The organism is Mycobacterium sp. NPDC003323 (assembly GCF_053589535.1).
In genome coordinates this window covers 1-56,969 of the sequence record NZ_JBSFSB010000016.1, presented here as the reverse complement: position 1 = coordinate 56,969, position 56,969 = coordinate 1, and the positions used below count along the sequence as shown (strand labels likewise).

Sequence of the window (56,969 nt, the reverse complement as noted above, 5' to 3'; positions counted from 1 at the left end):
GGGCGGCGTCTGTTCACTGCGGGTCTCGACGAGCGCAACTCCGTCGACCACCACCGAGGCAATCCCTGGAAGGTCGCCGAGGGCGAAGCATTCCAGGCCATCGCGGGCAGTGGATCCGGTGATCGGTCCCAGCACCACGAAATCGGCAGGCCGGCCGACGGCAAGGACACCGGTGTCGAGGCCGTGCGCGGCGGCGGTCTGGCCGGTGCCCGCGGCCACCGCGGTCGCCGGGTCCAGACCGCACACCGAGGACAGGAAGCAGAGGTTGCGCAGCATGCCGCGCGGGATGACCCCGGTGCCTCCGGGTGTGTCGGTACCCAGGGTCAGCCGGTCGATCTGATCGCGGGAGATGAGCTCGTCGACAACGAGTTTGGTGGCCCGGTAGTTCATCGAGCTGCACACCTCCACCTTGGCCTCCGGCAGTTCGTCGATGATCGCGACGATGTCGGCATCCGGCGCCGGGATGGGGCCGCCCGAGATGTGGCCGATGATGTCGGGCCGCACGGCCATCACCACATCGCGGCCGGCGACCCGACTGGAACCCGACCGCGACACACCACCCGAGTGCATCTTGACGGTCATGCCCCGCTCGTGAGCCCAGGTCATGTACTGCTGGGCCTCACCGTCGCCCAACCGATTCCAGTCGTAGAAGATGAACTTCAGCTGGTCGATACCCTCACGTTGGGCACGGTCGAAGTGTTCCTCGGTCATACCCGGGACCAACAGCACCGTGCCGGCGTTGACCTTGATCCCCGAGGGGCGCATCCGGCCCGTGGTGTGCTTGGACGTGATGGCGATGCTGAGCACCAGTTCCGGTGTCAACGCGGTGAAATCGAGTCCGGGAATGTGTAATTCGCCGGCCGACACCATCGATGTCGACCCGCCGTGCAGATAGTTGTGGAACCACCCCACGGCATTCTGCGCGGGCGTCCATTCCCCGAACGTCGGGTGGATGTGGCCGTCCACCAGGCCCGGTATCACGGTGAGCCCCCCGGCCGAGAGGATCCGATCGGGATTCGGGTGTTCGGTACCGATACCGGTGATGACGCCGTCCTCGACCACCAGACTGGTGTCGCGCAGCGGATCTTGAGTGCGGTCGCCCGATACGAGCAGGCCGATGTCTTTCACGACGAGCGTTGACATGTTTCCACTTTTCTATCGATTGGATCCAGTATACGATACAGCCGTTGCGTCGATCTTGCCGCCGAAACCTCAAGGAGGACGTCTCATGTCCGTCAGCTCGTGGGAATTGCGCGCCGAGTTCGCCCGCTCGCTGTCCCAGATGTACGGCACCGAGGTACCGGCCTACCGTGATCTCGTCGAGGTCGCCGCCGAGGTCAACCGCGACGTGCTGATCCGCGACGGCGCCGATGCCGAAACACTGGGCACGGCAAGCAGAGTGGCCGATGAGCGCCACGGCGCGATCCGGGTCGGCACGCGCACGGAGATGCGCCAGGTCGCCACGATCTTCGGCGGATTCGGCATGCACCCGGTCGGCTTCTACGATCTGCGAGAGGCGGCCTCCAGCGCCGTTCCGGTGGTATCCACCGCCTTCCGGCCGATCGATCCGGATGAGCTGGCACGCAACCCGTTCCGGGTCTTCACCTCGATGCTCGTGATCGACGACCGTCGCTTTTTCTCCCCCGAGATCACCGACCGACTCGCCGAATTCCTGGACAGCCGCGTCCTTTTCACCGATGAACTCGTCGCCCTGGGTGCACGGGCGCAGTCCGACGGCTGCCTGCCCCGCTCGGAAGCCGACCGCTTCATCGCACTGGCAACGGCGGCGTTCGAATTGTCCGACGAGCCGGTGCAGTGGTCGTGGTATCGGGAACTGGACGCCATCTCCTCGGTGGCTGCCGATATCGGCGGGGTCAGCAGCACCCACATCAACCATCTCACCCCACGGGTGCTCGACATCGACGAACTCTACCGCCGCATGGCGTCGCGCGGCATCACCATGATCGACGCGATCCAGGGACCGCCGCGCTGGAACGGCCCGGATGTCCTGCTGCGCCAGACCTCGTTCAAGGCGCTCGCCGAGCCCCGTCGTTTCCGCGACGACGACGGCACCGTGCGCACCGACGCACTGCGGGTCCGGTTCGGCGAGGTCGAGGCGCGCGGGGTCGCGCTGACGCCGGCCGGCCGCGACCTCTACGACACGATGGTCGCCGAGGTCGATACCCGTTGCGGCGCTCAGCCCGGCGCCGCCCGCCAGGACATCGCCGCAGACGTCTGGCGCGAGCATTTGCCCGCCTCCTATCGCGAACTCGCCCTGCAGGATTTGGCGTACTGCACGTTCATCGTCGCCCCAGAGTCCGAGCGCACCGGATCCGTCGAGCACGATCTGCGCAGCCTTGTCGAGGCAGGATGGCTGATACCGCAGCCGATCGTCTACGAGGACTTCCTGCCGCGCTCGGCCGCCGGCATCTTCCAGTCCAACCTTTCCTCGGAGGGTCGCAAGGACACCTCGGTCGCCGGCAGTGCACGCAGCATCGACTGGATGAGCGAGATCCTGGGTGTGACGGTCGCCGACCCCAACGACCTCTATGCCGCGCAACGGCAACGCTCGCTCGACGAGGCGTCCAGGCAGCTGGGATTCACCGTCATCGCGCCGGCCTGAGCAGCCGCCGACACCGCGGAATTCCGAACACCACCACGACCACGATGAGCGCACCGGCGATGTTCATTGCCAGCCTCACACCGCCCTCGTACCAGGGAAAGATCGCCGGGTACTCACTGGTGAGCAACAGCACCGGCGGACCGGTGACCGCCCACCAGGTGTAGTTGACCGGGCGAAGCGCCATCGCCAACCAGAACAGCACGACGACGATCGCGATGACGACCGGTGCCGCCGGCGTCGCGGCCAGGATGACCGCCGCCAGCACGGCACCGACGAGATTCCCTGATAACCGTTGCGCCAGCCGGATGCCGGTCGCGGCGGTGTCGGCCTGGATCGACAGCACCACACCGGTGATCAACCAGTGCGCGCCCACCACGTCCTCGGGTACCAGCGCGGCCGCCGCAGCGGCGACTGCCACCGCGGCACCCATGCCCGCGACATGCTCCCATGCCGGGCCGGGCCGGGACTTCGACGACGGCACCACATCGGCGCTCCGACGTAGCGCCGAGATCGCCAACGGCACCGCGGCGGCGACGCAGACGACCGCCGATCCACTCAGATACAGCACGGCGGGTGGATCGCCGGCGCGCTGCATGTGCATGGCCACCAGCACCACCGTCAGCGCGGCGGTCGGGCCGAGTCGCGGGATCACCGCCCCGAGCATCGCGGCGAGCACCGTGGCGACGCCCAGCAGCACCTCGTGCCCGTCGCAGGCGAGCACCGTCAGCGTGCCCAGACCGATGGCCACGGTTCGCACACCGATCACCCTGGCGGCCTCGTCGACGGAATCCGGAATCCCGGGCACCGCAGTGAGCACCACTCCCAGCGCGATCGCGGCGCCCGCCGCCGAGCGCCCGAGAGCATCGCATACGACGAAGACCGCGCCGAGCGCCACGGCCAGCGCCAGTGACATACCCCAGGCCGGGGACCCGGTCGCGCGGAACAGCTGACGAGCAGTGGGCACCGGGGCTACTCGTGCACCTCGGCGGCCTCCAGCACGGCGTCGACGATGCTCTGGTACCCGGTGCACCGACAGATGTTGCCCGACAGCGCTTCCCGGACACCGTCCTCGGTCAATGGCTTCTCCCGGTCGGTGTCGCGGAGCAGTTCGACGGCGGTGACCAGGAATCCCGGTGTGCAGAAACCGCATTGCAGACCGCGCTGCCTGGCGAAGCAGTCACGCAGTCGGGGTGCCTCCTCGAATTCGTCGAGTCCCTCCACCGTGGTGACGGTGTGCCCGTCGACCTGCACCGCCAGCGTCAGGCAGGCCCGGGCACTGCGCCCGTCGACGAACACCGAGCACGCGCCGCACACCCCGTGCTCACATCCCAGATGCGTTCCGGTCAACCCGATCTCGTCGCGCAGGAAGTCGGCCAGCATCATCCGTGCCGGCACGGTGCGTTCGAACACCCGGCCGTTGACGGTGACCGCGATCGCCACATTCGCCGAACCGTTCACTGCCACCGTCCTGTCGTTGTGTCGAAGTGCTCGGTCGCCCGGCGCGCCGCCGTGGCCATCGATTCGGTCAGGGCCTCCGCGCACAGATGCCGGGCGTAGGCCGCGTCGTCGGCCGAGGGTTGGGTGGCCGCCGCCCAGGTGGCGGCCACGTGTTCCCACAGCGCCGGACCCGGGTGCTCGCCCACCGCATCACCGCCGGTGAACAGCAACGGCCGGTCAGCGGCATTCAGCACCGCGGCCCTGATGTCGCCGATCCTGCCGTCACCACCGACGGTCATCACCACACCGGCCCCGGCAAGGCCGTAATCGCCGTGCTGGTGGGCGTATTCGACGAAGCCCCAGCCCTGATCGGGCCGGATCGCGGGTATCGAGATCCAGGTCAGCATCTCGTCGGGCTCCAGCGAGTTCGTGTAGAAGGACACGAACATGTCCTCCGCCGTGACCGTCCGGCGACCGCCCCGCAGTGATTCGACATGGCAACGGGCGCCCAGCACTACAGCGGCCAGCGGCATCTCCGCGGCGGGATCGGCGTGGGCGAGCGAGCCGCCGATCGTGCCACGGTTACGGATCCCGATGTGCCCGATGTAGCGCGCGGCGTCGGCGAGCAACGGTGCGCGGGCGGCGATCAGTGGGTCGGTCTCGACCGTGCGGTGCGTGACGAGCGCGCCGAGGACCAGATCATCGGTGTCATCGAAGATCCGGGTCAGTTCGACCAACCCGCCGATATCGATCACCACCGAGGGCCGGGCCAGCCGCAGATTCATCAGCGTCAGCAGCGACTGTCCGCCGGCGAGCAGCTTGGCATCGGGGTGGCGGGCCAGCGTGTCCAGTGCCTCGGCGACCGATTCGGGCCGCACGTAGGCAAACTCGGCCGGCTTCATGCGACGGCTCGCTGTGTGCGCAGGGCGCGCCACAACGCGCCGGTGTCGATTGGTGTGCTCGACGCATGGAATCCGCCGCCCACCGCGTCGTCGACGGCGGAGGCCACCGCGGCGTAGACCGCGATGGTGCCGCTCTCTCCCGCCCCGCGCACACCGATCGGATTGACCGGTGTGTCGACATGCAGGTGACGCACCGCGACCCGCGGCACATCGGTGGACAGCGGCAGGTGGTAAGCGGCGAACGTGGTCGACAGCGGATGTCCGGCGGCCGAATAGTTCCACTGCTCGAACAGCGCACCCCCGACGCCCTGGGCGACTCCGCCGATGATCTGGCCCTCCACCACCTTCGGATTGATCTCCCGGCCGCCCTCGTGTGCCACCGCGTACCGCAGCACGGTCACGATGCCGGTGCGGCGGTGCACGCCGAGGATGACCGCGTGCACACCCATGGTCCAGGTGACGGTGGCGGGACGGAAGACGGCCGTGACGTCGATGGCACCGCCGCCTTCCTGGCTTCCCCCCACCGACTGGGACCCGGCCAACTCCGGCCATCCCAGACTGCGGTCGCCCGCGGTGAAGACGCCGTCGGCATACTCGGCGGGTGCCGTCGCGCCCAGCACCGACGCCGCGCGGGCGCGGGCCAGTTCGATGAGGTCACCGGCAGCCCGGTGGATGGCCGAGCCGGCCAGAATCGCCGAGCGGCTGGCGAAGGTGCCGACACCTTCGGGCAGCCGCTCGGTATCGGCCGGCACGTAGCGCACCAGCTCCAGCGGTACGTGCAAGGCGTCGGCGGCGACCTGGGCGAAGACGGTTTCGTGGGCCTGCCCCGCGCTGGCGGCCCCGGCCGTCACCTCCAGTCCCCCGTCGGGCAGCAACCTGATCCGCGCCGTCTCGTGCGGCCCGCGACCGGTGGCCTCCAGGTAACTCGACAGCCCGTACCCGATCCGGTGATCGGGATACTCGGCGGCGATGTCGTCCATTTCGGACGGTGGCACTGCCTCCAGCACCGCGTCCAGGCAGGCCAGGTAGTCGGCCCCGTCGTAGGAGATCGGCACGCCGTCGCGGTACGGGATGGGCCGCGCGTACGGCAGGTCCTTGTCGGTCAACAGGTTTCGCCGTCGGATCTCGGCGGTGCCGATCCCCAGCTCACGCGCGGCCGCGTCGAGGCTGCGCTCGAGCGCGAACGTGGCCTCGGGCCGACCGGCACCGCGGTACTGCGCGACCAGGGTCTTGTTGGTCAACGCCGCGCGTCCCGAGATCCGGGCGGCCGGCACGCGGTAGGGCCCGAGCAGGTGGATGGCGGTGTTGGCGACGATTCCGGCCACCCACAGGCTGCCGGCGCCGATGTCGACGACGAAATCGTCCTCCCAGGCCAGGATCCGGCCGTCCCGGTCGACCGCCAACCGGGTCCGGTGCACCTGGTCGCGCCCTTGGGCGCTGGCCGCGAGATGCTCCTGGCGGTCCTCCACCCAGATCAGCCGGTGACCGGTCTGCCGGGCCAGCACCGCGAGCACGATCTCCTCGCTGTAGACGTTGGCCTTGGTGCCGAAACCGCCGCCCACATCGGGGACGACGACCTTGACGTCCTGGGCTGACCACCCGGTCACCCCGCAGATGGCCTTGCGCACCATGTGCGGCACCTGGGTCGAGGTGATGAGTTCGAGTCGCCCACGGCGCGGTTCGTACTCGGCGCGCACACCGCGGCACTCCAACGGCACCGCGCCGTGGCGGCCCATCCGGTAGCTGCCCTCGACCACCCGGTGGGCACGGGAGACCGCGTCCTCGACTGCACCGAAGGTGAACGCCAACCGGGCCGCCTCGTTGCTGCCCAGGTGTGCGAAGAGCACCGGGCTGTCGGCGCCGAGCGCGTCCTCGGCGTCGGTCACCGGCGGTAGCGGTGCGTACTCGATGTCGATGGCTTCCAACGCATCCTCGGCCCGGTAGCGGTCCTCGGCCACGATGACCGCGATGGGTTGGCCGATGTAATGCACCCGCTCATCGGCCAGGATCGGTAATCGTTGCTCGGCCAGCACGCAGTCGGTCGCGGCGCTGAACTCCGCTTCCGGGCGGGTCAGCAGGGGTATCGGCGTGCCGGCGATGCCGAGGTCGGCGGCGGTCCACACACCGAGTACCCCCGGCAGCTGCCGGGCACCGTCCGCATCGATCGACTCGATGACCGCGTGCGGTTCGGTTGATCGCAGGAAGACCACGTGGTGGGCACCGTCGGCGTGGTCGGCCAGAAATCGGCCGCGACCGGCCAGCAGCCGTTGGTCCTCACGCCGCGGAACGGACTGCCCGATGTAACCGGCGGTCGGTTCGTGCGCGCTCAATGGATCCGCTTCTCCCACTGCCACAGTGCGATCGATATTGCGAAGGACACGGTGATCAACAGCATGATGGTGGCCACCATGGACGGATACTCGCCGTGACTGTAGGACTGCAACACCACTCTGCCCAGACCGCGTCGGGTCGCGAAGAACTCCGAGAGCACCACGCCGACCACCGCGAGGCTGACGGCCAGCCGGATGCCGGTCAGCAGCGGGCGCCGGATCGCGGGGAAGATGATGTGCACCAACCGCTGCCAGGCGTTTGCCTGCACCGACCGGGCGAGCTTCCAGTACACCCGAGGGATCTCCTGCACACCGGTGGAGACGTTGATCAGCACCGGGAACAGGGCGAACAGCACACCCATGACGACCTTGGATCCCGACAGCGAGAAGATCGGCAGCAGAATCGGATACAGCACGATCTTGGGGATGCCGTTGAGCATGATGAGCAGCGGCTCGAAGATCAGCCGCAGTTTCTCCGACAGCCCGAGCAGCAGCCCCAGCGATCCGCCGATGGCCGTGCCGATGGCGAAGGCCAGGACGACGGCCTGGGCGGTGACCTGCATGTCGAACAGGTAACTGGGGTCGGTCAGGTTCGACACCAGCACCGCGAAGGTGGCCGCCGGGGACGGGATGACGAAGGTCAGTCCGGACACCACTTCCCAGATGACGACCATCAGCGCGGCCAGCGCGATGGAGCCGAACAGCTGTCCCTGGAGAATGGACCGCATCCGACGCGGTGTGCGTGCACCCGGGGCGGGCACCGTCGCGGTGGGCAGGGTCGAAGTCACTGGGTCCTCCCTCGCAGCAGTACCCGCTCGACCAGTGCCAGCAGCACGGTGAGCAGACACGACAGCATCAGTACGACCACGATGTAGGCGAACATCGCGATGTTGTCGAAAGTCTCGTAGAGATAACGGATCCGGTACCCGAGCCCCGCTTGGGCGGTGGTGAACTCCATGGCGATGGTGCCAATGAGCGCGTACACCACCGCCAGTCGCAGACCCGCGACGATGAACGGGCCGGCGGCCGGGATCGCGACGGAGAACAGCACCTGGCGCGGTGAGGCGTTGAGCGACCGGGCCAGTTTCATGTACACCGGGCGCATACCCTTGAGGCCCACGGTGGTGTTGAGCGCCATGGGGATTGCCGCCATGATCGTGGCCAGGATGATCACCGAGGTGGCGTTGATCCCGACCAGCACGATCATCACCGGGTAGAACAACACCAGCGGTACGGCGTAGAAGGACACCAGATACGGCTCGAAGATCCGACCGACATACGGGAGCTTCCAGAACAGCAGACCCGCGCCCAGTCCGAGCAGGGCACCGAACACCAGTGACACCGCGACCTCGATACCGGTGCGGCGGGCGTCCTCCCAGAACTGCGGCAGCGCCATCTGGCTGCCCAGTTCGGCGAGAATCGTCGTCGGGGCGGGCAGCACGCTGTCGTCCCAGATTCCGGTCTTGGCGCCGACCTCGCAGATCACGAAGAACAGCACGACCAGACCGGCGGTGGACAGCACACTGACCGCGCCCTTGCTGAGCCTGCGCCTCGCCGGTGTGGGTGTCGGCTGATGCGTCGGCTTCGTCTCGGCCGGCAGGTCGTCCTCGGCCAGATAGGAGGTCGTCATGTCGCCGCGGCCTCTTGCTGCTTGAACCCGCGCATCGACTCGGCCTGCAGCGAGCCCCATATCCGGTTGTGCAGGTCGTTGAACTGCGGAGTCGACACCACACTCGCGTCGCGGTTCTCGGGCAGGTCGATGTCGACGACGTCGATGATGGTGCCGGGCCGGTAGGACATCACCCAGACCTGCTGGGACAGCAGGATCGCCTCGGAGATGTCGTGGGTGACGAACACGATGGTCTGGTTGGTGCGCGCCCAGATCTGGCGGACCTCCGCACCGAGGAACAGCCGGGTCTGCTGATCCAGGGCCGCGAACGGCTCGTCCATGAGGACCACCTCGGGCTGTACCGCCAGGGTCCGGGCCAGCGCGACCCGCTGGCGCATCCCGCCGGAAAGCTGGGAGGGGTAGGACTTTTCGAATCCGGCGAGGCCGACCAGCTCGATGGCGTCCTTGGTCCGTTTGCGCTGCTCGGCCTTGTCGACGCCGATCATCTGCATCGCGAAGCGGACGTTCTCCTCGACCGTCCGCCACGGCAGCGTCGAGTCCTCCTGGAAGACCACCCCGATCTTGGGGTCCGGCCCGGTCACCGGTTTGCCCGCGACGCTGACCGTGCCCGACGAGGCCTTCTGGAGCCCAGAGATGACCGCGAGCAGTGTCGATTTGCCACAACCGCTGGGCCCGACGATCGACACGAAGCTGGCGTGCGGTACGTGTTCGGTGACGGACTTGACGGCCGTGACCGTGCCGGACGGACTGTCGAAGACAACCGAAACGTTGTCCATCTCAATGCCTTGCGGCGTCATGTGCTTTCTCCGATCGTGCGGGATCTTCGGTGGCGGTCTGGCCGGGTCAGAAGGTGGCGCGGGCGTCCTCTGGCAGATACTGCTGGTCCAGGACGGTGGCCCAGTCGACCGGCTCGGAGATCTGGCCGGCGCCCACCATCAGTTCGGAGAGATTGGTCAGACCGTCCTTGTCGACGGTCAGTGAATACCCCTTGGCCAGATCCGGGGTGGCCGCGAACGACGCCTTCATCACCTCTTCGCTGACACCGACCAGCGGTGCGAGCTCGGCCGCGGCGGCGTCGGGTTCGGCGACCAGCCATTCGTTGAGCCGATCGGCGACCTCGAAGAAGGCCCGCAGATTGTCCGGGTTGGCCTCGGCGTAATCATTGTTCACTGCAACCAGATCGGCGGGGAGATCGCCGAGGATATCCCGCGATTCGACGAGGACCTCGGCGTTCTCCTCGGTCTGCTTGGCCGCGATGAAGGGCTGCATGGCCCACCCGGCGGTGATCTGGTCGGCCTTGGCCGCCGTCCAGTTGTCCCCCATGCCGCCGACCGCCTGGGCGCGGACACCGAGATCCTTCTCCAGCGCCTTGACCAGAAGCTCGGTGGAGGAACCGGCGGAGCTGAAGCCCAGTACCGCGTTGTCCAGGGTGCGTCCCGGCGGGGCGATCCAGGCAAAGTCGTTGAGCTGGAACCACGGAGCGATGACGGTCAGGTTCGAACTGGGCTGCTGTGCGGCCAGCAGCACCGAGGTGTTACCAGCGATGGCGAGGTCGGCGTCACCGCTGGTGACCACGCGCATCGTGTTGCCGCCACCGCCACCGGAGAACAGGTCGACCTCCAGACCCTTCTCCTTGAACCAGCCCTTGTCGATACCGACCTGCAGGATCGCCATGAACGGCAGGCTGTCGACGCCGGTCGCCGAGATGCTGAGCGTGTTGGTGCCGGATTCCCCTTCGGGGCCGGCGGACTCGTCGGCGCAGGCCGCCGTACCGATGGTGAGAAGCGCGGCGATGCTCACCGCGGCGCATTTCTTGACGAGGGACATTGACGACCTCCAGGTGGGTTCTCGGTGAATTCGGGTCCAGATGGGGTGGGGATGTGTGCGACGGGCTATCTACGTGATCGGGTCCGGCGTTGTCTGCGTCCGAGGCATCGGGCGATTTCCAGGCCGACGGCGACGCCGGTCATCGCTGCGGCGGCGGTGAAAAGACCCGGCATCGCCGGGTTTGCGGCCGATTCGCCGTTGGCGGATGTGGCCGCCGGCGGGATCACCACCTGCGGTGGCGCGGCCGCGACTCCGTCGGCGGACGTGAGTGCGCGTTTCAACGGTGGCGGCGCGCCCGGCACCTGACTCCCGGGCGAGGGAAATCGCTCCGGGGGTAGGGAGGTTGCGCCGACCGTCATCGCTAGAGCCCCGCCACGATGTCGGCGAAGGCGCGGATGGTGGGTTCCCTACTCTGTCCCGGGCGGACGAACGGGACGATCGAAACCTGGTTCACTCCAAGTGATTCAATCTCCTTGAGCCGTTGGGCACACTCGTCGGGGGTTCCCGCCAGCGCGAACAGGTCGACCAGTTCGTCGGGCACGAGGTCGGCATGGGAGGCCTCGGTGTCCATGTGATGGTAGTAGTCATACGACTCGCGGATCCGGTCGATGGCCGCTTCGAGCGCCGGATCGACCTTCGCCGGGAGCGGGCGGATGGCCACTCGGGACACGTGTGCGCGCACCAGGTCTCGTGCTTCGGTGCGGTCGGGTCCGATCGCGGTCGGGGTCCACAGCACGATGTGTAGGTCATCGAGGGTGCGGCCGGATTCCCTGGCGCCCTTCGCGATGGTGGCCAGTGCGGCCTCGATGAAATGCGGAGCGGTACCGACCAGGACGATGACACCATCGGCGATCCGCCCGGACATCTGCAGGATCTTGGGCGCCGACGCCGCGATGTAGATCGGGATGTCCACCGGCCCGTTGAGGTAGTTCAGGTGGAACTCGGCGCCGCTGGTGGGCTCGACGGCCTTCTCGCCGCGGAACAACGTGCGCAGCTGGGTGATCGATTCCTCGAGTTCGGCGAGCTTCTGCGGCTTGAGGCCCATGGTGCGTAGCGAGGAGTCACCCGTTCCGATCCCCAATGCCACACGGCCACCGGTGAATTCGGCCAGGGTTGCCCATGACGAGGCCAACAGCGACGGGTGGCGGGTCACTGCGTTGGTCACCCCGGTGCCAAACACGATGCGAGAGGTGCCTACCGCGGCAGCGCCCATCACCGTCGACGATTCGCGCCAAATGTTCTGGGAATCGCCGAACCAGACGTTGTCGTAGCCGAGTTGCTCACTCAATCGGACGTAATCGCACATCGCTCCCACCGGTTCGGTGGGAAACAGTCCGACACCTTTACTCAACACCTTTTAATAGCCTCTCTTCGGCACTCTGGGGGGTGCAATCGGCCTGCTCGGGCCGTCCGTTGGGTGATACTGTATATCGGATCCAATCAGCTCGCAGGGTAACTGGAAGATTGTGTTTTCTGGATCGAAACCCCCTGGTCACCGAGGAGAAAGCCATGCGACTCGTCAACGAGTTCACCGTCGATGCATCCCTCGATTCTGCGTGGGCGATACTGACCGACATCCCCCGGATGGCCTCCTGCATCCCGGGCGCGGAGATCGAGTCCGTGGACGGCGCGGACTTCGTCGGCAAGGTGGCGGTCAAGGTGGGGCCGGTCGGATTGACCCTGCAGGGCCAGGCGACCCTGGTCGGTCAGGACGACGCTGCACACACCATGGTGGTGCGTGGTGCGGCCCGGGACCGCAAGGGGCAGGGTTCGGCCGAAGCCACCATCTCCATCGCGGCTCACGAGGAATCCGGCCGCACCGTGGTGGTCGTCACCACCGATCTGGACCTCGGCGGCAAGATCGCCCAGTTCGGCAGCGGGGTGATCTCCCAGGTCAGCAACCGCATCATCAAACAATTTGTAGGTCGGCTCAATTCGTTGATCGCGGCCGAGGAATCCGCCGGCGGCGGCACCCCGGGCGGCATGCCCGCGGTCGGCGCCTTGCCCGCCCGTGGCGGCATCGCGCTGCCGCCGAGCAGATTCGCGCACCTGGGCGTCACCGCGCTGGCCGGTGTCGCACTCGGCCTGGCCGTCGGCCGGGCCGTGTACGCAATCCGCTGACCGGAATCAATCAGCTACTGCCGCAACGAGTTCAAGCTCCACGCAGGCACCGCCAGGCAGGGATGCCACGCCGATCGCCGTACGCGCGTGGGCACCGACGTCCTCGCCGAAAACGGCCAGCAACAGCTCCGAGGCGCCGTCGATGACGCCAGGCTGCGCCGCGAAGTCGGGCACCGCACGGACATAACCGCGCAGATGCAGCACCGCGGTCACCGACTCCAGGCCCACCGCGGTATCGATCGCCCCCAACAGATTGAGTGCGGCAATCCCGGCTTGTGCCTTGGCATCTGATGCGGACACGTCGTCACCGACCACACCCGCCAGGCCTGGCCCGGCGTTCGTCCGTGCTGTGGCGCCGGAGACCCACAGTTGCCCGTCGTGCAATCTGGTCGGGTAGTACGCCCCCCTGGGCGCCGGCGCGGCCGGGATGGTCAGGCCGAGTTCGGCGAGCCGTTGTCGAAGGGATGTCACGGGGCCGGCTGGTCGTCGGCACCGAGCACACGTTTGAGGTGGTCGATGGAGTGCGACCGGTGCTGATGATTGAGCGCGATCACCCTGTCAACGTCGCCCTCGGCCATCGCTTCGGTGATCAACACGTGCTCGCAGTTCACCTTCCGCAGATCCAACAGGTCGGCGTACAGCGGTCGATACGGATCGGCCATGTTCCACAGCTGATTGACGATTCGCTTGGTCCGCGACAGATCGCTCTGCTCAAAGGTCAGGTAGTGGAACTGCCGGTTGGCGACACCCACGGCCACCATGTCGTCATCGGCCACGGCGCGATCCATCTCGGCCATCAGCAGCCGCATTTCGGCGATGATCTCCGGGGCGACGGGGGTGCTCATGGCGTCGCGGATCAGCTCCTCTTCCAACAGCGCACGCAGCCGGAAGACCTCGGTCAACTCCGCGAGTCCGAGCTTGACCACCCGATATCCGCTGTGCGGTTCGTAAGTGACGTATTCCTCGGCTTCCAGGCTCTTGAGCGCCTCCCGGATCGGGATGCGCGACATGCCGAGTTGTTCGGCCAGCGCCTCCTGGACGATCGGGGTACCGGGCGCCAACCGCCCGGACGTGATGTCGTTGCGCAACACCTCGACCACGGCCTGCTGCGCAGTCTTGGGTCGCACAAAGCCCGCTCTGGGCTCGTGCGACTGCCGGCCGCCGCGACGGCGCGGCGCTGGCTGAACATCTGCTCTTGTCGCCATGCGAAACCCCCTTTTTCCGGTGATTGGATACTCTATGCGATACACGCCTGCCGACCGTCGCCATATCGCTTCATTCCTGAAGCCGACATACGACGACGTGACCTCGACTACGAGCGCACTGCGTATTGCGGCGGGGTGATCAATACGGGATTCGGTCGGCACATCGCGGGTATTGCCTCCATGACGGACTCAATTCGAAAGGAGCCATCATGAGCACCACGACTGCATCGATAGATGTCGATCGACCCATCTCCACCGTGTACAACCAGTGGACACAGTTCGAGTCTTTCCCGCACTTCATGGAGGGTGTCGAGCAGATCGAGCAACGCGACGACACGCATTTGCACTGGCGGGTCAAAGTAGGCCCCTCCGTGCGCGAGTTCGACGCGACGATCACCGAGCAGCACCCGGAAGAACGGGTGGCCTGGAAATCCGACAGCGGGCCCGAACATGCCGGGGTGGTCACCTTTCATCGCCTCGACGACTCCACCACCCGCGTCACCACTCAGATCGATGTCGACCCCGACGGCTTCCTGGAAAACGCCGCTGACAAGCTCGGGATCCTGAAGGCGCGGGTCAACGGTGATCTCGAACGCTTCAAGAAGTTCATCGAGGAACAACCGGCCGAGACCGGCGCCTGGCGCGGCGATGTCAGCCGACCCGACCAACCCTGACCACGCGGCGGGCGACGACCCGCTCGTGGGTCGTTTGCCCCGCCGGAACCCGGGTATCACCGCGGCATGAATGAACCGGTGACGGCACCGCGGCGCATCGTCGTCACCGGCGCGTCGGGCAACGTCGGCAGTGGCGTGCTGCGCGCCCTCGCACGGCACATCCCGGAGGCGGAGGTCGTCGGCGTGTGCCGACGACCTCCGACCGTCGGTGAGCTGTATGCGCCCGTGCACTGGCACACGGTCGACCTCGCCGAATCCGACGCCGCCGAACGCCTCGCACCCGCGATGTCCGGTGCCGACGTCGTCATCCACCTCGCGCTCGCCCTCTACCCGGTGCACGACAACGATTATCTGTACCGGGCCAACGTCGTTGGCACACAGTCCGTTTTGCGCGCAATGACCGACGCCGGCATCGAGCACCTCGTCTACGCGTCCAGTCTCGGCGTCTACGCACCGGGACCGCGCACGCATGTCCCGGAAACCTACCCGCCCACCGGTCAACCGACATCGCCGTACAGCCGCCACAAGGTGATGGTCGAGGCCATCCTCGACGACTACGAGCAGGCCCACCCCGACGTCGTCATCAGCCGGTTCCGGCCGACGCTCGTGGCACAGCGTGAGACCGCGTCGATGGTCCGCAGGCTCTACCTCGGCCCGCTGCTGCCGGCATTCGTGCTGAAAATGATGCAGCGCAGGTCATTTCCGGTGCTTCCGCTGCCGAAGGGCCTTGCACTGCAATTCGTCCACACCGACGACGTCGGCGAGGCGGTGGTGCGCCTCATGCGCTGCCGCTCGGTGGGCGCGTACAACGTCGCCGCCGACCCTTTGGACGCTGCAGGGTTGGCGGCACTCGTGGGTGGACGGCCGATCGGCATCGACGCGGCATTCGTGCGGCGCCTCGTCGTCGTACTGAACAGCTTGCACCTGATCGCCGTGACGCCCGGCTGGTACGACGTCGCAACCAACACACCGTTGATGGACACCACCAAATTGCGCACCGAAACCGGTTGGGCACCCACGCGTTCCTCCACCGACAGCGCACGGGAAATGATCGACGGACTCGCCGACGGCGCCGTCGGATTCAGCGCCGCACTGGGATACGACGACGGGACGAGCATGACGAAACGCACGGCAGTCGACGCGCTGCACGACGCTTCACTGACGCTCTGGTTGGCGTTGACCGCGGCGCGAGCTCTGGGGCTGGGCCGCGCGGGGTGGCCCGAAGCCGCCGTCATCGGCACCAATCTTGCCGCCGGAACACCCGCAGCACTCGACAGGCTGGCCCAGCGCCGCCGCGACCCGGTGGCGCTGCTTGCCCCACCCGCCGTCGGCGCCGCCGTGCTGGCCACCCGCCGAGGGGGCTGGGCACCCGTGATCGCCACGGTCCTCTTGGGCGTCTTCGCCCTCGCCGAGCGCCGCAGGAACCACTGATGACCGCCGAGGTCTCCAACGGTCGACAGGTCGTCGTCATCGTCGGCGCCTCCAGCGGCATCGGTCGGGAGACCGCGCTGGCCTATGCGTGCCGGCGGGCCAACCTGGTGTTGGCGTCGCGCTCGGAGGATGCGCTGAACCGGGTCGCCGAGGGGTGCGCCGCAGCCGGGGCCACCGATGTGATCGTGCAGCCCACCGACATCTCCGACGCCGACCAGGTGCGCGACCTGTTCGACACCGCCGTCGCCACCTACGGCCACGTCGACGTCGCCGCGCAGTGCGCGGCGATCACCGCCTTCGGCCGCTTCGAGGATCTCCCGATCGACGTCTTCGACGCCGTCATCCGCACCAACGTGCTCGGTGCGGTGAACGTAGCGCGGGCGGCGCTGGTCCACTTCCAGCAGCGCGGCACCGGACACCTCATCATCGTCGGGTCGCTTCTCGGTGTGACCGCGGTGCCCTTCCAATCCGCCTACGTGATGAGCAAGTTCGCGATCAGCGGGCTGGTCCGCGCGCTGCGTCAGGAGAACCGGCATCAGCGTGGCATCCGCGTCCACGGCGTCTACCCGGGCCCAGTGGACACCGAGGTGTACGGCAGCGCGGGCAACTATCTCGGCCGCACGCCGCGGGTCGCCCCCACCGCCGACGCGCCGTCGACCATCGCCAAGGCCATCGTCGCGGCCACCAACCGACGGCGCTCCAGCGAACGCCAGATCGGCTGGTTCAACCGTCCCGCGATCGCGGCCTACCGACTGTTGCCGTCGATCTTCGACGCACTCATCACCCCACTGCTGCAGGCGACTTCCTTCAGTTCGAAGCCGACCGAGGAGTCCGCCGGTAACGTGCGCGGATCGGACAGACCAACACAGCCCGCGGCCCTTCAGACCAAATTCTCCAGATGATCGGCCACCGCGCCCGCCAATTCCGAAGCTCCTCGACGGAAGGACCGCAGCGGCCCCACCAGAGGCTCGTCGTACCCGGCGAACCACAATCCCGGTGCAGCGGCGGGTGTTCCGTTGCGCACCGGATCTCCATCGGAATCGAGCACGCCGAGGTGGCCGACCATCTCGTCGAGACCCTTGGTATATCCCGTGGCGGCGATGACGACATCAGGGCGCACGGTCGTCCGGTCGGCAAGCAGGACGCTGTCACCGGCGAAGGAGGCGACGGCAGCCACTATCTCGATGCTGCCGTCCTCGACCCGCGGCACCAGATCGTCGCCCAGCGTGGGGATGCGGGTGTCATCGAGCAAGGCCCGATAGATTCCTTTGCGTGGTGCCGGAAGGCCTTCCGCTTGCAGATCACCCCACCAGAGTGCGCGCATCATCGCCGCGGCACGGTCGAGCACCTCCACGGGCAGTCGCTCGAAGGCGTCACTGAACAGGTCGACAGGGACCCCGGCAATCGCCCGCGGCACCAGATGCGGCGGTGTCCGCACCGACATCCGTACTCTGCCCGCCCCTGCGGCGCTGAGGCACACGGCGATGTCGGTGGCCGAATTACCCGAACCCACGACCAGAACATCGCGCCCGACGAACGGATCCGCCCGGTGATAGTCGACCGAATGCAGCAGTTCGCCGGTGAACTCCCGGGCCCCGGGCCACGACGGAGTGCGCGGCGTGTGATAGTTGCCGGTTGCCACCACTACCGTTGCGGCAGTGATACTTCCGCTCTCGGCGTCCAGACGCCATTCCGCTGTGTCGCGGTCGATGCGCGCGACCGCCGCACCCATTCGCAGCCGCAGCCGCTGACGCCGCACATAGTCGTCGAAGTAGTCCACCATGGCGTCACGCGATGGCCACCGCCCGTGGCGGCTGGGGATGTGCTGACCCGGTAGATGCGACCAGTAGCCGCACGTGTTCAACCGGAAGTCGTCGTGAAATCGCCGCCACGAGGACGCCGGTTCGGGTGCACGGTCGAGCACCAGGGCGTCGATCCCCCACAGGTGGAGCAACTGACGGGCCACGGCCAAGCCGCACGGGCCCGCGCCGACGACGACCGCCCGCTCGTCAACTCCACTCGGTGCCCGCACTCCGCCTCCTCCGCCCGTCTCCCCCGCACATCGCGGGACAACCATTCCCGTCTGGCGCGGGACTCACACCTATGCCCGCTCTGGTGCCGTGTCCGGACGTTCGGGCACTCGTGGCACGCAGTTGAAGGGGTCGCGCCGGAAAGATGCAGACAGCGAAAGGTTAGAACAGTCGAGATAACGACAGCGCTTCCAGCAGAGGAAGACAGACAAGCTGCGTGTGTGGTCCACGACGACGTGCCGCTTGTTCTTTGGATTCCTCCATGGCCACATTCGCGACGAGTTACTCGGCGTGGAGATGATGCTGGTCGGGCTTCAGACCCACTTTCGTCCCACGGCGCACGGCTAACTGTTTGCGGGGCGCAGTCCAAACCCGGCACCAATCCGCGTGCTCTCACGACTCCACCGGCTTTGGGCCACCCGGCTCACCGACAGGCGACAGTGATCGACTCACTGCGGGCAAGGTGAGCCGCCGCAGCGCCACTATGCGAAGAATACTGAAGGATTCGTTTCCTTCGCGCCTATCCGGCAATACAGGCGCCAGGCGGTGATGTTGGTTGGCTGCGTCGAAGTCACCGCCAGGTGTACTCGCAGTGGGAGTGCAGCCGTCGTTAAGCAACAGCGGGCCCCGAGTATCACCGCCACCCGCAACCGTCTCGCTTCCAGGTTCCTCCCGCGCGGTGGTCTCAAGTATCACGGAACCTCTGTCGGATCAGCCGTAAGAGAAGGCCGGCGCTATCCGGGGAAGACGCAATACCGTGCCAGCTGTACCGAAGAGCCGTCAGTCGTGGGGCGATAGGCACCGTGGCGAGGAGCCCAGCGGACGGCGCGATTACTTGGCGCAGGAAAGCGGTGATCAGCGGATCACCCTGATTCACTGTGTTACTCCAGTTCATCCAAGACCGCTGTGACGGTCACCCGGCCCGTCACATCCCGTTCCGCGGTGGCTTGCGCGGTCCGGTGAACTCCGCGCAGCTGGAGCTGAAGCGGTCCTGGCTCAGCGACGAAGTTACGCCACCAGTTCTTCCGGTCAGGCATCGCGACATCGATGATCACGATGTCGTCCCGTTGGCGGTATGCCACTGGGAGAGTGAACGCCTTGCCTGATCTTCGACCGACGTAGCTCAATGCCGCTATGCGTCTGTTGAGCACGGTGTCTACTATTGGTGCACGCATTAGTCGCAGTGCTGCAGAATTTACTGCCGCGACCAAGAGATGAAACCGACCACCGAACGCCACGAATAACCTGCTCTCTCGCGAAACTTTACGCCTATACAGAATCGGCGCCCGGTCGGCGGATCTCGATCCAGAGTTCAACGATGTGATTCTACAGCTGCATCCGGACGCCGAAGCCGTGGCCGAGGTGTGCGATCAAGTCAGAGCGTTCGGTGAAACACTGATCCTCGTTGCACTGGCAGACTGAACGCTGAAGCAAGATTCGCAGGACAGGATCTCGCAAATCTGCTCTGGGTTGCAGGTATCGCAAATCGCAGTCCCGGCGCCCCTGAGACCTGACCTCGCTTGATTGAGAGGGTGCTCGAATCATCCTGGTCGGCGGCGAACCAACCTTGACGCTGAGATCAGCGCGCTTTCGTTGTCAACTGGCCGTCACACGGACCATCCGCGGCCAAGCTGGATCTTGCCCTTGGAGCGACGCAGCGCTTGGCCGGCCAGAGAGCGCTTCCGTCAGAGCAAGGCGCCGCCTGATGCCGTTGTCTCACAACCACTGCGAGTGCAGCGATGGGTTCAGCCGCATCCTGCTGACTGTCCTTCTTGAGCCGAAGGTAGGTCGATAGGGTGCTTGTAGCGACGCTCACTCGGCTCGGCGGAGGGGCTACGTATTACGGCGGTCCAGAAACCCGCCACATCCACAATGTCGACATGGCCAGCGTAATTCGCGACAATTCGAGGCGATTGAGGTGTGTGGGCGAACGCTTACGAGTGCCAGATATTCAGCGGATTCGCGACCCCGCCGCCGTGCTCGGAGTCGAGTTCCGAGCCGCGAACCACGACCGTTGACGCCATGTCCGTTCACACCCGCCGAAGAGCCGGCGAAAGAAGCCGACATCCGCAGGCCGAATTGCTGACCCTGCGATCGAGACAATTATGATGTGTCTCATGGGCACCCTCGATGACGTGGCGCGGGCGGCGGGGGTTTCGAAGTCGGTGGCCTCGCGGGCCCTGACGGGCGATGCCAGGGCGCGTATGAGCGAAGCCACCCGTGCCCGGATCTTGGCTGCCGCCGCCGAGCTCGACTATGTTCCGAACGCCCGCGCCCGCGCGTTGCGCCAATCTCGCTCCGGCGCAATTGGTCTGATTGTGCCTGATGTCAACAATGCGGTGTTCTCCGATATGTTGGCAGGGGTACAACAAGCGACTGCCCGCCATGGCACCGACGTGCTTCTCGGCCAAGTCGATCCGCCACCGGAGGGTGCCCAACAGTTGTCCCGTCTGGTCCGGGAAGGTCGCGTCGACGGGCTGCTGATACAGCGGCGGGAAGATTTCGACGACGCCATGTTGGCCGCGGTGCTGCATTCAGGCGTGCCCGCCATCACCGTGAACTCGCGACTTCCGGGCCGGACCGGGTCAGTGATCCTTGAGGATCAGCGCGGGGCAGCACTGGCCACCGAACATCTGATCGGGTTGGGCCACCAACGCATCGCGTTCATCTCGGGCACGCACTCGCACGACACTGCGCGCAGACGCAAGAGCGGCCATTTGACCGCGATGGCCGATGCCGGTCTCGCGCCGGACCCCGCCTGGGTGATCGACGCCGGATGGGAATCCGACGCCGGCGCGCGGGCATTGAAAGAGTTGCATCGCAACGTCGAATTGGGAAAACCGGGCGGTCCGACCGCCGTCGTGGTCGCCAGCGTGAATGCTGCCGTCGGCGCGTTGTTCACCGCCTTGCGGCTGGGCCTGCGAGTACCGCACGACCTGTCGATCGTCGGCATCAACACGACGTGGGTCTCCAGCACGGTGTATCCCGCGATCACGACGGTCAAGTTGCCACTGCACCGGCTCGGCGAACTCGCCGCGACAATGCTCTTGGATCATCTCGGTGGCGCCGCACTCACCGATGTCGTGGTCGGTGATCCTGCCCCCGAATTGGTGGTGCTGGAAACCACGGCCCCGCCGATTGCATGACGGGTCCGTGGTTTCGCGCTCATCGTCCGAACTGCGCGGGGCGCTTCTGAACGAAGGCGGCCACTCCCTCAATTCCGTCAGCCGAGGTGAAGAGTTCCATCAAGGTGGCGCGTTCGTCACTGTAGGCCAGCGCCCGCTCCGCGCCGGAGACGAGCTCCTTGGTGGCAGCCAGCGCCGAGGCCGACGATCCCGCCAGTTGCCCGGCCAACTCCAGGGCGCGGTCGCGGCACGCGCCCGCCGGGACAACCTCGTTCACCAGGCCGAGTTCGCATGCTTGCGCCGCCGGCAATCGCTTCCCAAGCATGATGATCTCCTTGGCTTTACGACCGCCCACTTGAGCCGTCAACCGCTGCGTGCCACCCCATCCCGGCACCAACCCCAAGGACAACTCCGGGAGCCCGAACTTGGCCGTATCACCCGCGACGATGAGGTCGGCAGCCAGCGCTACTTCGAATCCGCCGCCGAGCGCCATCCCTTCCACCGCGGCGATGACGGGAACCGGAACCGTGGCGATCGTTTCCACCAGAACACCAGCGGCACGGGTGAGTTCACCGATCTCACCCTGATCAGCGCGGCCGTACACAGCGATATCGGCTCCGGCACAGAAGAACGCGCCGCCGCTGAGCACGATCACCCGGATGCCGGGCGGGCGACCGTCGATGATTCTGGTCAAACTTCGAACCATGTCGAGGTCGAAGGCGTTGCGTTTCTCAGGGCGGTTCAACACCAGATGCAGTATCCCGGCGTCGACATCTGCGTCGACGGTCACCGACTCCGCGATCAGCGTCTCGTTCATCACTTACCCACCTTTTCTTGAAGGCGATCGATTTCTGCTGTGTCAAAGCCCAATTCGGCAAGGATGGCTCGGTTGGAGCTACCCAGCTCGGGCGGCATGCTGCGTACTCCGGGACGCTGGCCGTCGTAGATCAGCGGGTGTCCGAGGAGCTTGACAGCACCTGCCCTCGGATGATCGATTTCGATCACCGACTTGTTGTGCAGCACCTGGGGGTCCGCGACGATGTCAGCGTATGTGTTCACCGGCGCGAACCAAACCCCGGCCGCGGCGAACACCGCAGTCCAGTCCTCGGTGGTGCGCTGCGCCATGTGTTTTGCCACCCGCTCGTTGACGTCCTCGCGCCGGTCATACGACATGTCTTCGCCGATGTTCAGGAACCAGTCGTCCTCGAAGACTGCGCCCAGCACTGTCAGCGCATTGAGCGACAGCGTGAGATGACCGTCTGCGGTGGCGAAAACGCCATAGGGTGCCTTGTAATACGGCGACGACACACCGCTGACGCTGCGCCTGCCGGGGTAGCCGTTGAGGAAGTAAGACAACGGTTCGATCTGGAGATCGAGCGCGGCGCTGAGCAGATTGCTCTCCACCCGTGCCCCTTGCCCGGTACGCTCCCGGCCATGGAGGGCCGCCAGGATGCCGAACGCTCCAAGGACTGCGCCGTGCTGGTCCACCACCGATGCACCGACCGGCGTCGGTGGCTCATCGGCAGTACCGGTCGCGGCAGCGATTCCCGATAGGGACTGCAACAGCACATCCTGGCCCGGCCGGTCTTTGTAGGGACCGTCGCTGCCATAGCCCGACAACGAGCAGTACACCAATCGTGGGTTGCGGTCGCGCAGTCGCTCCCAACCCAGGCCCAGCCGATCCATCACTCCGGGGCGAAAGCTCTCGATCAGGACGTCGGCTTCGTCGAGCAGACGGATGACGACGTCCACCCATTCGGGGTCCTTGAGATCGACCACGAGGCTGCCGACGTTCCGATTGCCCAGTAAGAAAAAGACGCTCTCTCCGTTGAGGTAGGCGTCGGGGCCCGACCATGAACGTTCGAACGCACCCGTCGGCGGCTCGACCTTGATGACGTGCGCGCCCAGATCGGCAAGCATCTGGGTGGCCGAAGGCCCCTGAAGAAAGTGCGTAAAGCTAACGACGCGTATCCCGTCGAGCATGGCCATCGGTGCCTCCTCATCGAACCCCCAAATGGGGCGGCGCGGTTCGCCCAGCGCCATTGAATCAAAATGAGCAATCGATTGTCCACAGCTTGGCCAAGTTTTGCGCAATCGGTTGTTCTCAGGCTTTTCACGTGATTCACTGAATCGGCCGTGACCTGGGACACACGTTGCGGCATCCGTCACCAACGAGGTCCACCGACAGGAGTTCCGATGACCGACACCTCGCCCCGGCAATCTCCCGCCAGCTCCGCACGATCAACCGACCCGCCGGCGAGCAGGTTGCGCAGGGTGGTCGCAGCATCGATGGCCGGCACCGTCATCGAGTGGTATGAATTCCTGCTCTACTCGGCGGCCTCGGCCTTGGTGTTCGGCACGCTGTTTTTTCCCGAGACCGACAACGCCCTCGACGGCGTGATCAACGCGCTGCTCATCTACGCGGTGGGCTTCCTCGCCCGCCCACTGGGCGGACTGATCTTCGGCTACTTCGGCGACCGCGTGGGCCGTAAGAAACTGCTGCAGGTGAGCCTGCTGCTGGTCGGCGCATCGACCTTCGCAATCGGGTGCATACCCGGCTATGCCAACATCGGGATGGCCGCTCCATTGCTCTTGGTGGTGATGCGCTTCGTTCAGGGCGTCGGTGTCGGCGGCGAATGGGGCGGAGCGGTCCTACTGGTCGCCGAGCACAGCCCGAACAGGAGTCGCACCTTCTGGACCAGTTGGCCGCAGGCCGCGCTGCCGCTCGGCAATTTCGTTGCGACGCTTGTGCTAACGGGTTTGTCGTTCGCCATGACGGAAGACGCCTTTCTGACCTACGGTTGGCGGATCGCGTTCTGGTTGTCGGCCGTGATCGTGATCGTCGGTTACTACATCCGCACCCGCGTCGACGAGGCGCCGTTGTTCCTCGAAGCGCGAGAAGCGGCCGAGAAAACGAATGCGGCCACCCCGAGCGCACTGCAAGTCATCCGGGCCTACCCACGTCAGGTGGCGATCGCCATGGGCGCGCGGGTCGCCGAGAACATCATGTACCAGATGGTCGTCACCTTCTCGATCACGTACCTGGCGTTCACAATCGGAGCCACGACCACAGAGATACTGGGGCTCATTCTGGGCGCGCACGCGATCCACTTCATCGCGGTGCCGTTCTACGGTCGACTCGCCGACACCTGGGGCCGCAAACCGGTATTCCTGCTGGGATCGGTGCTGGCCGCCGGATGGGGATTCATCGGCTTCCCGCTGCTCGCCACCGGCAACGAGTTTTTCATCTTCCTCGGTATCACGCTCGGGTTGTTGATCCACGGCTTGATGTACGCGCCGCAGCCGGCGCTGATGGCCGAGATGTTTCCGACACGCATGCGCTATACGGGTGTCTCACTTGGCTATCAGGTCACGTCGATCTTCGCCGGATCGCTGGCTCCCTTCATCAGCACGTCGCTGCTGCGGTCCTACGAATCGTGGGTGCCGATCGCCTGCTATCTCGCGGTGGCAGCAGTCATCTCGACGGTCGCAGTGAGTTTCCTGAAGGAAACCAGAGGCGTCGACCTGGCAACCCTCGACATTGCCAGCCCCGGATGCGTCACCGCCGGCAAGTAGCCGTGCAGTGGATGTAGCGCCCCAGGGACGGCTGGCGCCGCGCCAAGGCGCTGCGACCGGGATCTGCGGGCAGGGCAGCCGATGGCCTCATACATGGAGGCAATTCTGCACAATCGGTTGCTCAACCGGATACTGTGTGCTTCGCTAGGTGGACCGACGGGCGGTAAACGCTCGACCACCACTTTTCCGACCCGCGCATCGTTGCAGGGTTCCACATGATCAACTCCAGAATTCGAGAAGGGGATCAGTCACATCATGGGTGATATATCAGTTATTGATCGGCTCGCCGGCCGCGGTGCGCGGGTCCACCGATGACCCGCCGCTTGGAAGTCGTCGGAATCGACAAGGAGTACGCCACGACTCAGGGCGCAACTCAGGTATTGAAGGGACTGACACTGCACGCGGACCGGGGCGAGTTCGTCTCCATCGTCGGCCCGAGCGGTTGTGGCAAGTCGACGTTGTTCAACATCATCACCGGCCTGGTGGCGCCCACCTCCGGCGCGGTACGTGTGAACGGCAGGGACGTCACCGGCACCACTTCCGAAAACATCGGCTATGTCCTACAGAAGGATCTGCTCTTCCCGTGGCGAACGGTGTTGGAGAACGTCATCCTCGGCCTCGAAGTCCGCGGAACCCGCAGAAAAGAAGCCCGCGATCGCGCCCGACAGCTCTTCGCTGCGTACAAGTTGGAGGGATACGAAGACAAGTACCCCGCTGACCTGTCCGGCGGGATGCGGCAACGGGCAGCACTCATGCGCACCATGGTGACCGATCCCGACATCATCCTCATGGATGAGGCCTACAAAGCCCTCGACTATCCCCTCAAGATCGCATTGGAAGGCGAGCTCCTCGAAACAGCAAGGGCAACAGGCAAAACCATCGTCGCCGTCACACACGATATCGAAGAAGCGGTCACCATGTCGGATCGCGTGTACGTCCTCAAAGCGCATCCCGGAGAAGTTGTCCACGAACTGGACGTCGATCTGGGCACCACGAGCACCGATATCAACGAACGGCGCCTCGCCCCGCGATTCAACGAGTTCTATGAGTTGATCTGGCGTGGCATCGGCCAGTCCGGGGCCGTCGCATGATGCCACCCGCCCGCACCACTCCTCACCGCACCCAGGAGGACAAATGACCACCGTACTGACCGAACAGCCGGCAGCACCGACACGTCCGGTACGCAGCCGCATGACCACCGCGGCGCCCCACCACAGACGGATCCTCCTACACACCTTGCAGGTGTTGATCGTCGTAGCCGCCTTGTCAGCCTGGGAACTGGGTACCCGCAGCGGCGCCATCAGCTCCTTTCTGTTCGGCAGTCCCAGTGCAGTCTGGAATGTCCTGCAGACCCGCGCACAATCCGGGCAACTGTGGACCGACATCGGCGTGACCAGCTCGGAGGTCCTACTCGGATTCTTGATCGGCGCAGTGGGTGGCTCGATCCTCGGGCTGTTGCTGTGGTACTCCCAGTTTGTTGCCGACCTGACGGCACCATTCATCGCCGCCATCGGCTCCATCCCAGTCCTCGCCGTCGCCCCACTCACGATCATCTGGTTCGGCACCGAGATGACATCCAAAGTGGTGATCGTCGCCTTCTCATGCGTGGTCGTATCCCTGACCACCTCCTATCGCGGCGCCCGGCGCACCGACCCCGACCTGATCAATCTGATGAAGTCGTTCGGCGCCTCCCGCTCCCAGATCTTCGGCAAACTCGTTGTGCCGTCAGCGATGACATGGGTGGTGTCCGGTCTGCGGCTCAACATCGGCTTTGCACTCGTCGGGGCGATCGTTGGTGAATACATCAGCTCTGATGCCGGTGTGGGCCACATGATCCTGCTCGGTAGCTCCAACTTCACCATCAGTCTCGTCATCGCCGGCATCGCCATCGTCATGGCGATGGTGCTGGTCTTCAACCTCCTCGTCAGCGCCCTCGAAAAGTTCCTCGGCCATTGGGAAAGGTCATGATCATGAGTCCCCGAATGTACTTACGCCAATTGATGATTGCCGCTACTACCGGCACAGTCCTGCTCGCCACGGCGTGTGCCGGCGAGCCGGCGCCGTCTGCCGACGGCACTACCACGGTTCGGATCAGCCAGGCCTTCCAGTCCCTGCTCTACCTTCCGCTCTACGTCGCACAGGAGAACGGCTACTTCGCAGAACAGGGGGTGACCGTCGACATCGCCACGGGCGGTGGTGGCACCCAATCCTGGACCGCGGTGCTGGGTGGATCCGCTGACTTCTCGATCCAGGATCCGGTATTCGTACCGAAGTCTCATGAGAACGGCGGTCCCGGCGTGGTGGTGGCGGCCATCCAGAACGCTCCGTCGGTGTTCGTCATCGGCCGCGACGGCAGTAACGCCACACTCGACGACGCGTCCGTATTCGAAGGCAGGAAGGTGGCGGTGAGCCCGGAGCCGGATACCAGTTGGGCCTTCATGAAATACCTGATCGACCAAAAGGGGCTGAAGGACGTGACAATGGTCAATGTTGCGCTGGGCAGCGAGCTCGCCGCCGTGGCCGGTGGACAAGCCGACCTTGCGCTGTCCTTCGAACCGACCGTCAGCCAGGCGGTGGTCGACCAGGGTCTCGAGGTGGTGTACAGCTTCCCCGCCAACCCGGACTGGTACCCATTCGCCTTCTCCAGCCTTACGACCACCGACGACTACCTGCAGGAGAATCGGGACGCCGCACAGGGCGTGGTGACCGCGATTGCGAAGGCATCGAAGTTCATCTATGCCGACCCGGCGGCAACGATCGACATTGCCGCCCAATATTTCCCCGATCTGTCGCGCGATGTGGTCGCGGCGGCTGTGCAGCGGGAGATCGAAGCCAAGGGCTACGCCGAAGACGTCACGGTGACCAAGGAATCCTGGGACCGCAACATGGAGATTGCATTGTTCACCAAGAACATCGTGGCCTATCCCTCAGATGCCACGTCATATGAGAACAACGTCAACACCGAGTTGGCGACGCGAGCCCGAGAAATCGTCGAGGTTGGCTGACCATGACAGTGCAACAGCCGGCACCGGCCGACCTGGAAAACATCTGTTCTGCATATGGGCTCAGTCTGACCGCCGGTGAGTTGACGGAATTCGCCCCACACGTCGAGACCATGTTGGGCTCGTGGGATCTGGTGGAGGAACTGCACGCAGAGATCCCGGCGCCGCCCGTGACACGTGCCTGGTCGCATCCCGAACACAATCCGCTTGGCGGCTGGTATGTCACCTGTGCGATCACCACCGCTGCCGCCGGTCCGTTGGCGGGGCGGACGGTGGGCATCAAGGACAACATCGCGGTGGCCGGCGTCCCGATGATGAACGGTTCGGCACTGGTCGAGGGTTACGTCCCGGATCGGGACGCCACCGTAGTGACCCGGCTCCTGGATGCTGGTGCCACGATCGCGGGCAAGACCGTTTGCGAGAACCTCTGTTTCTCCGGCGCGTCGCACACCGCCGCGACCGGGCCGGTTCGCAACCCCTGGGACCACAGCCGCACGGCCGGCGGCTCGTCAAGCGGCAGCGCCGCGTTGGTAGCCTCCGGCGCGGTAGACCTCGCCATCGGCGGCGATCAGGGCGGTTCGGTTCGGCTGCCTGCCGCATTCACCGGGATCGTCGGTCACAAGCCTACGCACGGGCTGGTCCCCTACACGGGCGCATTCCCCATCGAACAGTCACTGGACCACCTCGGACCCATGACCCGCACCGTCGCCGACGCCGCGCTGGTTCTCGAGGTGATCGCCGGGCCCGACGGCCTGGACCCGAGACAACGCAGCGACAGTGACCGACCGAGCTATACCGACGAATTGCTCCGGGCCACAACCGGACTGCGTGTCGGGGTTGTGACGGAGGGCTTTGCCCACCCGGAGTCCGCCACCGGCGTCGATGCCGCCGTCCGCGGCGCTGTCGAGACCCTTCGTTCCACGGGCCTGCTGTGCGAAGAGGTGTCGGTCCCTTGGCACCGCCACGGCAAGAAGATCTGGGACGTGATCGCTGTCGAGGGCGGCACCGCTCAGATGGTCGACGGTAATGCCTACGGCAGGAACTGGCAGGGCTGGTACGACCCCGCCCTGATCGAGCATTACGGCAGTCGTCGTCGCGCCGACGGTGCCTCCTTCCCCGACACCGTGAAACTGGTTCTCCTGGCGGGCAGGCATACCCTGGACCGCCACCACGGGACGCACTATGCGATGGCACGCAACCTCGTTCCGCGCCTGCGCGCTGCGTATGACGAAGCGCTGTCTCACTTCGACGTCCTCGTCATGCCCACCACCCCGATCCTGCCGAGCCTGATTCCGAGCCCTGAGGCCTCGCTGGACGAATACCTGGCCCGAGCGTTGGAGATGATGGCGAACACCGCCACCTTCGACGTGACCGGCCATCCCGCGTGCAGCGTCCCGGCCGGGACGGTACAGGGGCTGCCCGTGGGGATGATGATTGTCGGGCGCCATCACGACGACGCCACGGTATTGCGGGTTGCGCATACGTTCGAACGGGCTCGCGGCGGCTTCCCCAGCGCGGCGGATCCGGCATCATGAGCGGCGTGCACGAGATCGAACTGGACCTGACCAGACCCCTGGTGGAAGACCCGCGTTCGGGACACAATCGGTGGCATCCAGATATTCCCGCGGTGTTGCGATGCGCGCCGGGTGACACGGTGGCGATGCGCGCACGCGACGGTTACGACGGTCAGATCACCCGGGATTCGACGGCCGAAGACGTCCTGCGGATGGACGCTGCCCGAATCCACCCACTGACCGGACCCGTGTACATTCAGGACGCCGAACCCGGAGATCTTCTGGTGGTCGACGTGTTGTCGGTCGAGACCGGAGACTTCGGCGCCACGCTCAACATTCCCGGATTCGGCTTTCTGCGCGACGAATTCACCGAACCACACGTCGTTCGTTGGGAAATCGCCGACGGGCTCGCCCACTCGACAGACCTGCCCGGCATCCGATTGCCGGCCGCTCCCTTCATGGGAGTGATGGGTGTCTCGCCGTCACGGGAGCTGTTCGAACGCACCAGAACCGCCGAACAACAGGCGGCCGACGAAGGTGGACTGGTGGAATTGCCGAATCCCGCCTCGGCGGTTCCACCGGATCGCGCGGGCGATCCGGGGCGACGCACCATCTCCCCCACCGAAGCCGGCGGCAACATCGACATCAAACACCTCACCGCCGGCAGCCGGGTATACCTGCCCGTGTGGGTACCCGGCGCGCTGTTCTCCGTCGGTGACGGCCATTTCGCACAGGGTGACGGCGAATCGTGCGGTGCGGCGGTGGAAACCAGTACCAAGGTCGTGGTGCGATTCGACCTGCGCAAAGGTGCCGCCGCGGCGGGGGGCATCCGTCACCTGCACTTCGAACGCGTTACTGCTGGCCCTCCGGAGGTGGCCAGCCGACCACACTTCGCCGTGACCGGTGTACCGATGGATCCGGACGGCCGGATCCACCCGGAGAATCTCAACCTGGCTACGCGAAATGCGCTGCGGCTGATGGTTGATCATCTGGCTGAGGACCGCGGCTTCACTCGCCAGCAGGCGTACGCACTGTGCAGTGTGGCCGTCGACCTGCGCATCAGCCAACTCGTCGACGTGCCCAACGTGTTGGTATCGGCCATGTTGCCTACGGACATTTTCGACTGAGCCGATCACCCTTGGCCCAGCGAAAGGGTCAATCCGGCACGACGACGGCGCGGCTGCGGCCGGTGTACGCCCACGCCTCGCCGATCCGGCTCAGCGGGAACGCGGTGTAGGGCAATTGCAGGGAGCCGTCGGCGAAGCGGGCCATCACTTCCGGCGCCTCGGCGAACAGCGCCTCGGCAGACTGCGATCCGATGCCGCTGCCGGCGATCTGGATCCGCCGACTGCGCAACAGGTCCGCGGGCAGCGCCGCCGTCCGACCGGCGAGCGACCCGATCTGCAGGTAGGCCGTGCTCGCCTCGGTGTCGTGGCCGCCGCGACCGAGCACCGCGAAGGCGGCCTCGGCTACCGGCCCCCACAAATAATCCAGCACCAGTCCGGGCGACGTCTCGGACACCGCGTCGGCCAGAGCCTTCTGTAGACCGTCGGGTCCGTCGTGGGCCAGCGACACGGTCATCGCTCCCATTCCACGCAGGCAATCCAGCGCCTCCGGGTCGCGCCCACCGGCGATGACCCGCTGCGCCCCGAGCGCCAACGCCCCTTGCACGGCGAGGCTGCCCGACATTCCCGTGGCGCCCAACACCAACACGGTGCCCAAAGTCCCCATTTCCCTGCGTCGTGCGGTGAGGACTACCCATCCCGAGAGGCCGGGGTTCATACCGGCGGCGATCATGAGCGGATCCGCTCCCACCGGTAGCTCCACCTGCATGGGTGCACACAGTCGCTCGGCCATCGTTCCGAAAGGTGGACGCGCGTAGCCGGTGTAGACCAAGCGCCCGTCGCTGGTGCGTGCGACCGCGTCGATGCCCGGTACCAACGGATATGTCATCTGGCCGGAGCCGTAGTGCCGCCCGGTGGCCAGCCCGCGAACGACGTTATGCAGGCCGGCTGCGACGAGTTGCAACGGCTCATGGCCGGGCGGGGCCGTGGGCTCGGGGAAGTCACCGCAGATGGGCGACACATCGGGGGCGGTGACGACTGCAGCACGCATCAGAGTTCCCTAACTAAGTTAAAGAGTCGACTCGAGGATGCCTTAACGATGTTAAGGTGTCAACTCCGCGCAACGGCATCAGTCAGTACGGCGTCCGATAACGGCAACCCCGCCAGCGAGGCCACGTCGAACAACGCGGCCCCGTGACCCGGGGCCGCCCCACGTCACTACCGACGCTCGGGCAATTGTGACCGAATACCGGCAAGCACCACGTCGACGATTCTTTCCGCATCGGCAGAGGTGAACGTGCGCATCCCCCGGTTGACAATGAGATGCACCGGGCCGGAGATCATCTCGCCCAAGAAGCCGCTATCGACCGGAGGAAGTTCGCCTCGATCGACCGCGGTGTCCACACGATGCTGCATGGCGGCCACCCGGGCGTCGAGCACCCGGGTCAGCGCGCGCAGGGTCTCATCGTGGCGAGCGGGTTGGATGGCCCTTTCGAGGGCGCGCCCGAACGGCGTTTCGAGGCCGGCCGCAAGGGCCACCAGAAAATCCACCAAGTCGCAGCGTATGTCACCGGTGTCCGCAATCGAGGCGAGGCCTTCGGCATAACGCAACAACGCCTCGGCGACCAGTTCTTCCCGGTCAGGCCAGTTGCGGTAGATGCTGGCCTTGTGGACGCCCGCTGCCGCGGCAACATCCTCATACCGGAACGCGGCGACGCCATCACGTGCCACGAGTTCGGCTGTGGCGGCGAGAATTTGCGCCTTGACCCGGGCAGTCCGCCCGCCGGGGCGGCGCGCGGGCGGCCGGCCCGAAGTCCCGTTCCCCATCGCCACCCTCACCTTCTGCCTCGGCGACGATTGTTGCCAACGGCAGCGTTGCGGTGCAACCCGGATCGGTATACGCTCGCTAACGCGACATACTTTCGCTTTAGTAGGGATACGTGGCCGACGGCCATTCGCCCGTCGCCACCAACCCCCTGTATCGATGGAGCACCGATGAAAATTCTTGTGTCGGGCGGCGGCATAGCCGGTTTGGCGTGCGCGCTGGAGTTCGGCGGTCGAGGCCACGAGGTCACGGTGGTTGAACGCGCTCCCCAACTCCGTCTCACAGGCACCCCGATCGATATCCGCGGCGATGCCATCGAAGTCGTGGACAAAATGGGACTGCTCGCGAGCATTCAGGCACGACGCGTCCAGATGTCCGAGCGCACACAGTTTCTCGACATACACGGCAAACCGATCGCCCTGATGCCCGTCACTGAGATCGGCGATTCCGACGACGACATCGAGATCTTGCGCGAGGATCTCGTGGGCCTCCTCGCCGATGCTGTGTCGAACACAGCGACCATCCGATTCGATGACTCGATCACGGCGTTGGCCCAAAGTGACGACCATGTCGACGCGCAATTCGCATCGGGCCGGACCGCGCGGTACGACCTCGTTGTCGGCGCCGACGGCCAGTACTCGACGGTACGCCGACTGGTGTTCGGACCCGACGAGCATCATGTGAGACACCTCGGCGTGTACTTCGCCCTGGCAGATCTTCCCGATGAGCGTCATTCTGGGAGCGCCAACTCGATATACAACGTTCCCGGCCGAATGGCAGGTGTGTTCCGATATGGGGGCAAGTCGGTCGCAGTATTCGAGTTCCGCTCGGAAACACTGGATTACGATCCGGACGACGCGGACACCAAGAAGCAGATACTCTTCGACGCTTTTGCCGACTACCCGTGGTGGCGCATCCCGGAGCTGCTGGCAGCAGCACGCGTCGATCCCGCCTTCTACTTCTCGGCTGCAAGTCAAGTTCATCTCACCTCCTGGCATCGTGGTCGCGTCGTGCTGGTCGGGGACGCCGGCTACTGTGCGGCGTTCTTGTCCGGCCGGGGCACCTCACTGGCCCTCACCGGTGCCCGATTCCTGGCCGAGGAACTGGATCGAGATTGCAGTCACAGCACGGCTTTCGCGCGGTACGAAGCTCGGCAACGCCCGTATGTCACCTTTGCTCAGGGCTGTGTGGCCAGTGGCCGCGACCGCATCCTTCCCGCGACCTGGGCCGACATTGCCGCTCGTAACGAAGCCCTGAAAGCGGCCTCCACCCGAACACCCTGAGTGCGAACTCTTTTCAAGAGCAAGCGGCCGCAACGATCGCCCGACCGCCTCACGTTGCCCTCATCGCCAACGGATTTCCCAGTCACGTGACAGAAAGTGTGCGCAGTGAAGCAGCTTCACGATAAATCAGTCGGAGACGACCAAGCACGCAGCTGGAGTGCGAGGCTCGTCCTCTGGGCAGCAGTTCTCACTCTCGCCAACGTTCTGGCTGATCTGGTCATCGGATCACCGATGATGGTTCTGCCGCAGTTGATGGAGCATTTCGACACCGATCAGGCAGCCTGGCTCAACGCCGGGGCGATGCTGGCCGGCGCCATCTGGTCGCCGCTGCTGGCCAAGAGTTCCGACATCTTCGGTAAGCGGCGGTTACTTCTCATCACCCTTCTGCTTGCTTGCGCAGGAGCCGTGATCTGCCTGCTGTCCCCTAACCTGTGGACGTTTCTGGTGGGACGCTTTTTCCAAGGGGCCGCCTTCGCAGCGATCTTCCTCACGGTGGCGCTCACACAACAGATCTGCAGGCCAACGGTGGCGATGACAATGGTCGGCATCTTGACGTCGGGCTCGGCGATGGTCGGGATCGTCGAGCCTTTTCTGATGCAGCCCGTGATCGAGTCGTTCGGATTTCGCGGAGTGTTTGTCGTAGCGGCCTTGCTCGCGGCGACCGCCGCTGTCTGTGTCCGTGCGTTCATCCCTGAGTCGCCGATTCGCACCGGGGGCCGGATCGACGTGGTGGGGGCGCTACTTCTCGGCTGCGGCCTTGGCGCGACCCTTGCCTACATCAGCCTTGGCAGTGACGCCGGCTGGTTGTCCGAGGGCATGGTTGCGCTGGTGGCAGCAGGTGTCACAGCTTTGGTGGGCTGGGCGGTTCTCGCGCTGCGGATCGACGAACCCATCATCGATATCCGTGCTTTGACTCGCCCTGTTCTGCTCACGCTGCTGGCGTTGGTGTTGGCTGCCGGTTCCTTTCGCAGCATGCTGCAACTGACCGGCGTCACCGCCCAGGTCTCCCCTGCACTCGGCCTCGGTTACGGGCTGGGCGGCAGTGATGCGCTCGCCGTACTGCTCGGAACGGCCAATCTCGGCATCGTCGTCGGCGGCGTCGGCGCCGGATGGCTTGCGGGCCGAGTCGGCCCGGCTCTTCCCCTGCTGGGCGGTATCGCCGTGGGTACCGTCGCGACCTTCGGCATGCTCGCCGGGATATCACTGCTACCGCTGGCGATTGCTTGTGGCGCCATGCTCGGCGTCGCCGCCGGTGCGATAGGCGCCTCCGGCTACAACTTGGCCATAAGCCTCGAAGTGCCTCAACGGCAAGGCATGACAGCGGGCCTGGTGTCGGTTGTGCTCGCCCTCGGCTCAGTCGTGGTCAATATCGCCGGCGGTGAGATACTCAAAGCTAGTCAATTACCGGACCTCAGCGCAGGTGGTGCTGCGGTCAGTACCGCCTCCGGCGTCTACCTGTACATCTCGCTGGCGGGAGTGCTCTTCGCATTGGCAGCTGTGCCAGTGATCGCGGTGTTACGCAATCCCGTTGGACACAACACCGATTAGCGATGCGTTCACAGTGCGCTCGCAGCGCCGTGCCGGTGTTCGTTCCGGAGACCACCATTGCGCGACAGGTCGGGACGACGTGCGCCCACGCCTCAGTTCACGTTCCCGATGCTGCGTCATTCATCCGAGTCGCAATCCCGTCGAGGACGATGCCGAGTTGACGTTCGAAACGGCTATCGCCGTCGTCGCGGAGGTGGCCGGCCTCCCTGACCAGACGAAGCTCCTCACCCAGCCAAGCGTCACGCTCGGCGAGTGAGTACCGCGTCGGGTCGGCCACAGCCGACTGTCGTCGCTCTTGTTCTTCGATGACGAAGCCGACCACGAAGGCGGTGGCCAGATCGACGGCATCATCCGCATCCACGAGTGTCATCCCGGCCGCCGTCCACCGGGCATACCAGACTTCCTTCGTGCGCAGGACATTCGGATCCGAGAGCCGAGTGCCACTGAAGATCCGGGCCCCATCGCGGTGTTTCAGGTACTCCGAGCGCAAGGTGCGCGCGTAGGCGCGGACGTCGTCGCGCCAGTCGGCCCCGGGGCCGATCGTCGACAGGGCGATCCCGACTCGGCGCAGGACCTCGGTGGCCATCTCGTCGAGTAATTCCTGTTTGTTGCGCACGTGCCAGTACAGGGCCGGTGCGCGCACATCGAGTGCGGTCGCCAGCGCGCGAACGGTCAGCGCATCCATGCCATGTTCGTTGAGTAGTTCAAGAGCTGTCGCCACGATGCGTTCCCGGGTGATGCCCTTCGCCATGGTTGACACTTTAACAAAGTTAAAGCATCCTGGCGAGACGGCTTTAACTAAGTTAAATCATCGACCCCGCCCGTGATGCAATCTGCCTCGAAGGCGGGCATTTCCGTTGGCGGGACAGGAGATACACGATGCAACAGACGAACAGCAGAAGGGCATTGGTGGTGGGGCTCGGCATCGCCGGAATGTCGACGGCAATCGGACTGCACCGGGCCGGGTGGACACCTGTCATCGTCGAGCGCAGTCCCGAACGTCGAACAGGCGGCTACTTCATCGCCCTGTTCCCCGAAGGCCGGCACGCAGCCACCGAACTGGGTATTGCCGATCATCTCCACACCCGCAACCCCGTCGGAGACGGCGCCACGTGGTCGGTGAACCGTCGCGGAAAACGCCACCGAAGTGTGGGACTCTTGGACCAGCCGGGAGGTCCTGCAGCGGTCCTGCGCGGAGACATCGAAGCGGCGCTCTGGCACAGCATCAGCAGCGCACAGATCGAGGTGCGGTTCGCTACCACCCCCACCGACATCACCAACCGCGCTGACGATGTGCGCGTGGCACTCACCGACGCCGAGACCGCCGTTCAGTATCACGAGGATTTCGACCTGGTCGTCGGCGCCGACGGCATGCGATCGAGCGTGCGCCGCATCGTGTTCGGCCCACACGAGGCGTATCTGAGCAACTGGAAGGCCATGATCTGCGCCTTCCAACTCCCCGAGCAGGTACCGTCCTTCGGGCCCGCCGATAGCGTCGTCATCGCACACGCCAAGCACGCAATGTGGGTGTTCGGGCTCGCCGATCAGGCCCCCACCGTGTTGCTGACCTACCGCACCGAACACATCCGAGACCAGTTCAGCGGATCCCCTGTCGACCGTCTGCGAGCCGCGTTCTCCGGCATGGACGGCGCCGTCGAACATGCCCTGGATTCCTTACGACAGGCACCCGACTACGTGTTCGACTCGGTACATCAGGTCAAGATGCCACGGTGGAGCAAGGGCCGGGTCGTGCTCGTGGGGGACGCGGCATGGTGTCTGAACCTCTACTCCGGCATGGGCGCCGGCATTGGCCTACGCGCCGGCGTCGAACTGGGCGTCGCGCTGCGGCAATATCCCGGAAATCTCGTCACCGCCCTGGATTCCTGGGAATCCCGGCTGCGTCCGGCCATCACCCGCCACCAGCGCGCCGCCCGGCTCAAACAGCAGATGTTCGTCCCTTCCGGCCGCGTGGTCGAGGTGCTACGCCCGACCTTGCTCCGAGTGCTGCGCGGGCTCCGCCGACGCCGCAGACCCACTGCCCCGAATGCGCCCTTGGCTCTGTCCGGTTCGACGCCTTGATCACATTCCGTCCAACCACCGCCCGCTTGTCGATGCGCCAGACGCGCCGCCGTCTGCCCTGGTGCCCGTGGGCATCGCAGTGCGCCTCAGACGCGGGGCCTGTCGGGCAGCTCACGGTCGAGCATGGGTGTGCCCAGAGTTCGCAGCAACGCCAGCGCCCGCTCCGAGGATGACCCCGCAGCGGTGGTGACCACGATCAGACTCTGACCAGGCGAGCGCGCGATGGCCAGCGTCTGCTGGGTGACCGTGAGGTCACCCACCACGGGATGGTGCAGATCGTAGGACGCTGCGTCGCAGGGGGTGATCCGATGATCGCCCCACATGGTGACGAATTCTGAGCTTTTCATCGTCAGCTCACCGATAAGGGCGGCAAGGTCACGGTCGTCCGGATGCCGCCCCACGGCGATGCGCAGATTACCCACCACTGCCCGGGCTTTGCGTCGCCAGTCTGTGTAGAGCTCGCGCTTGTGCCCGTCCAGGAACACCATTTTGCTCATGTTGGGCCGGTTCGCCACATCGTCGACGGCGGCTCGGTCCACATGGCCGGCCAGCAGCGCGTGGCCCAGGTGATTCCAGGCGAGCACATCGGTGCGTCGGCCCAGGACCAGCGCCGGGGTCCCGTCGAGGGCGCGCAGCAGGTCCCGCGTCTCGTCGCTCACCTTCTCGGGACGTGTACGCCGCGGCCGAGGCGCCCGCCGGGCAGCGCCCGCCAACCGTTCGAGGTGATCACGTTCGTGCGTATCCAATTGCAGCGCAGCGGCAATCGCATCCAGGACCTCGGGGGACGCACCGCGCGAGATCCCCTGTTCGAGGCGCGTGTAGTAGGACACGCTGACTCCCGCCACGTGCGCCACCTCGTCGCGGCGCAACCCCTGCACCCGTCGGCGTGCACCGAAATCCTGCACACCGATGTCCTCGGGCCGGGTGCGTGCGCGCCGCGCCTGCAGGAATTCTCCGAGGGGCCCAGGTCCGTCCATCTGTTCAGTATCCGTGCGTTGCGCGATCCCAGCCACCCCCTGTCAGGGATAGGACCGACGAGGTGTGGTTGGCCACCGCGCGCCTCGACAGACTCGTGTGAGCACCGCCGATGACCGAAGGAATCACATGGACCAGATCGAATTGGGCGACGTCACCGTCACCCGCGTCAAGGAGTACTACGGCTCCGTACGTATGAAACCCGCAGAGTTCTTCCCGGACAGCACCAACCACGAGTGGGAAGCCAACAAGCATTGGCTGGCCCCAGATTTCTGGGATCCCGGCACCGACCAGTGCATCTCGGCGATACAGACCTGGGTGCTGCGCAGCGAGGGACGCACCATCCTGGTCGACACCGGTGTCGGCAATCACAAGGAACGACCCTATGTCCCGGTGTGGAATCACCTCGACACCGCGTTCCTCGACAATCTGGCCGCCGCAGGCGTGGCGCCCGAGGACGTCGACGTGGTGATCAACACCCACCTGCACATCGATCACGTGGGCTGGAACACCCGTCTGGATGGTTCGACGTGGGTGCCCACCTTCCCGAACGCGACCTATCTGATGTCACAACGCGACTTCGAGTTCTGGGACCCGGCCAATGTGCACAAACCCAGTGCCAGCCGCGGAAGTATGAACGTGTTCGAAGACAGCGTCACCCCGGTTCACCAAGCCGGGTTGACCCATCTGTGGGACGAGACCTACCAGATCGACAAGAATCTGCGGCTGGATCTCGCGCCCGGACACACACCCGGATCGTCGGTCTTGACAGTGGAATCCGGTCAAGACCGGGCCGTATTCGTCGGCGATCTCATCCACACTCCGCTGCAGATCGTCACCCCCCACACCAACAGCTGCTTCTGCGAGGACCCTGCGGAATCACGCAGCACCAGGCACAAGCTGCTGGGCCGGGCGAGCGACGACAATGCGCTGCTGTTCCCGGCGCACCTCGGGGGCCACGGCGCGGTTGAAGTGGTTCGCGACGGCTCCAGCTTCGCCATCAAGGGTTGGGCGGACTTCGCCCGTATCAGCTGATCGACCAGTCACCAGGGAGAACCCTTGTCTGAGAACGACGTTACTGTTGTCCGAATCCCCTCCGGCGAGGTGGGCGGCGTGCGCGACCACAGCGGCGAGCGCTACCGCGCCATCCCCTATGCCGCCACCCCGACGGGAGCTGACCGCTTCGCTCCACCGGCGCCGCACCCCGGTTGGGACGGCGTCCGGGACGCGACAGGTCACGGGGCGACGGCGCCGCAGCCGGTCCGTGACTTCGGCGCACTCGACATGCGGCCGTACTTCGGCCCCGGGTGGGTGCGCGGCGCGGATTATCTGACGCTCGATGTGCACACTCCCGGCGCCGACAACGCGGCACGACCGGTGATGGTATTCGTCCACGGCGGCGGATTCGTCACGGGGTCATCGCAGGCCGCGCTGTACGACGGCGGGGCATTCACGCGTGACGGCATCGTGCTCGTCACCCTCAACTATCGCTTGGGGATCGCCGGATTCCTCGATGTCCCGGGAGCGCCACGCAACCGGGGACTGCTCGACGTGCTGGCCGCGCTGAGGTGGGTCCGCGACACCATCAGCGCTTTTGGTGGTGACCCGGGAAATGTCACCTTGTGCGGCCAATCCGCCGGTGCCACCTTGGTGGGTGCCCTGCTCGCCACACCGGAGGCCGCCGGGTTGTTCCACCGGGCCGTCATGCAAAGTGGCAGCGGCACAGGTGCGTTCACTCCTGAGCAGGCTGCCCGAGTCACCCGCGCTGCGGCCGCCCGGTTGGGTGCACAGCCCACCGTGGACGGGCTGGCTGACATTCCCGATGAACAGTTCGTCGCCGTGCTGCCCACGCTGGCAGGCCTGGATCTGCGCACCGCCACCGCCGCCGACCCACTGATGGGCCTGAGCCCGTTCGGCCTCGTCCTGGATCGGCAGCCCGCCGATGCATTGGCGCACGGTCCGGCCGCCGGCATCGCGCTGCTCATCGGCACCAACACCGAGGAGGGCAACCTCTATCTCGTCCCTCAGGGCACCTTCGAGACGTCCAGGCACGCTGATGTCGTGGCCGTGGCGGCGCAGCACCACCTGGACCCTGAGGCCGCTGTGCGGGACCTGCTCACCCGCCGGCCCGATGCCACCCATGGCGAACTGCGCTCGGCCCTGCTCGGCGAGGCGCTTTTCGGTGCCGGCTCTGCCCGGATCGCTCGGGCGCACTCGCTGATCTCGGCACGGGGAACCTACCTCTATCAGTTCGGATTCCGATCGAGCGCGCTGGGCGGCAAGCTGGGTGCGGCGCACACCGTGGAGCTGCCCTTCGTCTTCGACATCGCCGATTCGCCGTGGCTGCACGGGAAGACGGGTCTGCTGGGACCCGACGCGGTTCCGGAAGACCTGCCCACGCAGATGCACAGCTCGTGGGTAGCGTTCGCTCGCAACGGTTCTCCTGGTTGGGACGGTTATCACGGCGATGACGCGGCAGTCCGGCGCTTCGAGTAGTGCGATCCCGTCCCCGCAGGTCAGCAGTGCCGTCCCCTCAAGCCGTTGTCGCCGACTGCGGTTCCGCGGCCTTCGTCCCACCGACCTCGACGATCTCCCGGCGGTTGGTCTCCGGACCGTAAGCCAGTGCGACCAACGTCAGGGCGGTCAGGATGCCGAGGTAGACGACGATCACCCACCAGTGCCCGAACGCCGCGATCAGCGCAGTGGCGATGAGCGGCAGGAAACCGCCTGCCAGCACCGAGCCGATCTCGCGGGCGAACGCGAATCCCGACAGGCGGGTCCGGGTGTCGAACAGCTCGGCGAAGTACGCCGCCTGAGGGGCCAACATAGCCGGATACAGAATTCCGAGTCCCACAACGAACCCCAGAATCAGCAGCGGGGCACTGAGGGTCTCAAGCAGCGCGAAGAACGGCACCAGCCACAGCACCGACAACAGCGCGCCACCGGCATACACGGGCCGCCGTCCGATCCGGTCGCTGAGGTGCGCCCAGATCGGGATGAACACCACCTGAATCGCAGACGCGATGACCACTGCCAGCAGGGTGGTGCTGCGCTCCACTCCGAGGGTGTTGACGGCGAAACCCACCGCGAAGACCGGGAACAGATACGCAAAGCCGTTCTCGGCCATCCGGGCGCCGATGACGACCAGAAAGTTTCTCGGGCTGCGACGGATCGATTCCAGCACCGGGATCTTGGTCTTTTGTGCCACGCCGGCCGCCTCGGCCTGCACTGCGTTCTCGTAGGCCTCGGTCTCGTCGATGCTGCGGCGGATGAAGTAGCCGACGATCAGCAGAACACTGCCCAGCAGGAACGGCACCCGCCAACCCCAACTCTGGAAGGCGTCCTCGGGCAACAGGGTGGCCAGTTGGTACACGCCGGTGGAGAGCAAGGTCGCCAGCGCGAAGCCGGTCGGCGCCCAGGCTCCGGCAAGGCCCCGTCGCTTCTGATCCCCGTGTTCGACGGAAAGCACCACCGCGCCGGCGTATTCGCCGCCGGCGCCGAACCCCTGCAGCAGCCGGAGCAGGATCAGCAAGATCGGAGCCCACACACCGATGGCGGCGTAGGTGGGCAGCAGGCCGATCAATGTGGTGGCCACACCCATCAGCACGATGGTGAAGATCAGCATCTTCTTGCGGCCCACCTTGTCACCCATGTTACCCAGCACGATGCCCCCGAGGGGGCGCGCCAGGAAGCCGACGGCGTAGGTGGCGAAGGCGGCGAGGGTTCCGACGGTGGGGTCGGCGTTGGGGAAGAACTGGGTGTTGAGCACCAGCGCCGCGGCGGTGCCGTAGATGAGGAAGTCGTACCACTCGAGGGTGGTGCCGATCAGGGCGGCGATGCCCGCCTTGCGGGCCTGGTTGGGTGCGGCGGTTGTCATCCTGGTTTGTCCTTTGTGGTGGGGTGAAAGGGAGGGTCAGGGAGCCGGTCGGCGCAACACGGCGCCGCCCTGGATGGGGCCGACCAGAGCGGCGTACTGGCCGAGCCAGCCGCGTTCGGGGGCACCCCCTGCCGCGCGCACGGGCTCACCGTTGCGCACCGGGCGTGTGTCGACCCGGCGCGCATCGAGGTCGATGCTGATGGTGTCTCCGTCCTGTAGTCCCGCCAGCGGGCCGCCGTCGGCAGCCTCGGGCATCACCTGACCGACGACGAGACCGTGGTTGAGACCGGACAATTCACCGTCGGTGACCACGGCGACCTCACCACCGAGCCCGGCGCCGTTGAGTGCGGCGACGAAGCTGGCCGCGAACACTGTGCCCGGCCCACCGCGCGGACCCATTCCGCGAAGCACGATCACGTCACCGCGCTGAATCCCGTTGTCTCCCAGCGCCGTGATGGCGTCATCCTCGCCCACGAACACCTTGGCCGGCCCAGCGAACTGGCGGCGAGTGGCCTTGCCCACCCCGGCAACCTTGACGATGGACCCGTCCGGAGCCAGTGAACCGCGCAGGATGATCAACCCTGGCTCGTCGTTGATCGGGTCGTCGAGGTCATGGAGGACGTCACCGTCGGCGGGGCGGGCGTGCTCGGCCCGCTGGGCAACGCTGCGGCCGTCGACGGTCATCGCGTCACCGTGTAGCCGTGGCAGCAGTGCCCTCATCACCGTCTGGATTCCGCCGATGCCGTCGAGATCCCACACCTGGTGGGCGCCGTTGGGCCGGATCGCCGCCAATTGCACCGCGTCTCGCCCGAGTTTCTCGAACAGGCCCACCACGTCGAGATCCAGATCGGCCTCGGCGGCGATCGCGGTCAGGTGCCGGATGCAATTCACCGACCCACCCAGTGCCAGGGCGACTTCGATCGCGTTCTCAATCGAGTCGGCCGTGATGACCTGGCGTGCGGTCAGCTTCTCCTCGACCATCGCCACGATCCGGCGGCCGGCAGCACTGGCGTTGTCGAGCATGGCCTCCGAGTTCGCCCGGGTCGGCGCGGAACCGGCCACCGTCATGCCCAGCGCCTCGGCCATACAGTGCATGGTGTTCGCCGTGGCCAGTCCGGCGCATACCCCCGGCCCCTCGATCGCCTCGTCGGCGAGCTCACCGAGCTCGTCGATCGTCATGGTGCCGGCAGCGAGCGCGCCCACCGATTCGTAGACCGTGTCGATGTCGACCGAGCATCCGCTGTACCGGCCGCCCTTCTGATAGCCGCCGATCACCACGATCGAGGGCAGGTCCAGCCGCGCCGCGGCCATGAGGTGGGCCGGAGTGGTCTTGTCGCACGACGACAGGAAGACGATCCCGTCCAGCACGGCCCCTTCGACCGCGGCTTCCACGTCATTGACGATGAGATCCCGGGTGGGCATCAGGTACCGTGCCTTGCGCCCGGCGCTGGTGACGAAATCGCTGGGGGCCGTGGTGCGTATCTCGAACGGCAGCCCGCCGGACGCACGGACGGCATCGGCCACCCGCAGCGCCACATCGTCGAGATGAGCGAAGCACACCGACAACTTCGACGACGTGTTGACGATCGCGATCTTCGGCTTTTGTTGATCCTCGACGCTGATGCCCATCGCGCTCCACTGTGCGCGGCGCACCGCCCATCTGGTGCTGCCCGGGGTGAAGTTGCTGCGCAGACCGCCGTCCGCGGCACGCTCGAAGTTGTCGGTCATCGTTGCTGCCCTTCTGAATGCGCTGCGACCGGCTCCGCGGGCACGAGTGCACTTCCGTTGGCGATCATGCGAGTCTGGATGTCCCGCACGTCGAGATCGCGATAGGCGGTGCCGGTCTCCAGGGAGGCCAGGGTGGCCACCGCCGCGGCATGGCCGTATTCGAAGCACTGCGCGGTGACTCGCGCCGAAGCCAGCGCGTGATGCTCGGCGCTCAGGCACCGACCCGCGACGATGACGTTCTCACCACGTTCTGGCACCAGCGCACCGAACGGCACATCGTAGTAGTCGTCCAACAACCAGTGCAGGCGCGGTTTTTCGCCGTCGTGCAATTCGATCGGCCAGGGCGAGCGGCAGATGGAGTCCGCTCGTTTCGTTCCGTCCACGACGTCGCTGTCGCGCAACGTCTGCACCCCCGCCACCGTCCGGGTCTGCCGGATGCCGGCTTCGACGCCGGTGTCGACGACAAACGCGTCGGCACATCCGGGCACGGCGCCGGAGAGAAAGCGTGCGTAGTCGCGAACCTGCCGACGTCCGCCGATCTCGGCGAGGGTGAAGTCGGCAGGGTCGATGACGTTGAGCATCCGACCATCAGGCGCCGTCAGCCTGGTGGCGTTGACCAGCAACTCCCCCGGCCGGCTGGTGGCGAAGATCCAGATCTTGTTGCGCGGCAGATCGATACCACCGGCGCGAGCGTCGTCGATCGCCGCCGTCACCCACGCTGGACTGATGGTGTCATCGCCCCATGCCGCCCAGAATCTCTCCGTATCGACGTTGCCCAGTCGAAAGAACATGGTCGGGTTCTGGATCCGCCCGTCGGCACCGAACCGGTATGCACCGCCACCACGCGCCACGACCGCTCCGTCGCCGGACGCGTCGATGATTCGCGCGGCCGATATCACGCCGACTCCGGCGTTGGAGGCCACCAGCAGACCGCGGTAGTGCCCGTCCTCGACCAGAACGTCGATTACCTGGGTGTGGAACAGGATGCGTGCCCGCGCTCCGGTCAACAGCCCGTCGGCGGACTCGCGCCAGATCAGCGGGTCGTGTGCTGCGGTGAAGGTCTTGCCGTAGCGCTGGGGCTCGGTGAGGCCACCGCGCGAGCTGAGCTCTGCAGCGAAACGCTCCGTGAAACCATGTACGACCTGCTCGGGATGACTGGCATCCTCGGACGCCAGGTACATCCCGCAGATCGTCCCCGACAGGCCGGCCACCGCCGCTCCGCCGGCGAAACCATACTTCTCGATGACCAGCACGCGCGCGCCCGCTTCGGCCGCGACCGTGGCTGCGGCGACGCCCGCGGCACCGGCCCCGACCACGGCGACGTCGACCTCGTCGAGCAGGGGAAAGTGGCGTAAATCGATTTCTCCGAAGCCGAGATTCAACCGCCATTCAACCGATATATCAGTCATGGATGGACGGTACATCGATCGTCGCGATAATGTCTACCCCGTGACATCAGATACTCAGCGATGACCGGCGTCATGCTCAACAAGGCGGACCAGGCATTCCTGGCTATAGAACGTCTGATCGTGTTGCAGGAGCTTCCGCCGGGCACGTTGGTGTCGGAGAAGCAACTCATGGAGCTGACCGGCCTCGGGCGTACACCGGTGCGCGAGGCGCTGCAGCGCCTGGCGCGCGAGCGGCTCGTCGAGATCCATGCCAATCGTGGCGTCCTGGTGCCTACAGCCTCGATCGAGGCTCAACTCAAACTGCTCGAACTTCGCCGAACGTTGGAGCCTTTCGCCGTCCGACTGGCGGCGCAACGGGCCAATGCGCAACAGCGTCGCACGGCGGCCGCACTCGCGGAGGAAGTTCTCGCCGCCACCGCGTCGGTGGACGATTTCGCCACGTTCCTGCGGGACGCGCACGCGCTCGTGGTCAGCGCGACGCACAATGAATTCGTCGAGGTCGCGATGGCGCCCCTGCAGGGATTGTCCCGGCGGTTCTGGTTCGGCAATCTCACCGACCCGCAACAAGATCTGGCCGAGGCCGGCGAGCTGCATTCCGCGATCCTGGCCGCCATCGCGGCCGGGGACGCCGAGGCCGCCGAAGCTGCGTCGCTTGCGCTCAGCGACTACCTGCTGGCCTTTGCCTATGCCACGCTGCCGCATCGGGCCCAGGGATGATCTACGCTTCGGTCAGTCGGGGGCCGATCCTGCGGCGTCGACGCGCGTCGGCGCCGCCTGGACAGCGGAGCAAATCTCCGGTCTGGAAAGTCATGTACCACTCACCTCCTGGTAGCGAGACCAGCGAGACGCAGAGCCCGTCAGCCAGGAGAAGTTGTCGTCGCCGGTGACGTCGATCCGGCCGGCCACGTCGGATGGCCTAGACCGGATCGAAACCGGAAATCAGCCAGCGGTCACCGGTCCTCTCCAGGGTGACCCGCACGCTGGAAGCGGTGTCGGTCGGCGCGTCGGCGCCGACCACCACGGTCTGGTTGACGAACACCAGCACCACCGCGCGATTCGGCTCGGCCTCCACCGAGGCGGCCGCCGGTACCGAGGCCACCGCCGAGATCTGCTTCTCCTTGGCGCCCGGGATGACGACATCGGTCGTGAGATCGGTGTAGACCTGCTGGAAATCTCCGGTCAGCAGGGACCGGGCGTCCGTGAGCTGCTGTTCCACTGTGTCGGGCTCATAGGACAGCAGCGCGATCGTGCTGTCCTTGGCAACCTGCACCGATTCGGCCGCAGCACCGTACCCGTCGCGTACCGAATAGTCCTGCCATTTCAGATAACCGGCGCCGAGCGCCAGCACCAGCGCGAGGGCGGGCAGGACTCCGTAAGCCCGCACCCGCGCCCATGCGATGGATCCCTTCTGGGGCGTGGAGGGACTTCCTTCGGTCACCTCGGGTCCGGTCACCTCGGTTTCGGTCACGGCACGAACTCCACGTTGGACACCTTCACCTGATCATCGCCGACATCCTGGACGGTGATGCGCATCCGCCACAGCCGCGACTGCTGCTCGGCCGCACCGGCATTGGAGGTCTGCACGGTCACCGCCACAAGCACACTGGCCTCGGTATCGGATTCCGTTTCCAGCCCCGCCTCGGTCACCATGCCGACGGACTTCGACTGCGCCTGCTTGACGACGTCGACGAACGGTCCCGCGCGCTGCTGGAAATCGTCGTAGAAGGTGCCGGTGGCGGAGTCCACGATGCGCTGCACATCGGCCTCGGCCTGCTCGAAGTCGATCGTGGTCAGGTTTATCGCGCCCTGCCGGCCGACCTGAAGGAACAACGCGCGTTGCGCCTCGCGCTTATGCGATTCGTGGGTGCGGAAACCGAGCCAGCCGACCAGGCCGGCCAGGGCCAGCACCACCGCGAGTGCGACTATCGTCGCCAGTTTCAGATGTGATGTCTCGGGCTTGGTAGGTTCCTCAGCCACAGCATCGTCGAAGTTCCCGTCAGCTTCGTCTTCTGACGTCTCGGGAGTTTTTTCGGTGACTGTCACTTCGGCTTCAGGTGCGGACTCGCTCACTTCCCCGGAGGGGGTAGCAGCATCGTCTGCCATGTTTGCTCCTCGTTCGCGGCACGGGCCAGGTTCGATTGGGTGTACGCCTGCCCGTCCGGTCCGACGTACGTGCCGCTTGCCGGATCGTATTCAGCGGCTGCGACGGGCAGGGGTGCAACAGCCGGATGTGGCGCTGTTTCTGCAGGCGGTGCGCCCGGCCTGACCTGCGGGATGGACTGCCCGGACATGGTGGCGTTCGGATCGCCCTTCCAGTTGAAGCCGTCGTTGAGTGGGACGTAGGTCTCGTCGCTCTCGCACATCGCGACGGTGGGAGCACGCTTGCCCGGCACCGTCAGACACGGCAGGTTGCGGGCGCCACGCACGTTGAACGCGGAGTCCTGCGGGATGCGGCAGTACAGGTCACCGGCGGGCCGGTCCGGGTAGTCCTCCAGGCTGGCGACACGCTGCTGCTGCGGTGGCAGGAATCCGGTGGTACAGGCCGGCGGCAGGTTCAGGTTCAGGTTGAAGTTCAGGTACGCGCCCTTGTAGTCCTGCCTGGTGTTCCGGTTGGCGGTACCGGTGGCCTGGGTGGTGGCGGTGCCCTGCGGCAGCAGCACCAGCAGCTGCTCCAGCGCGGGCTGATAGGTCACCAGGACCGGGTTCACGCTGGCCAGGTTGGCGAGCACGATCGGCAGCGTCGGCTTCAGCCTGTCCAGCAGCGCCCGCGCTTCCTCAGCCGCGCCGGGTCCCCGGGCCAACAGGCCCCGCACCGCGTCGTCGTGGTCGCGCAGCTCGCCGGTGATGGTCGCCAGGTTCGACGCCCACGCCTGGATCGCGCCGGACGTGTCGGTCTGGGTGTCGAGCACCGGCTTCGACTCGTCGATCAGGGTGGTCAGCGAATCCAGGTTGGCCCGTGAATCGATGGCCAGCTGGGTGGAACCCCTCACCAGCCGTGACAGGTCCGGGCCCAATCCACCCACCGCCAGGTAGGCCTCGTCGACGGCAGTACGCAGGTTGTCATCCGGGATGGCTTGCAGGCCAAGGTTGGTCGCGTCCAGCAGGGTGTTGACGTCCATCGGCACCGAGGTGCGATCCAGCGGGATGACGTCGCCGTCACGCAGTTCCGGACCGTCGGCGCTGCGCGGTAGCAGTTCGACGAACAGCTCGCCGACAGCGGTCTGGCTGTGCACCTGCGCGTCCAGGTCGGCCGGGATCGGCACGTCGGACTCCAGCGAGAGCAACGCCTCGACGGTGCCGTTATCAGTCAGACCCACCTTCTCGACGCGGCCCACCTGCGACCCGCGGTAGGTGACATTGGCGCGCTCGTACAGGCCTCCGGTCTCCGGCAGTTCCACGGTGACGCGGTAGTGCCCGGCGCCGAAGAGCAGATTCGGCAGGCGCATATAGCTGAAGGCCATGATGCCGATCGCGATGATCGAGATGGCGATGAAGACCGCCATCTGCATGAGGATTCGTCTGGTCAGCACCATGTCAACGCCCCTGATCCCAACGGTACGGCGCGACAAGCGGATTCACCGCGGTGTATGGGCTGGGTAGCTGGCCGATGGTGCGGCCCCATTGCATCTCCAGCTCGGTCAGATCACCTTCGAAGCGGGTGCCGGTGAACAGCCCCTGGTCGACGCGGCTCAGGGTCAGGTCGACGATGAGGGTCAGGTTGGCGTAGTCGCCGCGCATGAAGTTGGTGATGGTTTCCTTGGGGAACGGATACGTCGAGAGGAAGCTCAGCGAACGGGTCAGTGCCGGTCCGGCGTTGGCCAGCTGCTCCAGCGTCGGACCGAGGGCCTTGAGCTCGGCGACCAGCGCTTCCCTGGTCTGGCTGGTTGTATCGGCGGCCAGCGCGCTGAACTTGCCGAGCTGAGCGAGCGCTTCGGCGAGCATCTCGCGCTGATCCGAGAGCACCTCTAGCGCATTCGGGAGGGTCTGCAACGCTTTGTCCACCACCGGTTTCTGCTCGGCGACCTGACCTACCAGAGAGTTCAGGCTCTCGGCCGCGGCGATGATGTCGTCCCTCTGGTCGTTGTTGTAGGCGATGAAGAGGTCGAGCTGCTCGATCAGGCTGCGCAGCTCGGCCTCACGACCGGAGAAGGCCGTGCTGAACGCCGTCGTGATGTCCTGGACCTCGCCGATGCCACCGCTGTTGAGCAGCAACGAGATCGCGGCCAGGGTCTGCTCGGTGGTCGGATAGGCTCCACTGAACTCCAGCGGAATAACGGCTCCTGCTTTCAGCCTGCCCTGCGGCGCGGTGGCGGTCGGTGGTGCAAGCTCGATGTGCTGGGATCCGAACAGGCTGGTCTGGCCGAGGGTGGCGGTCGCGTTGGCGGGCAGCACGACGTTCTCGTTGAGGCTGATGGTGACCAGTGCGTGCCAGCCCTGGCGTTCGATCCTCGTCACGTTGCCGACGGTGACGTCATCGACCCGCACCCGTGAGTTCGGCGACAGGTGATCGACATCGGGCATCTGGGCCTGCACGATGTATGCCCCGGGCCCGACACCCTCGACACCGGGCAGCGCGACCGAATTCAGGCCCTTCCATTGGCATCCGGTGGCGGCCGTCGCGACGATGAGCAGTCCGATACCCACGTACCTGCGGCCCGTCATGATCCGGGTCCCGTCGGCACCATCATCCCGGGCAGACCGTCGGCCGGGTTCGTGGCCAGCCCGACGCCGGTAGGAGCCTCGGCGGCCAGCGGCGGGTCACCTGGAGCGGGTGCGGCACCGGCCGGCGGCGCAGCGGCAGCGGAGCCCGGCGGCGGGATGTAATCCGGGCGCATCCAATCCTCGCTGTAAGTGATCTCATTCGGCCGCGCCGATGCGGTGACGCCGAGGTTCTGGCCGATCGGCAGGAAGTTGTACTGACGGTTCCTGATGATCGGCGCAAGGTACTGCACGCAAAGCTTGGCGGACTGCTCGGCGCCGAGTCTCGAGGCGGCCTGCACGGCGCCGCACAAGAAACTGATCGGGTTGGCGAAGTTGTTGATCACCGGCACGCTCGATGCCGCGCCCTGAGCCGGCTGATAGATGTTGACGTAGTTCTGGAACGTCGTCGGTGCGACGTGCAGGAACTGCTTGACGTCGCCGAGGCTGTCGTTGAGCGCCTGGGTCACCCCGGCGAGCTTGTCCGATGTGGTGCCGAGGCTTTCGCGGTTCTCGGCGACGAAGTTCTGCACCAGGCCGACGGTGTCGGACAGATCCTGGATGGCGGTGCCGACCTCGTCGGGGTTGTCGGCCAGGGTGCCGGTGACCGAGGCGAGGTTCTGGTTCAGCGCTCGCATCACATCGGTGCTGTCCTGCAGCGCCGAGACCAGGATGGACAGGTTCTTCACCGTGGCGAACACATCGGTGCTGTGATCACCCACCGCCGAGATCGCCTGGGACAGTTTGACCAACGTGGCGCGGATGTCGGCGCCCTGACCGCGCAGGTTGTCCGCGGCGGTGTTGACGAACGCCCCGAGCTCGCTGACGCCCCCGGCTTCGGTCGGCTGCAGCGTCTCGGTGATGCGGTGCAGCTGCTCGCGGACATCGTCGTATTCGACCGGGACCACGGTGCGGTCCTGGCTGATGACGGCGTTGTCCTGCAACACCGGTCCCTCGGAATAGGTCGGGGTCAGCTGAATGGCGCGCGAGGTCACCAGCATCGGCGACAGGATGGCCGCATTGACGTTCTCGGGCACCTTGTGGCTGCCGTCGTACCAGAACGAGATCTTCACTCGCTCGGGCTCGGGCTCGATCTTGTCGATCCGGCCGACCGGCACGCCCAGGATCACCACGTCGTCGCCCACGAAAATCCCGTTGCTGCTGTCGAAGTAGGCGACGACGTTGACCCGGTTGATGGTGTCACTGACCTTGATCACCACGAACACACCGGCGGCCATCAGCGCGACCAGCGCCACCGCCAGGAACGTCCGCGTGCGTGGCTTGGAAGGCATTGCCATCAACGGACTCCCGGTTCTGTGCCGGATCCGGCACCGTGCGACGCGGGCTCGCCGGGGGCGGGCACGAACACCGGGCCCGCCGGGGTCGGGGTCGACGCGATCCCCGGCGGGGCCACCGCGGGCGGTCCCGGCGGCGGTTCACCCGGCGGGGGCGCCGGGATCGGCTCGCGATACGGGTAGCAGCCGGTCGGGCCGGGCAGCGGGATTCCCGTTGGGCCACAACCGAGATCGCCGGGATTACCGGTGATGGCGTCGGGCAGGGTCAGGCGCGGTTCGCCACCCTGACCGGTACGCGGGAAGGGCACCGGCATCGCCGGGGTGCCGGCCTGACCGACCTGCGGATCGGTGCGCTCCGAGGGGAGCAGCACGTTGGGGTCCAGACCCAGATCGGAGAACGCCGCGTCGACGAACGGCTGCACGAACTGACCCGGAAGCAGGTTCGCGACATACGACTTGAAGAACGGTCCACCCGACACCGACTCACCCAGCGACATCGCGTAGTCGCCCATCAGCTTCAACGACCGCTGCAACCGCTCCTTGCGGTTGTCCAGCATGGTCAGCACACCGTTGAGCTTCTCGATCGCCGGCTTCAGGGTCTCGTCGTTCTCGGCGATCAGGCCCTGCAACTGACGGCTCAGCGCCGAGATGTTGCCCGAGATCGCGTCCAGCGCAGCGCTTTGCACCTGCAGCTCCGCCAGCAGCGCATTACTGCTGCGCACCAGCCCGACGATCTGGTCGCTGCGCTCGGCGAGCACCGTGGTGGCCTTGTTCGCGTTGCGCAGCAATGTCCGCAGTTCGGCGTCGCGTTCGTTGAGTGTCTCGGAGAACCGCGACACCCCCTCGATGGCGACCTTCAGTTCTGGCGGGGTGTCGGCGAAGGTTTCCGAGAGCACCCGCAGTGAATCCGAGAGCTGGTTGGTGTTCAGTCCGCTGATGGTGGCCGACAGGTCGCCGAGCGCGTCGGGCAGTTGGTAGGCCGGCGTGGTGCGTCCCAGCGGGATGGTGCCGTCCTGCCAGCCGTCACCGCGCGACGTGACCTCCAGATATTTGGTGCCCAGCAGGCTCTTGGTTCTGACTGCGGCCTCACTGCGATCCCCGATGCGCACGTCGCCGTCGACCTTGAAGGTGACGAGCACTCGCTGGCCGTCCAGCTCCACACCGGAGACTCGACCGACCCGCATGCCGGAGACCTGCACGATGGCGCCGTCGCGAATACCGCTGGCCTCGGAGAAGTAGGCGGAGTAATCCTTACCCTGGCCCAGGAAGGGTAGTCTGTCGTAGTTCAGCGCACCCAGCACGATCGCCGCGATGATCGCGAGACCGACTGCGCCGATTACGAACTGGTTGCGTTCAGCGAAGGACTTCATCGCGGGGTGCACCTCCCGCTGTTCTGCCCGGCGGCCTTCACGTACACCGGCTGACCGCCCTTACCGTTGAGCTTGAGCACGATATCGCAGAGGTAGAAGCTGAAGAAGTCACCGTAGATGCCTTGCCGCGCCAACGCCTGATACGCATCGGGCAGCGTGTTGATCAGGTTGTCGAAGTAGTCCGCGTCGGCGACGACGATGCCTGCGGCGCGGTCGGTTTCGGTGACGGTCTTGGTCAGCGGGGGCCGCGCCTGGTCCAGCAGTTCGGCGATGCTGCCGGCCGCCTCGCTGACGTAGGCGACACCGTTGGCGATGTCGGTGCGGCGTTCGGCCAGCCCGTCGACCAGCTGGCTCAGTCCGTTGACGGCTTTGGCGAACTGTTCGTTCTGGTCGCCGAGGGAGCCCATCACGGTGTTGAGGTTGACGATGACCTCTCCGATCAGCTGGTCACGGTCGGCCAGCGTGTTGGTCAGTGCCGCCGTCTGAGTCAGGAAGGACCCGATGGTTGCGCCCTGGCCCTGCAGCGCGCTGATCAGGGTGCCCGACAGCGCGTTGACCTGGTCGGGTTCCAGCGCCTTGAACAACGGCCGGAAACCACCGATCAGGGCGTCCAGATTCAGCGGTGGTGCGGAGCGGGACAACGGGATCGTGGCGCCAGGCCGCAATCGAGACGTGTCGCCGGTGCCCTCTTGCAGGGCGAGGTAGCGGCCGCCGATGAGGTCGTCGTAGCGGATCGCCGCACGGGTTCCCTGGGTCAGCACCACCGACGAGTCGGCGGTGAAGTTGACCAGGACCGTGCCGTCGTCGCGGATCTTCATATCGCCGACCTTGCCGACCTCGACACCGGCGATCCGCACGAAGTCGCCGGGCTCCATGCCGCCGACATTGGTGAACTCGGCGCGATAGCCCTGTTCGGTCTCACCGAACCGCAGCTGGGAGAAGATCGCAAACAGCCCGAAGACACCCAGCAGGCACACTGCCAGAAAGATGGTGAGCCGCCAGATGGCGCCCGCCAGATTGTCTTTCATGGTTGTTCGGTTCTCCTTCTCGGTGTCTGACCTCGGATGTCACGGGCTGGGCGCAGCGGGCACCGGCAACGGCTGCGGCGGTAACGGCGTCGGCTGCACGCCGGGCGCGGTGACCACGAACGGTTCCGAACCCGGAGTCGGGCCCGGTTCGCGCGGAGCCCCCGGCGGCGGTGCCGGCGGCAGTCCCGGCCACAGCGGGGTGCCGTCGGGCGCGTACAGCTGGGCACCGTACGCGGGGGCGCCCGGATATGGGATCGGGCCGATTGCCGGGCCACCGAATGTGTTGCGGATGCTCGGCGGCTCCGGCACCGCGCGGGTGACGGGCAGCCAGTTGCCGTACGCCGGGAAGGCGATGCCCGGGTTGGGCCGCCAGTCCACACCGGTGCCGAAGCCGGTGTTGGTGATCAGCTGACGCACCGGCCAGTTCTCGTCGACGTTGGGCAGCGAACCGCAGCTGGGCTTTCCGCCCGGGCCGCCCTTGGCACCGACGATCGGCAGGTTCTGCGGATAGCGGTACGGGTCATCGCCTAGCGACAGGCTGGTGTCCAGAATGAAGGACTTGCCGTTGCCACCGGTGGCGTCGTAGCCGCCGTGATCCAGCAGGTATTTCGCACCGGTGAGCAGGCAGGTGTAGGACGGGCTGTACTTGAGCAGCAGGTCCGTCGTCGGCTGCAGGGTGTTGACGGCCTGGATCAGGTTGGCGTTGTTGGGCGCCAGCAATTCGATGCCCCTGTTCGACAGACCAGTCGTGGCCAGCAGCAGCGCGTCGAGTTGCCGGGAGTTCGCGGTCACAGTGGTCGCGGTGGTGCTGGCGGCATCCAGGGTCGCCAGGATGCCCCGGGCGGCATTGCTGTAGGCGTCGCCGAAGCCTTTCAGCGCCTGCCAATTCTCGCGGATGGTGTCGGCGCGCGGGTTCAGTGCCAGCAGCACCTGGTTGGCGTCGGTGGTGGCCTGCCCGATGATCTCGCCGCGGCCGCGGACGGCCTCGGCAAGCGCCGACAGCGTGCTGTTCAGTTTCGCGGTGTCGACCTGTTCGAGCACCCCCACGAGGTTCTCGAAGACGGTGTTGACCTCGGTGGTGACATTGAGCGATTCGAGCACCTGCCCGGATCGCAGCCGCTCGGCGCTCGGGCTTTCCGGGTAGACAAGGTCGACGAACTTGGCCCCGAAGATCGTGGTGGCCCGGATGCGGGCCTCCACATTGGCCGGGATGAAACGGATCTGGTCCGGGTCGATGTCCAGGCGCAGCTTGACCGGGGACGCAGCCTCGGAGTCACCGCCGCTGATCGTAACCACGCGGCCGACCTGCACGCCGCGCATCTTCACCTTGGCGTTGGTCTCCATCATCAGGCCCGACCGATCGGAGGTGAGGGTGACCGGGACGGTGCTGCGCAGCGAACCAGTGAACAAGGAATACGACAACCAGATGGTGGCGATGACGAACACCACCAGCAGCAGGGTCCACCACCCCGGCGCGATCCCTTTTCCGCGTCTCGAATCGTCCATGTCAGCCGGCCAGATTGAAGTTGCCCGATTGCCCGTACACGGCAAGGGAAATCATCACCACGACGAATGCCGAGATGACCAACGAGGTACGCACCGCACGGCCGACCGCCTCGCCGACGCCCGCGGGGCCACCGCTGGCGGTGAAACCGTAGAAGGTGTGCACCAGCATGATGACGATCGCCATCGCGATCGACTGGACGAACGACCAGATGAGATCGATCGGGTTGAGGAACGTGTCGAAGTAGTGGTCGTACACACCGCTGGACTGCCCATAGATCACCGTGGTACCGATCTTCGCCGCATAGAACGACATCAGCACACCCACGCAGTACAGCGGGATCACCACAATCACACCGGCCAAGACTCGGCTGGACGCCAGATAGGCGATGCTGCGGACACCGATGACCTCCAGCGCATCGATCTCCTCGTTGATGCGCATGGACCCTAGCTGTGCGGTGGCGCCGGCGCCGATGGTGGCCGACAGCGCGATCGCCGTGGTGGCCGGCGCGATGAGGCGCACGTTGAAGAACGCCGATGCGAAACCGGTCAGCGCCTCGACACCGAGCTCGGAGAACTGGTTGTACCCCTGTACCGCGACCAGCGCACCGGTACTGACCGTCAGGAAGCCGACGATCGCGACCGTGCCGCCGATGATCGCCAAAGCGCCGGTGCCAAGGCCCATCTGGGCGATCAACCGGACCAGTTCCTTGGGATATCGCACGAGCACGTCACCGATGGACAGCACAGTTCGCCCGAAGAACTGGGTTTGCACACCAACCTGGTTCCAGCCGTCGACGACGCCGCCGACACCGCGGCGCAGGCGGTGCCCTATCACGCTGGTCACATCGTCGCCCGCACGCCGACCGCCGTCGCGACCACGTTGATGGCGAACAACGCCATGAAGGTGAACACCACGGTCTCGTTTACGGCGTTACCGACACCGGCCGGGCCACCGCCCACCGAAATGCCCTTGTAACAGGCGATCAGACCGGCCGCCAGACCGAACAGGGCGGCCTTGACCAGCGCGATCATCACATCGGACGGCCCGGTGACGAGCGTCAGGCCCGCCACGAACGCACCGGGCGACACGTGCTGGACATAGACGCAAAAGAAGAAGGCACCGGTGAGCCCGACCAGCACCACGGTCGCCGACAACGCCAGCGACACCGTGGTGGCGGCAAGCACCCGCGGAACGACCAGCACCTCAATCGGATTCACGCCCATCACCCGCAGCGCATCGAGCTCCTCACGGATTGTGCGCGCACCCAGGTCGGCGCACATCGCGGTGGCGCCCGCTCCGGCAATCACCAAAACCGTGACGATCGGCCCGATCTGGGTGACGGTGCCCAGCGCGGCACCGGTGCCCGAAAAGTCCGCCGCACCGAACTCGGTGAGCAGGATGTTGAACGTGAACGTCAGCAGGACCGTGTACGGGACCGTGAGCATCAGCGTCGGCAGCAACGAAACCCGTGCCACGAACCAGGACTGGAGGATGTACTCCCGCCAGGCGAACGGCGGCCGGAACATCAGGGTGAAGACGTCCAGCGTCATCGAGAAGAACCCGCCGAAAGCGCGCACAGGGCGGGAAACGACACTGGCGATCGCCTCTTGCGTAGCCATCAGCGGACCAATCCCGCCAGGTGCAACATCCGCTTACCCATGAAGTCCCTTCGACGGTGCCGGCTCATCCGAACGCAATATGGCTACAGGCGCCACGATGGTTGCGGAAGAACGTACATAACGATTGGTTGGCAGTGCTCACGTCACAGTGCGACTCGGGAGACCTGGAATTCGACGACGGGTCCGGGTTGGATGCGTCCCTGGCCGACGAAGATGGTTTGGTTGACCCAGGAGTAT

Annotated in this window: 52 protein-coding genes and 1 pseudogene (1 of these 53 running past the window's edge); 19 read left to right on the top strand and 34 right to left on the bottom strand. The window is 65.9% G+C overall.

Annotated features, from left to right (window positions below; all coding sequences use genetic code 11):
- Positions 1-1,143, bottom strand: the 5' portion of a protein-coding gene (locus ACWDUN_RS24995; protein ID WP_449932882.1) for an amidohydrolase family protein. Its footprint begins 84 nt before the window's first position; 1,143 of the gene's 1,227 nt are visible here — the first part of the coding sequence; the start codon lies at positions 1,141-1,143; the stop codon falls past the left edge of the window.
- 85 nt (positions 1,144-1,228) lie between these two features.
- Here ACWDUN_RS24995 and hglS point away from each other — a divergent pair, with 85 nt between their 5' ends.
- Positions 1,229-2,623: a 2-oxoadipate dioxygenase/decarboxylase gene (gene hglS, locus ACWDUN_RS24990; protein WP_449932880.1), complete on the top strand. Its 1,395-nt coding sequence runs from the start codon at positions 1,229-1,231 to the stop codon at positions 2,621-2,623.
- Here hglS and ACWDUN_RS24985 read toward each other — a convergent pair.
- From ACWDUN_RS24985 to ACWDUN_RS24950, 8 genes are all read right to left on the bottom strand, one after another.
- On the bottom strand, positions 2,607-3,587 hold the full coding sequence (locus ACWDUN_RS24985; RefSeq protein WP_449932878.1) for an FUSC family protein: 981 nt from the start codon (positions 3,585-3,587) through the stop codon (positions 2,607-2,609). The two genes, hglS and ACWDUN_RS24985, sit on opposite strands and share 17 nt — an antisense overlap.
- 5 nt (positions 3,588-3,592) lie before the next feature.
- Positions 3,593-4,087: a (2Fe-2S)-binding protein gene (locus tag ACWDUN_RS24980; RefSeq protein WP_449932876.1), complete on the bottom strand. Its 495-nt coding sequence runs from the start codon at positions 4,085-4,087 to the stop codon at positions 3,593-3,595.
- Positions 4,078-4,962, bottom strand: a complete 885-nt coding sequence (locus ACWDUN_RS24975) for an FAD binding domain-containing protein (RefSeq protein WP_449932874.1) — start codon at positions 4,960-4,962, stop codon at positions 4,078-4,080. The genes ACWDUN_RS24980 and ACWDUN_RS24975 overlap by 10 nt, the downstream gene beginning before the upstream one ends.
- On the bottom strand, positions 4,959-7,292 hold the full coding sequence (locus tag ACWDUN_RS24970) for a xanthine dehydrogenase family protein molybdopterin-binding subunit (RefSeq protein WP_449932872.1): 2,334 nt from the start codon (positions 7,290-7,292) through the stop codon (positions 4,959-4,961). Before ACWDUN_RS24970 ends, ACWDUN_RS24975 begins: the two co-directional genes overlap by 4 nt.
- Positions 7,289-8,080, bottom strand: coding sequence for an ABC transporter permease (locus ACWDUN_RS24965; protein ID WP_449932870.1), 792 nt, complete (start codon positions 8,078-8,080; stop codon positions 7,289-7,291). The genes ACWDUN_RS24970 and ACWDUN_RS24965 overlap by 4 nt, the downstream gene beginning before the upstream one ends.
- Positions 8,077-8,922, bottom strand: a complete 846-nt coding sequence (locus tag ACWDUN_RS24960) for an ABC transporter permease (RefSeq protein WP_449932869.1) — start codon at positions 8,920-8,922, stop codon at positions 8,077-8,079. The genes ACWDUN_RS24965 and ACWDUN_RS24960 overlap by 4 nt, the downstream gene beginning before the upstream one ends.
- Positions 8,919-9,698: an ABC transporter ATP-binding protein gene (locus tag ACWDUN_RS24955; protein WP_449932867.1), complete on the bottom strand. Its 780-nt coding sequence runs from the start codon at positions 9,696-9,698 to the stop codon at positions 8,919-8,921. Before ACWDUN_RS24955 ends, ACWDUN_RS24960 begins: the two co-directional genes overlap by 4 nt.
- A gap of 67 nt (positions 9,699-9,765) precedes the next feature.
- Positions 9,766-10,749 (bottom strand): ABC transporter substrate-binding protein, encoded by a 984-nt coding sequence (locus tag ACWDUN_RS24950; protein WP_449932866.1) that lies wholly within the window; start codon positions 10,747-10,749, stop codon positions 9,766-9,768.
- Positions 10,750-10,905: 156 nt separating this feature from the next.
- Between ACWDUN_RS24950 and ACWDUN_RS24945 the strand changes: the two genes are divergently transcribed.
- Positions 10,906-11,055, top strand: coding sequence for a hypothetical protein (locus tag ACWDUN_RS24945; protein ID WP_449932864.1), 150 nt, complete (start codon positions 10,906-10,908; stop codon positions 11,053-11,055).
- Between the two features lie 55 nt (positions 11,056-11,110).
- Here the strand turns inward: ACWDUN_RS24945 and ACWDUN_RS24940 are convergent, their stop codons facing one another.
- Complete coding sequence (locus ACWDUN_RS24940; RefSeq protein ID WP_449932862.1) at positions 11,111-12,103, bottom strand: LLM class flavin-dependent oxidoreductase; 993 nt, start codon at positions 12,101-12,103, stop codon at positions 11,111-11,113.
- A gap of 155 nt (positions 12,104-12,258) precedes the next feature.
- On the opposite strand from ACWDUN_RS24940, the gene ACWDUN_RS24935 reads away from it, so the two are divergent.
- Positions 12,259-12,870, top strand: coding sequence for an SRPBCC family protein (locus tag ACWDUN_RS24935; protein ID WP_449932860.1), 612 nt, complete (start codon positions 12,259-12,261; stop codon positions 12,868-12,870).
- 6 nt (positions 12,871-12,876) lie between these two features.
- Here ACWDUN_RS24935 and ACWDUN_RS24930 read toward each other — a convergent pair whose 3' ends face one another.
- Positions 12,877-13,341: a RidA family protein gene (locus ACWDUN_RS24930; protein ID WP_449932858.1), complete on the bottom strand. Its 465-nt coding sequence runs from the start codon at positions 13,339-13,341 to the stop codon at positions 12,877-12,879.
- On the bottom strand, positions 13,338-13,997 hold the full coding sequence (locus tag ACWDUN_RS24925) for a GntR family transcriptional regulator (protein WP_449932856.1): 660 nt from the start codon (positions 13,995-13,997) through the stop codon (positions 13,338-13,340). Before ACWDUN_RS24925 ends, ACWDUN_RS24930 begins: the two co-directional genes overlap by 4 nt.
- Positions 13,998-14,284: 287 nt before the next feature.
- Between ACWDUN_RS24925 and ACWDUN_RS24920 the strand changes: the two genes are divergently transcribed.
- From ACWDUN_RS24920 to ACWDUN_RS24910, 3 genes are all read left to right on the top strand, one after another.
- Positions 14,285-14,749, top strand: coding sequence for an SRPBCC family protein (locus ACWDUN_RS24920; RefSeq protein WP_449932854.1), 465 nt, complete (start codon positions 14,285-14,287; stop codon positions 14,747-14,749).
- A gap of 66 nt (positions 14,750-14,815) precedes the next feature.
- Positions 14,816-16,180 (top strand): NAD-dependent epimerase/dehydratase family protein, encoded by a 1,365-nt coding sequence (locus ACWDUN_RS24915; RefSeq protein WP_449932852.1) that lies wholly within the window; start codon positions 14,816-14,818, stop codon positions 16,178-16,180.
- Positions 16,180-17,082: an SDR family NAD(P)-dependent oxidoreductase gene (locus tag ACWDUN_RS24910; RefSeq protein ID WP_449932850.1), complete on the top strand. Its 903-nt coding sequence runs from the start codon at positions 16,180-16,182 to the stop codon at positions 17,080-17,082. Before ACWDUN_RS24915 ends, ACWDUN_RS24910 begins: the two co-directional genes overlap by 1 nt.
- On the opposite strand, the gene ACWDUN_RS24905 is transcribed toward ACWDUN_RS24910, so the two are convergent.
- Both ACWDUN_RS24905 and ACWDUN_RS24900 read right to left on the bottom strand, forming a co-directional pair.
- Entirely contained in the window at positions 17,061-18,212 is a 1,152-nt protein-coding gene (locus tag ACWDUN_RS24905) for a flavin-containing monooxygenase (protein WP_449932848.1), read from the bottom strand. The two genes, ACWDUN_RS24910 and ACWDUN_RS24905, sit on opposite strands and share 22 nt — an antisense overlap.
- An 879-nt stretch (positions 18,213-19,091) precedes the next feature.
- Entirely contained in the window at positions 19,092-19,385 is a 294-nt protein-coding gene (locus ACWDUN_RS24900; RefSeq protein ID WP_449932964.1) for a nitroreductase/quinone reductase family protein, read from the bottom strand.
- A 942-nt stretch (positions 19,386-20,327) separates the two neighbouring features.
- Here ACWDUN_RS24900 and ACWDUN_RS24895 point away from each other — a divergent pair.
- Entirely contained in the window at positions 20,328-21,356 is a 1,029-nt protein-coding gene (locus ACWDUN_RS24895) for a LacI family DNA-binding transcriptional regulator (RefSeq protein ID WP_449932847.1), read from the top strand.
- Positions 21,357-21,375: 19 nt separating this feature from the next.
- On the opposite strand, the gene ACWDUN_RS24890 is transcribed toward ACWDUN_RS24895, so the two are convergent.
- Complete coding sequence (locus ACWDUN_RS24890) at positions 21,376-22,152, bottom strand: enoyl-CoA hydratase/isomerase family protein (RefSeq protein WP_449932846.1); 777 nt, start codon at positions 22,150-22,152, stop codon at positions 21,376-21,378.
- The gene (locus ACWDUN_RS24885; protein WP_449932845.1) at positions 22,152-23,324 is read right to left on the bottom strand and encodes a CaiB/BaiF CoA transferase family protein; all 1,173 of its coding nucleotides are present in this window, start codon (positions 23,322-23,324) and stop codon (positions 22,152-22,154) included. The genes ACWDUN_RS24890 and ACWDUN_RS24885 overlap by 1 nt, the downstream gene beginning before the upstream one ends.
- A 207-nt stretch (positions 23,325-23,531) precedes the next feature.
- On the opposite strand from ACWDUN_RS24885, the gene ACWDUN_RS24880 reads away from it, so the two are divergent.
- The 6 genes from ACWDUN_RS24880 (at position 23,532) to ACWDUN_RS24855 (ending at position 30,554) form a co-directional block, all read left to right on the top strand.
- A complete protein-coding gene (locus ACWDUN_RS24880; RefSeq protein ID WP_449932844.1) occupies positions 23,532-24,911 on the top strand; it encodes an MFS transporter in 1,380 nt (459 codons plus the stop codon).
- Positions 24,912-25,222: 311 nt separating this feature from the next.
- Positions 25,223-26,002, top strand: a complete 780-nt coding sequence (locus tag ACWDUN_RS24875; RefSeq protein ID WP_449932842.1) for an ABC transporter ATP-binding protein — start codon at positions 25,223-25,225, stop codon at positions 26,000-26,002.
- A 43-nt stretch (positions 26,003-26,045) separates the two neighbouring features.
- Positions 26,046-26,879, top strand: a complete 834-nt coding sequence (locus ACWDUN_RS24870; protein ID WP_449932841.1) for an ABC transporter permease — start codon at positions 26,046-26,048, stop codon at positions 26,877-26,879.
- The gene (locus ACWDUN_RS24865) at positions 26,876-27,916 is read left to right on the top strand and encodes an ABC transporter substrate-binding protein (RefSeq protein WP_449932839.1); all 1,041 of its coding nucleotides are present in this window, start codon (positions 26,876-26,878) and stop codon (positions 27,914-27,916) included. Before ACWDUN_RS24870 ends, ACWDUN_RS24865 begins: the two co-directional genes overlap by 4 nt.
- Positions 27,917-27,918: 2 nt before the next feature.
- The gene (locus tag ACWDUN_RS24860) at positions 27,919-29,448 is read left to right on the top strand and encodes an amidase (RefSeq protein WP_449932837.1); all 1,530 of its coding nucleotides are present in this window, start codon (positions 27,919-27,921) and stop codon (positions 29,446-29,448) included.
- Positions 29,445-30,554, top strand: a complete 1,110-nt coding sequence (locus ACWDUN_RS24855) for an acetamidase/formamidase family protein (protein WP_449932835.1) — start codon at positions 29,445-29,447, stop codon at positions 30,552-30,554. Before ACWDUN_RS24860 ends, ACWDUN_RS24855 begins: the two co-directional genes overlap by 4 nt.
- 28 nt (positions 30,555-30,582) lie before the next feature.
- On the opposite strand, the gene ACWDUN_RS24850 is transcribed toward ACWDUN_RS24855, so the two are convergent.
- Both ACWDUN_RS24850 and ACWDUN_RS24845 read right to left on the bottom strand, forming a co-directional pair.
- Entirely contained in the window at positions 30,583-31,542 is a 960-nt protein-coding gene (locus ACWDUN_RS24850; RefSeq protein ID WP_449932834.1) for a zinc-binding alcohol dehydrogenase family protein, read from the bottom strand.
- 167 nt (positions 31,543-31,709) lie between these two features.
- Positions 31,710-32,318 carry a TetR/AcrR family transcriptional regulator C-terminal ligand-binding domain-containing protein gene (locus ACWDUN_RS24845; protein WP_449932833.1) on the bottom strand — a complete coding sequence of 203 codons (609 nt, stop codon included), beginning with the start codon at positions 32,316-32,318 and terminating at the stop codon, positions 31,710-31,712.
- A 168-nt stretch (positions 32,319-32,486) separates the two neighbouring features.
- On the opposite strand from ACWDUN_RS24845, the gene ACWDUN_RS24840 reads away from it, so the two are divergent.
- Together ACWDUN_RS24840 and ACWDUN_RS24835 are read left to right on the top strand one after the other, a co-directional pair.
- Positions 32,487-33,599 carry an FAD-dependent monooxygenase gene (locus ACWDUN_RS24840; protein ID WP_449932831.1) on the top strand — a complete coding sequence of 371 codons (1,113 nt, stop codon included), beginning with the start codon at positions 32,487-32,489 and terminating at the stop codon, positions 33,597-33,599.
- 105 nt (positions 33,600-33,704) lie between these two features.
- The gene (locus ACWDUN_RS24835; RefSeq protein ID WP_449932829.1) at positions 33,705-35,147 is read left to right on the top strand and encodes an MFS transporter; all 1,443 of its coding nucleotides are present in this window, start codon (positions 33,705-33,707) and stop codon (positions 35,145-35,147) included.
- Between the two features lie 97 nt (positions 35,148-35,244).
- Here ACWDUN_RS24835 and ACWDUN_RS24830 read toward each other — a convergent pair whose 3' ends face one another.
- The gene (locus ACWDUN_RS24830; protein ID WP_449932828.1) at positions 35,245-35,898 is read right to left on the bottom strand and encodes a TetR/AcrR family transcriptional regulator C-terminal domain-containing protein; all 654 of its coding nucleotides are present in this window, start codon (positions 35,896-35,898) and stop codon (positions 35,245-35,247) included.
- Positions 35,899-36,026: 128 nt separating this feature from the next.
- Between ACWDUN_RS24830 and ACWDUN_RS24825 the strand changes: the two genes are divergently transcribed.
- The gene (locus ACWDUN_RS24825) at positions 36,027-37,226 is read left to right on the top strand and encodes an FAD-dependent monooxygenase (RefSeq protein ID WP_449932827.1); all 1,200 of its coding nucleotides are present in this window, start codon (positions 36,027-36,029) and stop codon (positions 37,224-37,226) included.
- A gap of 86 nt (positions 37,227-37,312) precedes the next feature.
- Here ACWDUN_RS24825 and ACWDUN_RS24820 read toward each other — a convergent pair whose 3' ends face one another.
- A complete protein-coding gene (locus tag ACWDUN_RS24820; protein WP_449932826.1) occupies positions 37,313-38,203 on the bottom strand; it encodes a helix-turn-helix domain-containing protein in 891 nt (296 codons plus the stop codon).
- A gap of 127 nt (positions 38,204-38,330) precedes the next feature.
- Here ACWDUN_RS24820 and ACWDUN_RS24815 point away from each other — a divergent pair, with 127 nt between their 5' ends.
- The gene (locus tag ACWDUN_RS24815; protein WP_449932824.1) at positions 38,331-39,236 is read left to right on the top strand and encodes an MBL fold metallo-hydrolase; all 906 of its coding nucleotides are present in this window, start codon (positions 38,331-38,333) and stop codon (positions 39,234-39,236) included.
- A gap of 54 nt (positions 39,237-39,290) precedes the next feature.
- Complete coding sequence (locus ACWDUN_RS24810; RefSeq protein WP_449932963.1) at positions 39,291-40,697, top strand: carboxylesterase/lipase family protein; 1,407 nt, start codon at positions 39,291-39,293, stop codon at positions 40,695-40,697.
- Positions 40,698-40,734: 37 nt separating this feature from the next.
- Here ACWDUN_RS24810 and ACWDUN_RS24805 read toward each other — a convergent pair whose 3' ends face one another.
- Genes ACWDUN_RS24805 through ACWDUN_RS24795 form a run of 3 tightly spaced genes read right to left on the bottom strand, consistent with a single transcriptional unit; the run spans position 40,735 to position 45,215 of the window.
- Entirely contained in the window at positions 40,735-42,078 is a 1,344-nt protein-coding gene (locus ACWDUN_RS24805) for an MFS transporter (protein WP_449932822.1), read from the bottom strand.
- Positions 42,079-42,114: 36 nt separating this feature from the next.
- Complete coding sequence (gene ilvD / locus ACWDUN_RS24800; RefSeq protein ID WP_449932820.1) at positions 42,115-43,806, bottom strand: dihydroxy-acid dehydratase; 1,692 nt, start codon at positions 43,804-43,806, stop codon at positions 42,115-42,117.
- Complete coding sequence (locus ACWDUN_RS24795; protein WP_449932818.1) at positions 43,803-45,215, bottom strand: FAD-dependent oxidoreductase; 1,413 nt, start codon at positions 45,213-45,215, stop codon at positions 43,803-43,805. The genes ilvD and ACWDUN_RS24795 overlap by 4 nt, the downstream gene beginning before the upstream one ends.
- 60 nt (positions 45,216-45,275) lie before the next feature.
- On the opposite strand from ACWDUN_RS24795, the gene ACWDUN_RS24790 reads away from it, so the two are divergent.
- Entirely contained in the window at positions 45,276-45,932 is a 657-nt protein-coding gene (locus tag ACWDUN_RS24790; protein WP_449932816.1) for a GntR family transcriptional regulator, read from the top strand.
- A 199-nt stretch (positions 45,933-46,131) separates the two neighbouring features.
- Here ACWDUN_RS24790 and ACWDUN_RS24785 read toward each other — a convergent pair whose 3' ends face one another.
- From ACWDUN_RS24785 to ACWDUN_RS24735, 11 genes and pseudogenes are all read right to left on the bottom strand, one after another.
- A complete protein-coding gene (locus ACWDUN_RS24785) occupies positions 46,132-46,683 on the bottom strand; it encodes a hypothetical protein (protein WP_449932815.1) in 552 nt (183 codons plus the stop codon).
- Positions 46,680-47,318, bottom strand: a complete 639-nt coding sequence (locus tag ACWDUN_RS24780; RefSeq protein ID WP_449932814.1) for an Mce protein — start codon at positions 47,316-47,318, stop codon at positions 46,680-46,682. The genes ACWDUN_RS24785 and ACWDUN_RS24780 overlap by 4 nt, the downstream gene beginning before the upstream one ends.
- The gene (locus tag ACWDUN_RS24775) at positions 47,282-48,748 is read right to left on the bottom strand and encodes an MCE family protein (protein WP_449932812.1); all 1,467 of its coding nucleotides are present in this window, start codon (positions 48,746-48,748) and stop codon (positions 47,282-47,284) included. Before ACWDUN_RS24775 ends, ACWDUN_RS24780 begins: the two co-directional genes overlap by 37 nt.
- Before the next feature lies 1 nt (position 48,749).
- A complete protein-coding gene (locus ACWDUN_RS24770) occupies positions 48,750-49,877 on the bottom strand; it encodes a virulence factor Mce family protein (protein ID WP_449932810.1) in 1,128 nt (375 codons plus the stop codon).
- Positions 49,874-51,211: an MCE family protein gene (locus ACWDUN_RS24765; protein WP_449932808.1), complete on the bottom strand. Its 1,338-nt coding sequence runs from the start codon at positions 51,209-51,211 to the stop codon at positions 49,874-49,876. The genes ACWDUN_RS24770 and ACWDUN_RS24765 overlap by 4 nt, the downstream gene beginning before the upstream one ends.
- Positions 51,211-52,578, bottom strand: a complete 1,368-nt coding sequence (locus ACWDUN_RS24760; RefSeq protein ID WP_449932806.1) for a virulence factor Mce family protein — start codon at positions 52,576-52,578, stop codon at positions 51,211-51,213. The genes ACWDUN_RS24765 and ACWDUN_RS24760 overlap by 1 nt, the downstream gene beginning before the upstream one ends.
- The gene (locus ACWDUN_RS24755; protein WP_449932805.1) at positions 52,575-53,606 is read right to left on the bottom strand and encodes a virulence factor Mce family protein; all 1,032 of its coding nucleotides are present in this window, start codon (positions 53,604-53,606) and stop codon (positions 52,575-52,577) included. Before ACWDUN_RS24755 ends, ACWDUN_RS24760 begins: the two co-directional genes overlap by 4 nt.
- 39 nt (positions 53,607-53,645) lie before the next feature.
- Positions 53,646-55,112, bottom strand: a complete 1,467-nt coding sequence (locus tag ACWDUN_RS24750; protein ID WP_449932803.1) for an MCE family protein — start codon at positions 55,110-55,112, stop codon at positions 53,646-53,648.
- Position 55,113: 1 nt separating this feature from the next.
- Positions 55,114-55,947, bottom strand: coding sequence for an ABC transporter permease (locus ACWDUN_RS24745; RefSeq protein WP_449932802.1), 834 nt, complete (start codon positions 55,945-55,947; stop codon positions 55,114-55,116).
- A 5-nt stretch (positions 55,948-55,952) separates the two neighbouring features.
- Complete coding sequence (locus tag ACWDUN_RS24740; RefSeq protein ID WP_449932800.1) at positions 55,953-56,732, bottom strand: MlaE family ABC transporter permease; 780 nt, start codon at positions 56,730-56,732, stop codon at positions 55,953-55,955.
- A gap of 143 nt (positions 56,733-56,875) precedes the next feature.
- A pseudogene (locus ACWDUN_RS24735) lies at positions 56,876-56,969 on the bottom strand (DUF3237 domain-containing protein); the annotation flags it as partial.

Coding starts and splice junctions, on each gene's coding strand:
- hglS (WP_449932880.1), top strand. CDS start 1,229: ATGTCCGTCAGCTCGTGGGAATTGCGCGCCGAGTTCGCCCGCTCGCTG.
- ACWDUN_RS24975 (WP_449932874.1), bottom strand. CDS start 4,962: ATGAAGCCGGCCGAGTTTGCCTACGTGCGGCCCGAATCGGTCGCCGAG.
- ACWDUN_RS24960 (WP_449932869.1), bottom strand. CDS start 8,922: ATGACGACCTCCTATCTGGCCGAGGACGACCTGCCGGCCGAGACGAAG.
- ACWDUN_RS24955 (WP_449932867.1), bottom strand. CDS start 9,698: ATGGACAACGTTTCGGTTGTCTTCGACAGTCCGTCCGGCACGGTCACG.
- ACWDUN_RS24950 (WP_449932866.1), bottom strand. CDS start 10,749: ATGTCCCTCGTCAAGAAATGCGCCGCGGTGAGCATCGCCGCGCTTCTC.
- ACWDUN_RS24935 (WP_449932860.1), top strand. CDS start 12,259: ATGCGACTCGTCAACGAGTTCACCGTCGATGCATCCCTCGATTCTGCG.
- ACWDUN_RS24920 (WP_449932854.1), top strand. CDS start 14,285: ATGAGCACCACGACTGCATCGATAGATGTCGATCGACCCATCTCCACC.
- ACWDUN_RS24915 (WP_449932852.1), top strand. CDS start 14,816: ATGAATGAACCGGTGACGGCACCGCGGCGCATCGTCGTCACCGGCGCG.
- ACWDUN_RS24910 (WP_449932850.1), top strand. CDS start 16,180: ATGACCGCCGAGGTCTCCAACGGTCGACAGGTCGTCGTCATCGTCGGC.
- ACWDUN_RS24900 (WP_449932964.1), bottom strand. CDS start 19,385: ATGCGTGCACCAATAGTAGACACCGTGCTCAACAGACGCATAGCGGCA.
- ACWDUN_RS24895 (WP_449932847.1), top strand. CDS start 20,328: ATGGGCACCCTCGATGACGTGGCGCGGGCGGCGGGGGTTTCGAAGTCG.
- ACWDUN_RS24890 (WP_449932846.1), bottom strand. CDS start 22,152: ATGAACGAGACGCTGATCGCGGAGTCGGTGACCGTCGACGCAGATGTC.
- ACWDUN_RS24885 (WP_449932845.1), bottom strand. CDS start 23,324: ATGGCCATGCTCGACGGGATACGCGTCGTTAGCTTTACGCACTTTCTT.
- ACWDUN_RS24880 (WP_449932844.1), top strand. CDS start 23,532: ATGACCGACACCTCGCCCCGGCAATCTCCCGCCAGCTCCGCACGATCA.
- ACWDUN_RS24875 (WP_449932842.1), top strand. CDS start 25,223: ATGACCCGCCGCTTGGAAGTCGTCGGAATCGACAAGGAGTACGCCACG.
- ACWDUN_RS24870 (WP_449932841.1), top strand. CDS start 26,046: ATGACCACCGTACTGACCGAACAGCCGGCAGCACCGACACGTCCGGTA.
- ACWDUN_RS24865 (WP_449932839.1), top strand. CDS start 26,876: ATGATCATGAGTCCCCGAATGTACTTACGCCAATTGATGATTGCCGCT.
- ACWDUN_RS24860 (WP_449932837.1), top strand. CDS start 27,919: ATGACAGTGCAACAGCCGGCACCGGCCGACCTGGAAAACATCTGTTCT.
- ACWDUN_RS24855 (WP_449932835.1), top strand. CDS start 29,445: ATGAGCGGCGTGCACGAGATCGAACTGGACCTGACCAGACCCCTGGTG.
- ACWDUN_RS24850 (WP_449932834.1), bottom strand. CDS start 31,542: ATGCGTGCTGCAGTCGTCACCGCCCCCGATGTGTCGCCCATCTGCGGT.
- ACWDUN_RS24845 (WP_449932833.1), bottom strand. CDS start 32,318: ATGGGGAACGGGACTTCGGGCCGGCCGCCCGCGCGCCGCCCCGGCGGG.
- ACWDUN_RS24840 (WP_449932831.1), top strand. CDS start 32,487: ATGAAAATTCTTGTGTCGGGCGGCGGCATAGCCGGTTTGGCGTGCGCG.
- ACWDUN_RS24830 (WP_449932828.1), bottom strand. CDS start 35,898: ATGGCGAAGGGCATCACCCGGGAACGCATCGTGGCGACAGCTCTTGAA.
- ACWDUN_RS24825 (WP_449932827.1), top strand. CDS start 36,027: ATGCAACAGACGAACAGCAGAAGGGCATTGGTGGTGGGGCTCGGCATC.
- ACWDUN_RS24820 (WP_449932826.1), bottom strand. CDS start 38,203: ATGGACGGACCTGGGCCCCTCGGAGAATTCCTGCAGGCGCGGCGCGCA.
- ACWDUN_RS24815 (WP_449932824.1), top strand. CDS start 38,331: ATGGACCAGATCGAATTGGGCGACGTCACCGTCACCCGCGTCAAGGAG.
- ACWDUN_RS24805 (WP_449932822.1), bottom strand. CDS start 42,078: ATGACAACCGCCGCACCCAACCAGGCCCGCAAGGCGGGCATCGCCGCC.
- ilvD (WP_449932820.1), bottom strand. CDS start 43,806: ATGACCGACAACTTCGAGCGTGCCGCGGACGGCGGTCTGCGCAGCAAC.
- ACWDUN_RS24795 (WP_449932818.1), bottom strand. CDS start 45,215: ATGACTGATATATCGGTTGAATGGCGGTTGAATCTCGGCTTCGGAGAA.
- ACWDUN_RS24790 (WP_449932816.1), top strand. CDS start 45,276: ATGACCGGCGTCATGCTCAACAAGGCGGACCAGGCATTCCTGGCTATA.
- ACWDUN_RS24780 (WP_449932814.1), bottom strand. CDS start 47,318: ATGGCAGACGATGCTGCTACCCCCTCCGGGGAAGTGAGCGAGTCCGCA.
- ACWDUN_RS24775 (WP_449932812.1), bottom strand. CDS start 48,748: ATGGTGCTGACCAGACGAATCCTCATGCAGATGGCGGTCTTCATCGCC.
- ACWDUN_RS24770 (WP_449932810.1), bottom strand. CDS start 49,877: ATGACGGGCCGCAGGTACGTGGGTATCGGACTGCTCATCGTCGCGACG.
- ACWDUN_RS24765 (WP_449932808.1), bottom strand. CDS start 51,211: ATGGCAATGCCTTCCAAGCCACGCACGCGGACGTTCCTGGCGGTGGCG.
- ACWDUN_RS24760 (WP_449932806.1), bottom strand. CDS start 52,578: ATGAAGTCCTTCGCTGAACGCAACCAGTTCGTAATCGGCGCAGTCGGT.
- ACWDUN_RS24755 (WP_449932805.1), bottom strand. CDS start 53,606: ATGAAAGACAATCTGGCGGGCGCCATCTGGCGGCTCACCATCTTTCTG.
- ACWDUN_RS24750 (WP_449932803.1), bottom strand. CDS start 55,112: ATGGACGATTCGAGACGCGGAAAAGGGATCGCGCCGGGGTGGTGGACC.
- ACWDUN_RS24740 (WP_449932800.1), bottom strand. CDS start 56,732: ATGGCTACGCAAGAGGCGATCGCCAGTGTCGTTTCCCGCCCTGTGCGC.